This window comes from Bradyrhizobium sp. (genome assembly GCF_049586575.1).
In the GTDB taxonomy this organism is placed as follows: Bacteria; Pseudomonadota; Alphaproteobacteria; order Rhizobiales; family Xanthobacteraceae; genus Bradyrhizobium.
The window spans coordinates 1-54,806 of the sequence record NZ_JBAVCF010000417.1 but is presented as its reverse complement, the minus strand read 5'-3'; the positions used below and the strand labels follow the sequence as shown (position 1 = coordinate 54,806).

Annotated in this window: 46 protein-coding genes and 2 pseudogenes; 29 read left to right on the top strand and 19 right to left on the bottom strand. The window is 60.8% G+C overall.

The features are described 5' to 3' along the window. Both WB528_RS16680 and WB528_RS16675 read left to right on the top strand, forming a co-directional pair. On the top strand, nt 1-1,768 hold a 1,768-nt coding region (locus WB528_RS16680), incomplete at its 5' end, for an efflux RND transporter permease subunit (RefSeq protein ID WP_423889513.1). After that, complete coding sequence (locus WB528_RS16675; RefSeq protein ID WP_423889512.1) at nt 1,758-2,951, top strand: efflux RND transporter periplasmic adaptor subunit; 1,194 nt, start codon at nt 1,758-1,760, stop codon at nt 2,949-2,951. The genes WB528_RS16680 and WB528_RS16675, both read left to right, overlap by 11 nt. A gap of 15 nt (nt 2,952-2,966) precedes the next feature. On the opposite strand, the gene WB528_RS16670 is transcribed toward WB528_RS16675, so the two are convergent. After that, the gene (locus tag WB528_RS16670) at nt 2,967-4,481 is read right to left on the bottom strand and encodes an acetyl-CoA acetyltransferase (RefSeq protein WP_423889511.1); all 1,515 of its coding nucleotides are present in this window, start codon (nt 4,479-4,481) and stop codon (nt 2,967-2,969) included. Beyond that, nucleotides 4,482-5,615, bottom strand: a complete 1,134-nt coding sequence (locus WB528_RS16665) for a nitronate monooxygenase (RefSeq protein ID WP_423889510.1) — start codon at nt 5,613-5,615, stop codon at nt 4,482-4,484. It lies immediately after the preceding gene. A gap of 189 nt (nt 5,616-5,804) precedes the next feature. On the opposite strand from WB528_RS16665, the gene WB528_RS16660 reads away from it, so the two are divergent. After that, a complete protein-coding gene (locus WB528_RS16660) occupies nt 5,805-7,466 on the top strand; it encodes a flavin-containing monooxygenase (protein ID WP_423889509.1) in 1,662 nt (553 codons plus the stop codon). 33 nt (nt 7,467-7,499) lie between these two features. On the opposite strand, the gene WB528_RS16655 is transcribed toward WB528_RS16660, so the two are convergent. The 3 genes from WB528_RS16655 to WB528_RS16645 all read right to left on the bottom strand — a co-directional run bounded on the left by WB528_RS16655 (nt 7,500) and on the right by WB528_RS16645 (nt 11,066). Continuing rightward, on the bottom strand, nt 7,500-8,510 hold the full coding sequence (locus tag WB528_RS16655; RefSeq protein ID WP_423889508.1) for a Bug family tripartite tricarboxylate transporter substrate binding protein: 1,011 nt from the start codon (nt 8,508-8,510) through the stop codon (nt 7,500-7,502). Between the two features lie 8 nt (nt 8,511-8,518). After that, entirely contained in the window at nt 8,519-10,096 is a 1,578-nt protein-coding gene (locus WB528_RS16650) for a fatty acid--CoA ligase (protein ID WP_423889507.1), read from the bottom strand. 97 nt (nt 10,097-10,193) lie between these two features. Continuing rightward, nucleotides 10,194-11,066 (bottom strand): SDR family oxidoreductase, encoded by an 873-nt coding sequence (locus tag WB528_RS16645; protein ID WP_423889506.1) that lies wholly within the window; start codon nt 11,064-11,066, stop codon nt 10,194-10,196. Between the two features lie 170 nt (nt 11,067-11,236). On the opposite strand from WB528_RS16645, the gene WB528_RS16640 reads away from it, so the two are divergent. Further along, nucleotides 11,237-12,049 (top strand): crotonase/enoyl-CoA hydratase family protein, encoded by an 813-nt coding sequence (locus tag WB528_RS16640; RefSeq protein ID WP_423889505.1) that lies wholly within the window; start codon nt 11,237-11,239, stop codon nt 12,047-12,049. Between the two features lie 147 nt (nt 12,050-12,196). Further along, nucleotides 12,197-14,995 (top strand): phosphoenolpyruvate carboxylase, encoded by a 2,799-nt coding sequence (ppc, locus tag WB528_RS16635; RefSeq protein ID WP_423889504.1) that lies wholly within the window; start codon nt 12,197-12,199, stop codon nt 14,993-14,995. A gap of 46 nt (nt 14,996-15,041) precedes the next feature. On the opposite strand, the gene WB528_RS16630 is transcribed toward ppc, so the two are convergent. From WB528_RS16630 to WB528_RS16610, 5 genes are all read right to left on the bottom strand, one after another. Beyond that, the gene (locus WB528_RS16630) at nt 15,042-16,103 is read right to left on the bottom strand and encodes an SMP-30/gluconolactonase/LRE family protein (protein WP_423889503.1); all 1,062 of its coding nucleotides are present in this window, start codon (nt 16,101-16,103) and stop codon (nt 15,042-15,044) included. A gap of 166 nt (nt 16,104-16,269) precedes the next feature. Continuing rightward, nucleotides 16,270-17,412, bottom strand: coding sequence for an SMP-30/gluconolactonase/LRE family protein (locus WB528_RS16625; RefSeq protein ID WP_423889502.1), 1,143 nt, complete (start codon nt 17,410-17,412; stop codon nt 16,270-16,272). A gap of 144 nt (nt 17,413-17,556) precedes the next feature. After that, nucleotides 17,557-18,471 (bottom strand): SDR family oxidoreductase, encoded by a 915-nt coding sequence (locus WB528_RS16620; RefSeq protein ID WP_423889501.1) that lies wholly within the window; start codon nt 18,469-18,471, stop codon nt 17,557-17,559. 30 nt (nt 18,472-18,501) lie between these two features. Beyond that, nucleotides 18,502-19,641, bottom strand: coding sequence for a thiolase C-terminal domain-containing protein (locus WB528_RS16615; RefSeq protein WP_423889500.1), 1,140 nt, complete (start codon nt 19,639-19,641; stop codon nt 18,502-18,504). Between the two features lie 6 nt (nt 19,642-19,647). Further along, a complete protein-coding gene (locus WB528_RS16610; protein WP_423889499.1) occupies nt 19,648-20,058 on the bottom strand; it encodes a Zn-ribbon domain-containing OB-fold protein in 411 nt (136 codons plus the stop codon). Nucleotides 20,059-20,264: 206 nt separating this feature from the next. Here WB528_RS16610 and WB528_RS16605 point away from each other — a divergent pair, with 206 nt between their 5' ends. The 11 genes from WB528_RS16605 (at nt 20,265) to alkB (ending at nt 30,078) form a co-directional block, all read left to right on the top strand. Beyond that, nucleotides 20,265-21,509 (top strand): amino acid ABC transporter substrate-binding protein, encoded by a 1,245-nt coding sequence (locus WB528_RS16605; RefSeq protein WP_423889498.1) that lies wholly within the window; start codon nt 20,265-20,267, stop codon nt 21,507-21,509. Between the two features lie 44 nt (nt 21,510-21,553). After that, complete coding sequence (locus WB528_RS16600; RefSeq protein ID WP_423889497.1) at nt 21,554-22,480, top strand: branched-chain amino acid ABC transporter permease; 927 nt, start codon at nt 21,554-21,556, stop codon at nt 22,478-22,480. Further along, on the top strand, nt 22,473-23,393 hold the full coding sequence (locus WB528_RS16595) for a branched-chain amino acid ABC transporter permease (protein WP_423889496.1): 921 nt from the start codon (nt 22,473-22,475) through the stop codon (nt 23,391-23,393). Before WB528_RS16600 ends, WB528_RS16595 begins: the two co-directional genes overlap by 8 nt. Beyond that, a complete protein-coding gene (locus WB528_RS16590) occupies nt 23,383-24,114 on the top strand; it encodes an ABC transporter ATP-binding protein (RefSeq protein ID WP_423889495.1) in 732 nt (243 codons plus the stop codon). The genes WB528_RS16595 and WB528_RS16590 overlap by 11 nt, the downstream gene beginning before the upstream one ends. Then, a complete protein-coding gene (locus tag WB528_RS16585; RefSeq protein ID WP_423889494.1) occupies nt 24,104-24,817 on the top strand; it encodes an ABC transporter ATP-binding protein in 714 nt (237 codons plus the stop codon). Before WB528_RS16590 ends, WB528_RS16585 begins: the two co-directional genes overlap by 11 nt. After that, nucleotides 24,817-26,160 (top strand): acyclic terpene utilization AtuA family protein, encoded by a 1,344-nt coding sequence (locus WB528_RS16580; RefSeq protein ID WP_423889493.1) that lies wholly within the window; start codon nt 24,817-24,819, stop codon nt 26,158-26,160. Before WB528_RS16585 ends, WB528_RS16580 begins: the two co-directional genes overlap by 1 nt. Nucleotides 26,161-26,162: 2 nt before the next feature. After that, the gene (locus WB528_RS16575) at nt 26,163-26,483 is read left to right on the top strand and encodes an AtuA-related protein (protein WP_423889492.1); all 321 of its coding nucleotides are present in this window, start codon (nt 26,163-26,165) and stop codon (nt 26,481-26,483) included. A 25-nt stretch (nt 26,484-26,508) separates the two neighbouring features. Next, nucleotides 26,509-27,858 carry an amidase gene (locus WB528_RS16570; RefSeq protein ID WP_423889491.1) on the top strand — a complete coding sequence of 450 codons (1,350 nt, stop codon included), beginning with the start codon at nt 26,509-26,511 and terminating at the stop codon, nt 27,856-27,858. Continuing rightward, nucleotides 27,851-28,537: a DUF2848 domain-containing protein gene (locus tag WB528_RS16565; RefSeq protein WP_423889490.1), complete on the top strand. Its 687-nt coding sequence runs from the start codon at nt 27,851-27,853 to the stop codon at nt 28,535-28,537. The genes WB528_RS16570 and WB528_RS16565 overlap by 8 nt, the downstream gene beginning before the upstream one ends. Before the next feature lie 128 nt (nt 28,538-28,665). Continuing rightward, complete coding sequence (locus WB528_RS16560; protein ID WP_423889489.1) at nt 28,666-29,412, top strand: 2OG-Fe(II) oxygenase; 747 nt, start codon at nt 28,666-28,668, stop codon at nt 29,410-29,412. 12 nt (nt 29,413-29,424) lie between these two features. Then, entirely contained in the window at nt 29,425-30,078 is a 654-nt protein-coding gene (gene alkB / locus WB528_RS16555) for a DNA oxidative demethylase AlkB (RefSeq protein WP_423889488.1), read from the top strand. A gap of 8 nt (nt 30,079-30,086) precedes the next feature. Here the strand turns inward: alkB and WB528_RS16550 are convergent, their stop codons facing one another. From WB528_RS16550 to WB528_RS16525, 6 genes are read right to left on the bottom strand one after another with little or no spacing between them, the layout of a single operon-like run. After that, complete coding sequence (locus tag WB528_RS16550; protein ID WP_423889487.1) at nt 30,087-31,712, bottom strand: thiamine pyrophosphate-dependent enzyme; 1,626 nt, start codon at nt 31,710-31,712, stop codon at nt 30,087-30,089. Nucleotides 31,713-31,734: 22 nt separating this feature from the next. Continuing rightward, on the bottom strand, nt 31,735-32,607 hold the full coding sequence (locus WB528_RS16545) for a fumarylacetoacetate hydrolase family protein (RefSeq protein ID WP_423889486.1): 873 nt from the start codon (nt 32,605-32,607) through the stop codon (nt 31,735-31,737). A 27-nt stretch (nt 32,608-32,634) separates the two neighbouring features. After that, nucleotides 32,635-33,399 (bottom strand): molybdate ABC transporter substrate-binding protein, encoded by a 765-nt coding sequence (locus WB528_RS16540; protein WP_423889485.1) that lies wholly within the window; start codon nt 33,397-33,399, stop codon nt 32,635-32,637. Between the two features lie 14 nt (nt 33,400-33,413). Continuing rightward, nucleotides 33,414-34,397, bottom strand: a complete 984-nt coding sequence (gene hpaD / locus WB528_RS16535; RefSeq protein WP_423889484.1) for a 3,4-dihydroxyphenylacetate 2,3-dioxygenase — start codon at nt 34,395-34,397, stop codon at nt 33,414-33,416. 5 nt (nt 34,398-34,402) lie between these two features. Then, nucleotides 34,403-35,941: a 5-carboxymethyl-2-hydroxymuconate semialdehyde dehydrogenase gene (gene hpaE, locus WB528_RS16530; RefSeq protein WP_423889483.1), complete on the bottom strand. Its 1,539-nt coding sequence runs from the start codon at nt 35,939-35,941 to the stop codon at nt 34,403-34,405. Continuing rightward, entirely contained in the window at nt 35,934-36,332 is a 399-nt protein-coding gene (locus WB528_RS16525) for a 5-carboxymethyl-2-hydroxymuconate Delta-isomerase (RefSeq protein WP_423889482.1), read from the bottom strand. Before WB528_RS16525 ends, hpaE begins: the two co-directional genes overlap by 8 nt. 226 nt (nt 36,333-36,558) lie before the next feature. Between WB528_RS16525 and hpaR the strand changes: the two genes are divergently transcribed. Continuing rightward, on the top strand, nt 36,559-37,080 hold the full coding sequence (hpaR, locus tag WB528_RS16520) for a homoprotocatechuate degradation operon regulator HpaR (protein WP_423889481.1): 522 nt from the start codon (nt 36,559-36,561) through the stop codon (nt 37,078-37,080). Between the two features lie 322 nt (nt 37,081-37,402). On the opposite strand, the pseudogene WB528_RS16515 reads toward hpaR, so the two are convergent. Next, nucleotides 37,403-37,519 (bottom strand): annotated as a pseudogene (locus WB528_RS16515) (ABC transporter substrate-binding protein); the annotation flags it as partial. Nucleotides 37,520-37,630: 111 nt separating this feature from the next. On the opposite strand from WB528_RS16515, the gene WB528_RS16510 reads away from it, so the two are divergent. The 6 genes from WB528_RS16510 to WB528_RS16485 all read left to right on the top strand — a co-directional run bounded on the left by WB528_RS16510 (nt 37,631) and on the right by WB528_RS16485 (nt 44,491). Further along, nucleotides 37,631-38,740, top strand: a complete 1,110-nt coding sequence (locus WB528_RS16510) for a malate/lactate/ureidoglycolate dehydrogenase (RefSeq protein ID WP_423889480.1) — start codon at nt 37,631-37,633, stop codon at nt 38,738-38,740. 247 nt (nt 38,741-38,987) lie between these two features. Then, nucleotides 38,988-39,764, top strand: coding sequence for an HpcH/HpaI aldolase family protein (locus tag WB528_RS16505; protein ID WP_423889479.1), 777 nt, complete (start codon nt 38,988-38,990; stop codon nt 39,762-39,764). Nucleotides 39,765-39,843: 79 nt separating this feature from the next. Next, nucleotides 39,844-41,367, top strand: a complete 1,524-nt coding sequence (locus WB528_RS16500; protein WP_423889478.1) for a UxaA family hydrolase — start codon at nt 39,844-39,846, stop codon at nt 41,365-41,367. A gap of 338 nt (nt 41,368-41,705) precedes the next feature. Continuing rightward, entirely contained in the window at nt 41,706-42,167 is a 462-nt protein-coding gene (locus WB528_RS16495) for a cache domain-containing protein (protein ID WP_423889477.1), read from the top strand. Nucleotides 42,168-42,214: 47 nt separating this feature from the next. Next, nucleotides 42,215-43,915 carry a methyl-accepting chemotaxis protein gene (locus WB528_RS16490; RefSeq protein ID WP_423889476.1) on the top strand — a complete coding sequence of 567 codons (1,701 nt, stop codon included), beginning with the start codon at nt 42,215-42,217 and terminating at the stop codon, nt 43,913-43,915. A gap of 426 nt (nt 43,916-44,341) precedes the next feature. Continuing rightward, nucleotides 44,342-44,491, top strand: a complete 150-nt coding sequence (locus tag WB528_RS16485) for a hypothetical protein (RefSeq protein ID WP_423889475.1) — start codon at nt 44,342-44,344, stop codon at nt 44,489-44,491. A 98-nt stretch (nt 44,492-44,589) separates the two neighbouring features. Here WB528_RS16485 and WB528_RS16480 read toward each other — a convergent pair whose 3' ends face one another. Continuing rightward, nucleotides 44,590-46,329: a methyl-accepting chemotaxis protein gene (locus WB528_RS16480; RefSeq protein WP_423889474.1), complete on the bottom strand. Its 1,740-nt coding sequence runs from the start codon at nt 46,327-46,329 to the stop codon at nt 44,590-44,592. A 264-nt stretch (nt 46,330-46,593) separates the two neighbouring features. On the opposite strand from WB528_RS16480, the gene WB528_RS16475 reads away from it, so the two are divergent. The 4 genes and pseudogenes from WB528_RS16475 (at nt 46,594) to WB528_RS16460 (ending at nt 53,101) form a co-directional block, all read left to right on the top strand. Beyond that, nucleotides 46,594-47,976 (top strand): ethanolamine ammonia-lyase subunit EutB, encoded by a 1,383-nt coding sequence (locus tag WB528_RS16475; RefSeq protein ID WP_423889473.1) that lies wholly within the window; start codon nt 46,594-46,596, stop codon nt 47,974-47,976. 144 nt (nt 47,977-48,120) lie between these two features. Further along, nucleotides 48,121-49,701, top strand: a pseudogene (locus tag WB528_RS16470) (B12-binding domain-containing radical SAM protein); the annotation flags it as partial. A 9-nt stretch (nt 49,702-49,710) separates the two neighbouring features. Next, nucleotides 49,711-50,490, top strand: a complete 780-nt coding sequence (eutC, locus tag WB528_RS16465; protein ID WP_423889514.1) for an ethanolamine ammonia-lyase subunit EutC — start codon at nt 49,711-49,713, stop codon at nt 50,488-50,490. A 217-nt stretch (nt 50,491-50,707) separates the two neighbouring features. Continuing rightward, nucleotides 50,708-53,101: an efflux RND transporter permease subunit gene (locus tag WB528_RS16460; protein WP_423889472.1), complete on the top strand. Its 2,394-nt coding sequence runs from the start codon at nt 50,708-50,710 to the stop codon at nt 53,099-53,101. A 138-nt stretch (nt 53,102-53,239) separates the two neighbouring features. Here WB528_RS16460 and WB528_RS16455 read toward each other — a convergent pair whose 3' ends face one another. Beyond that, nucleotides 53,240-53,740 carry a hypothetical protein gene (locus WB528_RS16455; protein ID WP_423889471.1) on the bottom strand — a complete coding sequence of 167 codons (501 nt, stop codon included), beginning with the start codon at nt 53,738-53,740 and terminating at the stop codon, nt 53,240-53,242. 445 nt (nt 53,741-54,185) lie between these two features. On the opposite strand from WB528_RS16455, the gene WB528_RS16450 reads away from it, so the two are divergent. Together WB528_RS16450 and WB528_RS16445 are read left to right on the top strand one after the other, a co-directional pair. Beyond that, nucleotides 54,186-54,425 (top strand): hypothetical protein, encoded by a 240-nt coding sequence (locus WB528_RS16450; protein WP_423889470.1) that lies wholly within the window; start codon nt 54,186-54,188, stop codon nt 54,423-54,425. A gap of 184 nt (nt 54,426-54,609) precedes the next feature. Continuing rightward, a partial coding sequence (locus tag WB528_RS16445; RefSeq protein ID WP_423889469.1) for a squalene/phytoene synthase family protein occupies nt 54,610-54,806 on the top strand: 197 nt, incomplete at its 3' end.

Here is a 54,806-nt window from a genome sequence, read left to right as displayed (position 1 = left end):
GATCTGGTCGTTCATCCTGTCGCGAACGCTGGTGCCGACGATGGCGATGTACCTGCTGAAGCCGCATCAGCATGAGCACGGCGCGGCGTTGCCGCCGACGCGCAATCCGCTGGTCTGGTTCCAGCGCGGCTTCGAGGCCAGGTTCGAACGCTTCCGCAACGGCTATCGCGATCTGCTGACGCTCGCGCTGCGCCACCGTCCGACCTTCGTGATCGGCTTTCTGGGTTTTATTGCCGCCTCGTTCGTGATGGTCCCGTATCTCGGGCAGAACTTCTTCCCCTCGGTCGATGCCGGCCAGATTCTGATGCATGTGCGCCTTCAGGTCGGCACCCGTCTGGAGGAAAGCGCAAACCGGTTCACGGATATTGAAAAAGCCATCCGCAAGATCATCCCGCCGGATCAGATCGAGACGATGGCCGACAACATCGGCATGCCGATCTCCGGCATCAACATGACCTATAACAATACCGGCGTGATGGGCCCGCAGGACGGCGATGTTCAAATCAAGCTGGTGGAGAATCATCCGCCGACTGAAAGCTACGTGAAGGCGATGCGCGAGCAGCTACCGCGGCTCTTCCCTGGCGTAACTTTTGCTTTTCTTCCCGCTGATATTGTCAACCAGATCCTGAACTTCGGCGCGCCCGCGCCGATCGACTTGGAGATCCGGGGTAACAATCTGAATGCGAACTTCGCTTACGCCACCGACCTGCTCAAGCAGATTCGCCTGATTCCAGGCGTCGCCGACGCGCGCATTCAGCAATCGATGAAGAACCCGACCTTCAACATCGATGTGGACCGGACGCGGGCGCAATATGTCGGTCTGACCGAGCGCGACGTCGTCAACAGCCTCACGGTCAATCTGTCGGGCAGCGGACAGGTTGCGCCGACCTACTATCTCAACCCTGATAACGGCGTGAACTACTCGGTGGTAATGCAGACGCCGCAATACCAGCTCGATTCCATCAGCGCGCTGGAGACACTGCCGATCACCTCCAACGTACCGACGCAGGCGCCCATTCTTGGCGGCGTCGCCAGCATTACGCGGACGACGTCGAGCGCCATGGTTTCGCAATACGACATTCAGCCGATGGTGCAGATTTTCGCGACCCCGCAGGGACGCGACCTCGGCGGCATCGCGACGGATATCAGCAGGGTAATCGCGGATACCGCCAAGGACGTGCCGAAGGGCTCCACGGTGGCGCTTTCTGGTCAGGTGCAGACCATGAACAGTTCGTTCTCCGGTTTGCTGTTCGGCCTGCTCGGCGCGATCGTGCTGGTCTATTTCCTGATCGTAGTGAACTTCCAGTCCTGGTCCGATCCGTTCGTGATCATCACCGCGCTGCCGGCGGCGCTGGCGGGGATCGTCTGGATGCTGTTCACGACCCACACCACGATGTCGGTGCCGGCGCTGACCGGCGCGATCATGTGCATGGGCGTTGCCACCGCCAACAGCGTGCTCGTTATCAGTTTTGCCCGCGAACGTTACGACGAACTGGGCGACCCCGTGGCCGCCGCGATCGAGGCCGGTTTTGTTCGGATCCGCCCGGTGCTGATGACCGCGCTCGCCATGATCATCGGCATGCTGCCGATGTCCCTCGGCCTTGGCGACGGTGGCGAGGCCAATGCGCCGCTGGGCCGGGCCGTGATCGGCGGCCTGATGTTTTCAACCGTCGCGACATTGATGTTTGTTCCGGTGGTTTTTAGTATGCTGCACAAAAAACGGGACGCCAAAGCCGCTGTCCCATCGGAGACGAAGAATGCCCACTGAATCGCGCCCGACGGTCTCTCGCCGGAAACTGGGTATTTTCTGCGTACTTGCCGCTATCGCCGCGTTGACGCTGGTGGTCACGGGTATCCGTGCCCGCGAGGACACCACGGTCAAGTTGCGTGAATGGACCGACGACCAGGCAATCCCCTCCGTCGCGGTGACCTACGCCGATCCCGGAGCATTGACGGCAACGATCGACCTCCCGGGCCGGCTGGAGGCCTATTACCGTGCGCCGATCTTCGCGCGCGTCAACGGCTACCTGAAGAGCTGGAGCGCCGATATCGGCGCGCGGGTCAAGGCCGGCGAGGTGATCGCCGAAATCGATGCGCCGGACCTCGATCAGCAATTGCTCCAGGCTCGTGCCGATCTGGCCAACCAGCAGGCCAGTGCGAAGCTTTCCGAGGTAACGCTGGCCCGCCGCAAAACGCTGATCGCGTCAAATTTCGTTTCGATGCAGGAGATCGACGAGCGTACCGCCGACCTCTCCAACAAGAACGCCGCCGTCAACTCCAGCCAGGCAAATGTCGAACGGCTCGAAGCGCTGGCCGGTTACAAGAAGATTACCGTGCCGTTCGACGGCATCGTGACTGCGCGCAACACCGACGTCGGCGCGCTCATCAACGCCGGAGGCGGCAGCGGACCGCCAATGTTCATCGTCTCTGACATCAAGAAGCTGCGCGTCTATGTCAACGTGCCGCAGACCTACGTGCCTTCGGTGAAAATCGGCGCCAAGGCGACGATTACGGTGCCGGAATATCCGACCCGGACGTTCGAGGCGACGGTAGAGGCCTCCTCGCAAGCGGTCGATATCGCGTCGGGAACGACGCAGATGCAACTTGGCCTCGACAATTCCGCCGGCGAGTTGATGCCGGGGGGCTTTGCCAATGTCCGCCTGGTTCTTCAGCGCGATGGCGTGCCGTTGCACATTCCCTCCAGCGCGCTCGTCTTCGATCAAAAGGGCCTGCGGGTGGCGACAGTGACGCCGGAGAACCGGATACTGTTCAAGCCTGTGACGATCTCGCGCGATCTTGGGCGCGATATCGAGCTTGCGGGCGGTATCACGCTGGATGACCGCGTCATCAGCACGCCGCCCGACGGCATCATCGACGGCGACCCGGTTCGTGTCGTCAGCACGAAGGGCCGGCCGGCGACGGTATCGACCAAGCAGGGCGAGAAGGGGTAGAGCGCTTCCTCTGCCTCAAGCCGTCCGCCACTCCAAAATCCCGTCATCGGCGCGGAAAATCTCGCCGGACGAACCGACCGGGCTACGATCCATATCCAATAGATGCGCGAGCGTGGCGCGATCGTGAGCCGGCACCCGCGCGAGGGTGCGCGCGTTATTTGACGTCCGCAGCATCACCACGCCGTGTTCGATCGCGTTGTCGCGGGCGTAGATCGCGGTGAAGCTTTCGACTGTTGCCATGCCGGCGGCTTCGGTTACGAAGGCCGGCACCGCGCCGCGATGGCGATCGGCCTCGCTCTGGACGCTCGTCTCTTGCGCCAATGGCTCGGCTGACGCCTGCCGCGACAAGACCAGTCCGTGATGTTTGGTCACAAAGCCGCCCTGGCCGTAAAGCAGGCCGAGCCTCGCGCCGCCGCGCAGCTTCCTCACCATCGCGCAGGCCGCATGCGTCATGTAGGTGTTGAGCGGCGCGCCAAAGAAGGTCAGGCCGCCGGTAACGGTTGGATTGATGTCCGGGTCCAATCCCAACGTTCGGCGCGCCATCTTTGGCACGCAGGGAAAGCAGCTATAGAGTTCGATCGCGTCGAAGGCCTTGGCTTGGCCGCCGGCCAAATCCGTCACGGCGCCGAGCACGGCATTCTGCGCGTGACTTTCCACGAACTGGTCGCGTTCGAGATAGTCGCGTGGCTCTTCCGCCGATGCTCCTCCGAGCACGTGAATCAGTTTGTGTTCGGGAATGCCCGCAGACCGTGCCTTGGCGAGGCTCGTCATCAGCAGCGCACCGCCCATATTGACGGTCGGGTTGGCAACCATGAGCTTTGTGTAGGGCCACGCGATCAACCGGTTGTCCGGCGAAGGCGTCGTGATTTCTTCCGGCGTAAAGCGCCGCTTCAGCCAGGCATTCGGATTTTCCGAGGCCGCTTGCGAATAGGCGGACCAGAGCGCACCGGATTCGGCCATCGCCTCGCGCGGCGTCTGACCCCAATGGGCCGAGGCGGCTGCCTCGTAAAACGGATAGACGCTGACCGGTCGGAAGACGCCGAGCTTGACCGCGATCGGCTTCTGAAATGCCGCGCCGCGCTTGGGCTCCTCAATGTCTTTCGCGAAAGGCGTCCATGGCAGGGCAATGCCGGCCCGTTCGGCCCTCGTTGCCGTGCTCTGCGCTTCGGCGCCGCAAACGGCAGCCACGATGGATTCACCGCGCGCGATGCGTTGCGCGGCTTCATTCAGATAGCGGATCGGGCTTTCACCTCCGACCGGTCCATAATAAGCGTGCTTCGGCGTGATGCCGAGACGGGACGAGAGCAGCTTTTCCGGATCGCGGTAGCGCCAGCTTAGAAAGTTGACGATGTCGAGCGAGTCGATTTCGCCAAGCAGCGCAGCGCCGCTGTCAGCCTCGGCGCGCTTGAGAGCCTCGACCAGCAAGGTCATGGGCTCAAGGCCATCTGTAATCTCTTGGGGTCGATCGGTGATTTCGCCAACCCCGACAATGACGGGGATTCGGTCGGGGGAGAGGGAAAGTATCGTCATTTATTCTTCTACCAGCGCGTTCATGTGCTCCACCGCTTCGGCAAAATCTTGCTTGAATTCCTGCACCACCGCTGTTGCTGATTTTACGCTGTCGATCAGTCCCACCCCTTGCCCGACAAAATAGCTGACGAGGTCCCGCGCCTTTGCGTTGCCCGCCGCGGCGGCACGGTCGATGGATTGAAAGGCGTCGCGGCTGATGATGCTTTGAAGCGGCATCGGCAGGGCACCGGGAGAGGCGGCATCGCGGTCCCAGGCATCCGTCCACACTGAACGCAGTTGCCGCGCCGGCTTGCCGGTACGTCCCTTGGAGCGGACCGCGTCGCGCGAGGAGGCGGCGATCATCTTCTCGCGAAATATCTCGCTGGTCTCGGATTCCGTGGTGGCGAGCCAGACCGAACCGGTCCAGACCCCGGCCGCTCCCATCGCCATGCACGCGGCCATCTGCCGCCCGGTCATGATGCCGCCCGCCGCCAGCACCGGTACGTCGCGAATGGGCTCGATGGCCTTGATGACTTCCGGCACCAGCACCATGGTGGAGACTTCGCCGCAATGGCCTCCGGCTTCCGTGCCTTGCACCACCAGAATATCCACGCCGGCCGCGACCTGGCGCAACGCGTGTTCCTTGGCTCCGACCAGCGCCGCGACGGGAACGCCGTGTTTCCGGCCCATCTGGATCATGGCCTTTGGCGGGACACCAAGTGCGTTGGCAATCAACCGGACCGGGTGGCGGAACGAGACCTCGAGCAACTCCAGCGCGCGCCTCGCGTCGAAGGGCTGCGGGGTATTGACGGGGACGGATGTGGTTGTGAGCTCGATGCCATATTTCTTCAGGAGATCGCGGGTGAAGGCGCGATGTTCGGACGGAATCCGTCTCTCAAGGCTTTGCCAGGTGACATCGGTCTCGCCAGCGGTTGAGATGTTTTCCGGAATGAGTACGTCGAGGCCATACGGCTTGCCGTCGACGTGATCGTCGATCCACTTCAGCTCCTGCTCCAGCGTCTCGGGCGAATGGACGGTGGCTCCGAGGACTCCGAATCCTCCGGCCCGGCTCACGGCTGCAACAACATCGCGGCAATGGCTGAAGGCGAACAGCGGAAACTCAACGCCCAGCATTTCGCAGACCGGCGATTTCATCGTTGTTTCCGCTCCCAGAGTTACATTATTTCTTGGGGAGCAATCTATCACCACGTCGCGCGGACATGAAAGCTTTCCGCGGTATAGAATATGCCAGCGAAGATACTCTTTGGTTTTCACCCTTGCGCTTTGCAGCAACCGGTAGAATGCTGCGCCTAACAACGATTGAGGCTCGAAAGGAGCGTCTTGATGCCTGCTGCGCCACCAGTTCCGGAAAACAGCCGGGAACAGACCTTCGACGTCGTCGTGGTCGGCGCCGGCTTTGCCGGAATGTACATGCTGCACCGGCTCCGCACGCTCGGATTTTCGGCGCGTGTCTATGAACAGGGCGGTGATGTCGGCGGCACCTGGTACTGGAATCGTTATCCCGGCGCGCGGTGCGACGTCGAGAGCATGCAGTACTCCTATTCTTTCTCGGAGGAATTGCAGCAGGAATGGAACTGGAGCGAGCACTACGCGCCACAGCCCGAAATCCTGAAATATGCGCAGCATGTCGCCGACCGCTTCGGTTTGCGTCCCGACATCGTATTCAACACCCGTGTTGAACGTGCCGAATTCGACGAGAGCCGTGGCGTTTGGCAGGTCGCAACCTCGGACGGAAAGACCGCGCGGGCTCAATTCGTCGTGCTGGCGACCGGCTGTCTGTCCAACGCCAGGATGCCGGACATCAAGGGCTTACCGGTCTTCAAGGGCAAGGTGTATCACACCGGCCATTGGCCGCACGAAGGGGTCGATTTCACGGACTTGCGCGTCGGCGTGATCGGCACGGGCTCTTCGGCGATCCAGTCAGTTCCGATGATTGCAGAGCAAGCCCGTCATCTCTTTGTTTTCCAGCGCACGCCCAATTTTTCGATTCCGGCGCGTAATGCGGCGCTGACGGATGAGGAACGTGACGCCATTCGCAGGAACTATCCCGAGATCAGGCGCTTTGCCCGTGAAGAGGCGCGCAACGGCATTTATGCCGAAATGCCCGATCGCGGCGCGCTTGACGACGGCGAGAACGCGCGGCGCGTCAGGTATGAGCAGCGTTGGGCCAAGGGCGGCCTCACCTTCATGATGGCCTACAATAATCTCCTCCTCGATCAGGCTGCCAACGATACGGCGGCGAGTTTCGTCCGCGACAAAATCGCCGAAATCGTCAGCGACCCCGCGACCGCACGGCGTCTTCAACCGGATAATCATCCGATTGGCTCCAAGCGGATTTGCGTCGACACCGACTATTACGCAACCTTCAACCGCCCAAACGTGACGCTGGTCGACATCCGCTCCAGCGGTATCGAGGAAATCCTGCCGAACGCCGTGCGTGCGGGCGCCAAGACGTACGAGATAGACGCACTGGTGCTGGCGACGGGCTTCGATGCGATGACTGGCTCAGTCGCCAAAATCGATATTCGCGGCCGAGACGGCGGGACGTTGAACCGGAAATGGGCCGCGGGACCGAAAACCTATCTCGGCCTGATGAGCGAGGGCTTTCCGAATCTCTTCATTATCACCGGGCCTGGTAGCCCGTCGGTGCTTTCGAACATGATCGTCTCGATCGAGCAGCATGTGGACTGGATCGCCGATTGCCTCGCTTTCATGCGCGGCCGCGGCCTCGTTTCAATGGAAGCGGCCCGCGATGCTGAGGAGCAATGGGTCGCGCACGTCAATGAAGTGGCGCAGATGACGGTCTACCCGCAGGCCAATTCCTGGTACATGGGCGCCAACATCCCGGGCAAGCCGCGCATCTTCATGCCCTATATCGGCGGCGTCGGCGTCTATCGTCGCATCTGCGACGAGGTCGCAGCCGCGGGCTATCGGGGGTTTACGATGACGGCAGGGGAGCCTGAGCGGGTAGCCGCGACATCCTGACGGCCATTTGATGCGTAGCTAACGTCAGTTTACTTACTCGACCGTGATGCCCGTTTCCTCGATCACTCTCTTCCATTCACGGGCCTGTTCATCAAGCGCCGAGGCGAACGCCTCCGGCGTTCCAATCCTGGCGTCTACGCCGACGCTTTCGAGGCTGGCGCGAACCTCCGCCGACTGAACCGCCTCGTTGATGGTGCTGTTGAGCAGCATGATGATCGCTTCGGGCGTTCCCGCGGGCGCCAACAGGCCAAACAAGACCTCTTGCGGGAAACCGAGAATGCCTACTTCGCGCATCGTCGGGGTTTGCGGCAATTCCGGCCAGCGTTCTTCGCTGGTCACTGCAAGCGCTTTCAGTTTGCCGTCCTTGAACTGCGGCAAAAGGTTCGACTTGTTGTTGACGACCATTTCGATGTGCCCGCCCAGCGCATCCGTCACAGCGGGCGCGCCGCCCTTGTAGGGTACGAACAGGATGTCGGTTCCGGTCTTCAATTTGAAGTATTCACCGGCAAATTGCGTGTAGATGCCGGGCGAGGCGCCGTATTTCAGCTGTCCGGGATGGTCCTTCGCATACTGGATAAATTCCTTGAAATCATGGACGGGTACCCGTGGCGAGATGGCGATGGCGAGCGAATCGACGCAGACCACGCCGATCGGGGCAAAGGATTTGACGGGGTCGAAGCCGAGGTCGCTGTAGATCGCCCCGATCGCATTGACGTTGGTCCCGCCCAACAACAACGTGTAGCCATCAGGCGCCGCGGCTGCGACCACTTTGGCGCCGATCCGGCCGCCAGCGCCCGGATGATTTTCAACGACAACGCCTTTGCCGAATTTCGTCGCAAGCGCTTGCGCAATCATCCGCGCTGCCACGTCGGTAGGACCGCCCGCGGGAAAGGGGACGACGATCTTGATCGCTCGTTCCGGATATCCGGCGGCCTGGCTTGCATGCCAAGGCAGCGCCGTCAGGATCAGCGCAAGCAGAAGAAACCAGCGACGGCGCGGTCGCGATCCGTCATCTTGTATCCTGATTTTCCTAAGCGCCGTCATGCCAGGATTCAATTCACCTGCCGCTCTCTTCCAGCCCAATAGGGGTCGCGCAGATGGCGGCGCAGGATCTTGCCGGAGGCGTTGCGGGGCAGGGCGTCGATGAAATCCACCGTCTTGGGCGTCTTGAATGCTGCGATGTGCGTCCGCGTGAAGCCGATGATGTCGGATGCAGTCGTCTGCTTGCCGGGCTTTAATACCACGATGGCTTTGACCACTTCGCCCCATGTGTCGTCGGGCACGCCGATCACGGCGGCTTCCGCGACATCGGGGTGATCGCAAACCGCACTCTCGACCTCGGCCGGATAGATGTTTTCGCCGCCCGAGATGATCATGTCCTTGATGCGGTCCTGGACGTAGAGGTAGCCATCTTTGTCCATGTAACCGGCGTCTCCGGTGCGCAGCCAGCCGTCGGGCCCCACGGTTTTGGCGCTCGCCTCCGGCAGGTTCCAGTAGCCGACCATGTTGGAGCCGGACCTTGTCGCGATCTCGCCGACCTCGCCCGGCGGCAAATGCTTGCCGTCAATGTCGAGGATCGCAAGCTCGACGCCCGGCAACGCCTTGCCGGCAGAGCGCATGCGCTCCAATCCCTCGACGTGGTCTTCGGGCGGAAGCGCGACAATGCCGCCAGCGGTCTCGGTCATGCCGTAGACCTGCACGAAGCCGCAGCCAAATACGTCGATGCATTCCTTCAGCAACGCCGCGGGGATCGGGGAGGCGCCGTATAGGATGTATTTCAGGCGCGAGAAATCCACGCTGCGCGCCCGCGGCTGCCGAACGACAAACTGCATCGCGGCCGGCACCATGAACAGCTTGGTTACTTTGGCATGCTCGATGAAGTCGAGCACCTTGGTGGGATCGAACTCCCGCGCGATCACGCCTTTGGCGCCGTGGCAAAGGCCAAGCAGGCCCCAGCCGGAACCACCGATATGGAAAATCGGCATTGCGACCAGCGAGACGTCATCCTCGGTCCAGCGGTTCCAGTCGGCGTCGGCGCCGTCGCCATTCTCAAGCTGGTCGAGAAGGTTGGCGTGCGACAGCATGGCGCCTTTCGGTTTTCCGGTCGTGCCGGAGGTATAGAGCTGGATTGCAACATCCTGTCGCTCGATCTGGACCTTTGGGTCGTCAGGACTCTGTGCGTCCCGCCAGGCCTGATAACTTTGCCATTCCGCCGCGCCGCCCTCGGCCGCAATAACCACGCGCAGTTCAGGCAGTCGTGATTGAATACTGTGAACCTGGGCCACGCATTCGGGCCCTACGAAGAGAACGGGCGCTTTGCAATCCGCCATGATGTAAGCAATCTCGGGCGCCGCCAGCCGCCAATTGACCGGCGTCATCACCGCATTGGCCTTCATGGCGCCCAGTAACAATTCGAAATAGACGTCGCTGTTCTTGCCAAGATAGGCGATCCGCTCCCGCGGGCGAACGCCGAGAGCGATCAGCCCGTTTGCGACGCGGTTGGTCAGCACGTTGAACTCGGCGAAACTGGTCTCGCGTCCCTCGAATTCGAAGGCTGTTTCCTTGCCGCGTGAACGCGCCAGCCCGCGCACCATGTCGGCAAGGTGCGCCAGCCCTTGTGAGACGGCCATGTCCTCCTCCCGGAGTATTATTTTGGCGAGGAGTTTGGCGGCATCTGACGGCAAAGACAATAGCGACGCGCTTTGGCTTTCGACGGGAGACAGGCCTTTACTGCCGTGCGGAGCGATCTTTCTCGTTTTGCGCCTTGATCTGATCCCGAGCGTTTTCCCAGTCGGTGTCGGTCCAGTCGCGCAACTGATAGAAATTTCCGCCCATCGCGAGCGCCTGGCCGCCGTCCATCGCGATCGTTTCGCCGTTGATCCAGTCGCAGCCGCCGGAAATCAGGAATACCGCCAGGTTTTGCAACTCCTCCATCGTTCCAACCCGGCCCATCGGGTTCATGGCCTTGGTACGTGCGCCGGCTTCGTCACCTGGCTTGATCCGCTTGCTCATGCCTTCGGTTGGAATTTCGCCCGGCGCAATCGTGTTCAGCCGGATGCCGTAGCGGCCCCATTCAGCCGCCAGCGACATGGTCATGGCGTGGACGGCGGATTTGCTCATGGCCGATGGCACCACATAGGGGCTGCCGTTGCGGACCCAGGTGACGGTGATCGACACGACATTGCCGCGGAGCTTGTTCGCGATCCAGCGCCGTCCGACGGCATGGGTGACATAGAAGGTGCCGTGCATGACGATGTTGGCAACCGCGTCGAAGCCGCGCGAAGAAAGATCTTCGGTGCGCGAGATGAAGTTGCCCGCCGCGTTGTTGACGAGGTCGGTCAGCGGACCATCCTTGAAGATCGCCTCGACCATTTCGTCGACTGCCAACGCGTTGCGGATATCGACGCCGTGGCTGGTCACGCGGCCGCCGTAGAGGTCCATCAATTCGGTTGCCGTCTCGTCGCAGACGCTCTTGCGGCGTCCGCAGATATGGACCTCCGCGCCAAGCTCGAGAAAGCGGCTTGCCATCGATTTGCCGAGCCCGGTGCCGCCGCCGGTCACGAGAATTCGCCGGCCGACAAGGAGTTTTTCGCTGAACATGACGGTCCCCGTTCTTGCTTGTCAGGAGCAGACGAATAAAACCGGAGGAAGCTTTCGTGTAAAGCCGTTATCGTACGGAGTGGCAGTGTGGCGGTCCAGAGGTCCGTATCATGGCTGCAGGCGGGTTCATCATGCGGACTTCGGAATCGGGACACCAGGAGGAAACCATCATGGATGATCGCATACAGGTGACGATCTCGGGAGGGGTTGCCGATGTCCGCATGGTTCGCGCCGACAAGATGAACGCGCTGGATGCCGCAATGTTCGAGGCGCTGGTCGCAACCGCGAAAAGACTTGGCAGCGAGAAAGGCGTGCGCGCGGTAGTATTGTCCGGCGAGGGCCGTGCCTTCTGCGCCGGCCTTGATACGGGTCGTTTCGCCGCGATGAAGGACGATGGCGGCAACGGCATTGCGGGCGGCGAGGCGCGCAATCTCACTTTGCGTACCGCCGGCATCGCCAATTTTCCGCAAATGGCCGTATGGGGCTGGCGGCAGCTTCCGGTGCCGGTGATTGCCGCGGTTCACGGGGTGGCATTTGGCGGCGGCTTTCAGCTCGCGCTTGGCGCCGACATGCGATTTCTGAGTGCGGACGCCCGGATGTCGATCATGGAGATCAAATGGGGATTGGTGCCGGACATGGCGGGAACCCCGATTCTGGCGAGCCTCGTGCGCGACGATATCCTGCGAGAGCTGACTTACACGGGGCGGATTTTTTCGGCGCAGGAGGCGTTGAGTTATGGCCTCGCGACACGAATCTGCGACGACCCCCGTGCGGCGGCGCTTGCGGTGGCGCGTGAAATCGCCGCAAAAAGCCCAGACGCGATCCGTGCCGCCAAACGGCTTCTGAACGGCCTGTCAATTGATCCGGCGCCCGCGCTATTGGCAGAATCGGTCGAGCAGCAGAAGCTGATTGGCAGCGGCAATCAGCTCGAGGCGGTTCGCGCCAATATCGACAGACGTGCTGCGAATTTTGTCGATCCGTGATCCTGTCTGTGGCTCGATCCGCAGCCAGGCGCGGTCGCAACGGGACTTGGCGCGTCCGTAACGGGCAATCCGCCTGCTTCTTGGCCTTGCGCTGCGGCACGAAAATTGCGACTCAAGAATGCCGGCAGATTCTGGAGCATTTCAGCGATGTCTACCCAGATCATGCTTTCTGAACACGGGCTGGAATCCAGTCGCAGCGAGGAAAGCGTTGCGCTTGAAGAAGATATCAGGCTGCGGAACGACATCCGCCTGTTGGGGCGCATCCTCGGCGACACTGTCCGCGACCAGGAGGGCGCCGACGTCTTTGATCTGGTCGAGCGCATCCGGCAAACTTCGATCCGGTTTCACCGCGGCGACGATAAGGCGGCACGCCGAGAGCTTGAACTGACCCTCGACAGCATGTCGATCAGCCAGACAGTGCGCATCGTGCGCGCCTTCAGCTACTTCTCCCATCTCGCCAACATCGCCGAGGATCAGAACAATATTCGCCGGATGCGGGAGGGTTCCAGGGCCGGCGAAGCGCCACGCCCTGGAACGCTGGCGCTGACCTTGTCGCATGCCCGTACTGCCGGGCTCAGCGCAGCCGACTTGCGCAAGTTCTTTGCAACGGCGCTGGTCAGTCCGGTGCTGACCGCGCATCCAACGGAAGTCCGCCGCAAGAGCACCATCGACCGCGAGATGGAGATTGCGGCCGTGCTGGACCGGCGCGAGCGGGTGCAGTTCACGCCGGAGGAGTTGGCTGCAAGCGATGAGCAATTGCGGCGCGCGGTATTGACGTTGTGGCAAACCAACATTTTGCGCCGCACCCGCCTCACCGTGCTCGACGAGGTCGCCAACGGCCTGTCTTTCTACGACTATACCTTCCTGGATGAGGTTCCCCGGCTGCATTGCCGTCTCGAAGACCGTCTCAACGAAGGCGAGGGGGCTGCCCAAGGCGAACTGGCGTCCTTCCTGAAGATGGGAAGCTGGATCGGCGGCGATCGTGATGGCAATCCGTTCGTGACGGCGGAAATGATGCGCGGCACGCTAAAGATGCAATCCAGCCGCGTCGTTCGCTTTTACCTCGACGAATTGCATGTGCTCGGCTCCGAGCTTTCGCTGGCGGCGCATCTTGCGGACGTGTCAAAAGACCTGCGGACGCTGGCTGAGAGCTCGCCCGACAAGTCGCCGCATCGAAGTGGCGAGCCTTATCGCCTTGCAGTATCCGGAATCTTTGCAAGGCTCACCGCGACCGCGACGCGGCTGGAGGTGGAGACCACGCGGGCGGCGGTGGGCGAAGCTGAGCCCTATGCCGATGCCGCCGAATTCAAGGCCGATCTCGATACCCTCTATCGCTCGCTGATGGCGAATAATTCGCGGGTGATCGCGCGCGGACGGCTGCGTCACCTGCGGCGCGCTATCGACTGTTTCGGCTTTCATCTCGCCAGTCTCGACATCCGGCAGAACTCGGCGGTTCACGAACGCACCATCGCCGAGTTGATCAATGCGGCGATGCCCGGCATGTCTTATCTCGCGCTGAATGAGGAGGCGCGCATCGCACTTCTCGTCAGCGAAATGCGTAATGCCCGGCCGCTGACCTCGGCCTTCGTCAAATACAGCGAGGAGACGGTAGGCGAGCTCGCGGTGTTCCGGGCCGCCGCCGAGGCCCATGTCAGGTTCGGGGCGGATGCGATTCCCCAATGCATCATTTCGATGTGCAAGGGGATCTCCGATATGCTGGAGGTCGCGGTCTTGCTGAAGGAAGTCGGCCTCGTCGATCCGTCCGGCCGCAGCGCGATCAATATCGTGCCGCTGTTCGAGACGATCGAGGATTTGCAGGGCTCCGGCCATATCATGGATCGGATCCTGTCGATGCACGATTACCGCAAGCTGGTCGACAGCCGCGGCTCCGTGCAGGAGGTAATGCTCGGCTATTCCGACAGCAACAAGGACGGCGGCTTCGTCACCTCAGGCTGGGAGCTTTACAAGGCCGAGATCGGCCTCGTCGAAGTGTTCGAGCGGCACCATGTGCGGCTGCGCCTCTTCCACGGCCGCGGCGGCTCGGTCGGACGGGGCGGTGGCCCGAGCTATGACGCGATCATCGCGCAGCCCAGCGGCGCCGTGAATGGCCAGATCCGGATCACCGAGCAGGGTGAGATCATTTCCAGCAAGTATGCCAATGCGGATGTCGGTCTCGACAATCTGGAGGTGCTGGCGGCGGCGACGCTGGAGGCAAGCCTGCTGCAGCCGAGACGAAGAGCGCCACGCGCGGAATATCTGGAGGCGATGGAGCAACTATCAGCCCATGCCTTCAAGGCCTATCGCGGTCTGGTCTACGAGACCGACGGATTTGCCGATTATTTTTGGGCTTCCACCGTGATCACCGAGATCGCAACGCTGAACATCGGCAGCCGTCCGGCGTCGCGCAAGAAGACCCGCGAGATCGAAGACTTGCGCGCCATTCCCTGGGTCTTCAGCTGGGCGCAGTGCCGGCTGATGTTGCCGGGATGGTATGGGTTCGGCAGCGCGGTCGAGGCGTGGCTGAAGGAGAATCCCGGCGCGGGCATGGCCTTCCTTAAGGAACTCTACCGCGAATGGCCCTTCTTCCGTACCCTGCTGTCGAATATGGACATGGTGCTGGCCAAGAGCTCGATCGCGATCGCCTCACGCTATGCTGAACTCGTGCCCGACGCTGCGCTTCGCGAAAGCATCTTCGAACGCATCCGGCGTGAATGGCAGAGCTCGATCGATAGGCTGCTGGAGATTATGGGGCAGGAGCGTCTGCTGGAAAGCAACCCGTCGCTGGAGCGCTCGATCCGCAATCGTTTTCCCTATATCGACCCGCTGAACCACATTCAGATCGAGCTCCTGAAGGAGCACCGGGCGCAGAACATGGATGAGCAGGTGCTGCGCGGAATTCAGATTACGATCAACGGCATTTCGGCCGGCTTGCGCAACAGCGGCTAGCCCAGTCATCGCGCGCGCCTGATGGCGAAGTTGAGCAACGGGACCCTCAGCAATTGTGCGCGCCCTGAGTTTCGACATAGACGGCATAGAGCGATTGGCTCGCGGTCATAAACAGGCGGTTTCGCTTCTTGCCGCCGAAGCAGAGATTGGCGCAGCATTCCGGCAAGCGAATTTGACCGATCCGCTGGCCGTCGTCGGGAGCGAAGACCTGCACGCCATCATAGCCTTCGCCGACCCAGCCGGCGCCGACCCAGATATTGCCTTCGGTATCGACCCGCAGGCCGTCCGGGAAACCTGATCGGCCGCCCATCGCCATATCGATCAGCGGCCGCGGGTTTGAGAGCTTGTCGCCGTTGAGATCGTATTGCCAGACGACGTTCTTGGCCTGCGGGTAGTGGGTGATCCCACTGTCGCAGATATAGACGTTCCTGCAATCGGGACTGAAGGCAATGCCGTTCGGCTTGAAAGCATCGTCAGCGACTTTCCTGATCTCGCCCGTGTGCGCATCGACCCGGTAGACCGCTTCCTTCTGATAGGGCTGGACCGAGCCATCGGTGGTCCGTTGCCCCTCGTAGAGGACGATCGCGCCATAGCCGGGATCCGTAAACCAGATCGAGCCGTCATTGGGATGGACGACGACATCGTTCGGTCCATTCAACGGTTTGCCGTTCGCCTGATCGGCGAGTGTGGTGACCGACCCGTTATGCTCGAAGCGAACCACGCGCGTTCGCTCGCAGGTGATTTGCCGTCCCTGGAAATCGAACGTGTTGCCATTGGCTTCGTTGGTCGGTTTGCGGAAGTTCTCCGAGATGTATCCGCCGCCATCTTCGAGATAGCGAAGCTGCCGGTTGTTCGGAATATCGCTCCAGACCAGATATTGGCCTTGCGCATTCCAGGCCGGTCCCTCCGCCCACAGGCAGCCAGTATAGAGCCGTTGGATGGCCGTATTGCCGACCTTCGCCTTGAAGCGCTTGGGGTCGATGACGACGATGTCTGGATCGGGATAGCGCTGGGGCGGTGCGTTCGGGCCGAAGTTACGTGTCTCGCCGCTGCGACCGATACCTTCGACACCCTCATATTGATGAGGGGGCCGTAATTCGCTTGTCATCTTTCCTCCCGGCTGTCCTTCCGTCCCCTACACAGCATTCGGGACGCGGCTACGCGTCCCGAATGACTGGAGGCTAACGCGAAGTGCGCTTCCCAGCAAATATGGGCGCGTTGGCGCGCATATCACGCGAGAGGTGCGTGGCCGCGAATGGCGGTGCGAGAACCAACTACGGCTTCATGGCGCCTTTCGCGCTAGTGTACAGCGCGTAGAGCGATGTCGAGCCGCAGATGTAAAGCCGGTTTCGCTGCTGGCCTCCGAAGCACACATTGGCAACGGTTTCCGGCAGATGAATCTTGCCGATCAGGTGGCCTTCGGGATTGTAGCAGCGAACGCCATCCTCCTTGGGGTCACCCCAACCCATGGAGCACCAGACATTCCCATCGGTGTCGCAGCGCATGCCGTCGGTAAAGCCAGGAGCGAAGTCTTTGGCGAAGACCTTGCCATTCGACAACTTGCCCGCATCGATATCGACGTCGAATACACGGATCCACGCCGGATTTCCCTCTCCCTCCGTGAGGCCCGTGTCGATGACGTAGAGCTTCTTCTCGTCGGGCGAGAACGTAATACCATTGGGCATCACGAAATCGTCGGCGACGACCTTGATGTCGCCGGATTTTGGATCGACCCGGAAGACGTTGCGCTTGTCCTGTTCGAACGGCTCCTTGAGGCCTTCATAGTCGCCCTTGATCCCATAGCCAGGATCCGTGAACCAGATCGTCCCGTTGGAAGCGACCACGATGTCGTTCGGCGCGTTGAGCTTCTTGCCCTGGTACTTGTCGGCGATAACGGTGATCGAGCCATCAAGCTCGGTACGTGTGATGCGTCGGCCGCTGTGTTCGCAGGTGAGAAGGCGTCCCTCCCGATCGATGGTGTTCCCGTTCGAGTTCATCGACGGCTGTCGATAGACGCTCAAGTGGCCGTCGTCTTCGCTGTAGCGCATGATGCGGTTATTGGGAATGTCGCTGAACAGCACATAGCGCCCGGCCGGAAAGTATACCGGCCCCTCGGCCCAGCGGAAGCCGGTCGCTACGCGCTCAACCGCGCCAGTCCCGGCGCTGCCCTTGAAGCTCTTATCCAGAGCTTCGATGTGTGCGTCGGGGTAACGCGTGCCGGGCAGCGGTCCCAGCGGAAACGGTTGGGTGTCTCGGAGCCGAACCGCCGTTTCGCCCAACGGCCGCTCGGCCGCCGAGGCCGTCGCCACGGTTGCGGCTGTCGCTGCCAACGCCGCAGCTCCCTTCATCAGCTCGCGCCGATCGAAGCCGCGACGGCCGTCATCAGTAGGAATTTCTCGACGTAACATATTCGTCATGGTCGCCTCCCTTGAGTTTTTGTTGGGAGGAAAACATGTGCCGACATTTCGGCATAAACCGGGCGGGCAGCTCCTGAAACAGCCCCGGATTGGCGAAGCGACGAGTTGAATCTATCCAAGTCTCTGGAAGACCTCAGGTTCTCCTCAGATCGCGTCCCAACTAAAAATATCTGCCGAGCGGTCAAGTTTGTAAAATGACGGCTTCAGCGCCGGCATGCCGTGCTCGGCAAGGCTTTCCACCGTCCAGCCTTCGCCTCGGTGGACCGAGCGGAGCGGGCGCGACTGGCTCATCAAGAAAATCTCGTTCAGTCGCACGGCAAAGATTTGCCCTGTGACATCCTTGGCGGCATCGCTGAGCAGGTAGGCGACAACCGGCGCGATCCTTTCGGGACCCATCCGCTGGATGTTAGCCACGCGGGCTTTCTCCGCTTCGGTCTCAGTCGGAATGGTGCCGATCAAGCGGCTCCAGGCGAACGGCGACACGCAGTTCGAGCGCACGTTGAAGCGGTTCATGTCGAGCGCGATCGATTTGGAAAGGCCGACGATGCCGAGTTTCGCGGCGGAGTAATTCGCCTGGCCAAAGTTACCGACCAGGCCCGATGTCGAGGTGAAGTGGACGAACGATCCGCTCTCCTGCTCGCGGAACAGCCGCGCGGCGGCATGGGAGACATAGAATGAGCCCATCAGATGCACCTTGATGACGGACTCGAAGGCGTCGATGCTCATGCGGTGGAAGATGGCGTCGCGCAGGATTCCGGCATTGTTGACGACGCCGTCGAGCTTGCCGAAATGATCGACCGCCGCCTTGACGATGCGGCTCGCGGGAATGGCTTCCGCGACGCTCTCGAAATTGGCCACCGCCGTCCCGCCGCGCTTCTTGATCTCCTCGACCACTTCCTCGGCGGGCGAGGCGCTTGAGCCAGATCCATCGGCCGCGCCGCCGGGATCATTGACCACGACCTTGGCGCCTTCGGCTGCGCATAACAGCGCTATCTCGCGCCCGATGCCGCGGCCCGCGCCGGTCACGATGATGGATTTGCCGTCGAGTGATTTGGCCATGGAGGTCTCCCGCTTGCGCCGCCGGTTTCTTTATTTCTCGTTGGTGAAGATGATCGTGCCTGACGCCGCGAACATGCCGCCGACGCCGTGGCAGACCGAAATTTTGGCCCCTTGAACCTGGGCCGGCGCGATGCCGCGCATCTGCCGCACGCTCTCTTGCAGCGCGTACATGCCGTACATGCCGGAATGCATATAGCTGAGGCCGCCGCCGTTGGTGTTGAGCGGTAGCTTGCCGCCCGGTCTGGTGTGGCCGTCAGCGATGAATTTTCCGGTCTCCTCATGTGGCATGAAGCCGAGATCGCCTAGGCCATAGAGCGGCAGATGCGCAAAGGCGTCATAGATCATCAAGTGATCGACGTCCGCGTGGGTAATGCCGGCTTCCTTAAACGCCAGAGGACCTGCGACCCTGAAAGCGCGTGAACTATCGAAGGTCTGCATCTGGCTGACCATCGGGGTTTCCACGCTCTCACCGGTACCGAGGATATAGACCGGCTTATTCGGAAAATCCTTCGCGCGCTCCGCAGAGGTCAGGATCAGCGCGCCGCCGCCGTCGGTGACGAGGCAGCATTGCAGGATGCGAAACGGATAGGCGATCATCCGCGAATTCAGAACGTCTTCTACCGTGATCGGCGCCTTCATGGTCGCGCGCGGATTTTTCGCCGCCCACTCGCGCTGTGCCACGGCGACCATGGCGATTTGCTCGTGGGTGATGCCGTGGGTTTTCATGTAGCGCAGCACCGGGATCGGAAACATGCTGGCCGGCGTGGAAACGCCGTAAGGCAATTCGAACTGCCCGTTCAGGCTGTCCGGGCCGATCATGCGCGGGGTGCGGCCGATGTTGGATTTGCCGCTTTCGGCATGCGTGATCAGAACAGTCTTGCACAGGCCGGCCTCGATCGCGGCAGCCGCGTGGCGCACATGGAGCATGAACGAACAGCCGCCGACCGATGTGCCGTCGACCCAAGTCGGGGTGATGCCGAGATAATGCGCGATCTGCTGCGGGGTCTCGACCGCTGTCGCAAAACCGTCGATGTCGGACAGCTTCAACCCGGCATCCGCGATGGCGTTCAACGCCGCATCGGCGTGAAGCTGGATCTGCGACATGTTCGGGATTACGCCGAGCTCGGTGGTTTCTGCCGCGCCGATGACGGCTACCTCGTTCCTCCGCATGGGCCCTCAATCCCTCGCCGGGCGGAATAGGGGCAGAGTGGTTGCGTCGTCGAGTTTCTCGAAACTGACCTCCAGCTTCATGTCCAGTTCGAGCGCTTCAGGCGTCTGCGGACAGCCGACGATATTGGTCATCATGCGCGGACCTTCTTCCAGCTCCACTACGGCGATTGCGTAAGGCGGGGTAAAACCGGGCACCGGCCGGTGATGAATGACGTAGCTATAAAGCGTCGCCTTGCCGCTGGCCTTGAAAATGCTGACCTTGCGCGAGCCGCAGCCAGGGCAAAAGGGACGGGGCGGGAAATAGGCATGGGCGCAAGTGTCGCAGCGCTGCAGCCGAAGCTCGCCGGCCCGGGTGCCATCCCAGAAATGCTGCGTTTCGGGCGTCGGCTTCGGTCGCGCGCGTGCCGGCTCCGCCATGTCGTTCTCTCCTGAAAACGGGGCTCTTCTGCCCCTCGTTCGGATCGTTGATGCGACAATGGACCGCGTGTCGTCAACGGTCCAGACGGACGGCCCTTAAGTGTCCTATTTCCTTATATTTATTGCCTAGGCGGGGGACGCTTGTATCCCGGCAACCGCCCGGGCTATGGTCCGCCAACCTAAGAAAAAGCTGGGAGGAAGTAGTTATGTTGAGGGTGATTGGCGCGGCGCTTGTTGGGTTGACTTTTGCCACCCAGGCCTGTGCCGCCGATGCGCCGGCGGAAATCAAGATCGGCACCCTCTATGCCTCGTCCGGGCGATTTGCGTCGATTTCGATGCCGGTTTTCAGCTCGCTCAAGATGTGGGTCGATCTGAAAAACGCCGATGGTGGGGTCTACGTCAAGGCCTTCGACAAGAAGCTGCCCGTGAAGCTCGTCGCCTATGACGATCAGAGCAATACGGCTACCGCTTCCACGCTTTATAACCAGCTTGTCACCCAGGATAAGGTCGATCTGCTCGTCGCCGATTCCGGTTCGGTACTGACTGCTCCCGCGGTCACGATCGCGCGCGACCACAAGATGTTTCTGTTCGACCAGACCGGCACCGGCGCCAGCTTCTTCTCAAAGGACAATCCCTATATCGCGCTGATGGCCGACCCGGTCTCGACGATCTGGCCCAAGCCCGTGGCGGATTTCGTTATTCATGACGGACCGGCCCTCGGCATCAAGAAGATCGCGATCCTCTACTCGACCAACGAATTCACGGGCACCCAGGCCAACGCGTTCCGCAAGTTCATCAAGGATTCCGGCGTGCCGATCGAGATCGTGTACGACCAGGGAGTCCCCACCGAGACGACCAACTACACCGTCATCATCAACAACATCAGCAACGCGCAGCCGGATGCGGTGTTTCATTTCGGATACGCGCCGAACGATATCGCATTCCTGCGCAACGTCGCCGACGTCGGCGCCAAGTTCAAAATGCTGTTTGCGATCTACGCAGGCCTCGAGAAGGAGCTGCTCGAGAAGAACGTCGGCGACAAGGGACTCGAGCACGTATTTACTTACGTGCCGGCCTCGGATCTGGAATATCCCGTCAACTTCGGCATGAACCTCCCGACCTATAAGGCCGCCTGGGACAAGAAATATCCGGACGGCAAACTTGAATTCGGCCTCAACGCCGTGGCCGGATACACTACCGGGCTGGTCATCGAGAAAGCGCTTTCAGTGGCGACAAGCCTCGATCAGATGGAGTTGCGTCGCGCCGTGTTCAGCCTTTCTGGACAACTCAAGACGTTGTGCGGGCCCTTCGCCCTCGACGAAACCGGCGGCCAGACCGGCGAATTGACCCCGCTCGGACAGCTTGAGCTGGACGATCACGGGCACGTCAAATTCGTTTCGATCTATCCGCACGAAACCGCGACCGGTAAACCCGTCTATCCTCGCCCATGAGGGCTGCGCAGTTCGGAATAGCTTTCCGGGAGTGAGAAACGCCGATGCTGACTTATGCGCTGGTCGCCGGCGTTCTCTTTGGCTTGTATTTCAGCCTGGTCGGGATCGGCCTTAATCTGGTCTTTGGCGTCATGCGCATCGTCAATCTGGCGCATGGCGACTTCCTGATGCTCGGCGCGTTCGTGGCCGTCGGCGTCGTGACGGTCATTGGAATCGATCCCCTGTTCGCGGTGCCGCTGGCATTCGCGATTTTTTTGATTGTGGGCATGCTACTGTACTGGGTGTTGGTGCCGCGCCTGCAAGGCTCGGCAAACCCGGAGATGCTGTCGATCATCCTCTTCTTCGGCCTGTCCCAGGTCATCGAGGCCGTCACAACGATCTTTCTCGGGACCAGCGAGCGCTCGATTCAAAGCCGCGCGCTCGGCACGGTATTTTCCACCATCAAGGTCAAATGGTTTGGAGGTACGGCGGCTAGCGGTGGACCGGTCCAGATCCTTGGCCAGGGGTTTCCGGCGCCCTGGGTGATCGCTGCCGTTACCAGCCTGATCGTGATCGCACTGGTGTATGTCTATCTCTACCAGACGCGTCTCGGCACCCTGACGCGTGCGGTGATGTCGCGACGCGACGAGGCGCTGGCAACCGGGATCGACGTCGATCGCGTCTCGGCCGCGGCATTTGGCATTGGATTGGGATTGGCCGCGATTGCCGGCATCTTCGCGCCGTTCATGTTCGGCTCGGTGACGCCGGCGTTTGGCGCCGATGCGACCGTCACGTCGTTCGCTATCGTGGTGCTGGGTTCGCTTGGCAATCCGCTCGGGACCGCGCTCGGCGGCGTCGTCTACGGCATCTGCTACATGGTCGTGCAGACATATTTGAGTTCATGGTCGGACCTGTTGCCCTATGTGCTCCTGATTTTCATTTTGCTGTTGCGTCCGAGCGGTCTGCTCGGAAGGCGGGTGCGCGTTGCCTAATGCCCTCAAGCACACGCTTTTCATCGCCGTGCCGCTGCTGGTCGTTTTTGCAGTGCTGCCGGGCGTCTATCAAAACCACCTGTTGTTGTTCAATTTCGTGATCTTTCTGATTCTCGCCCAGGGCGTGAACATCATCTATGGTTTCACCGGCTATCTGCCGTTTGGCTATGTCGGCTTCTTTGGCGCGGGCGCCTACGGCTTTGCTGTGATGGTGATGCATTTCCAGACACCAGCGGTGCTTGCGGTCCTCGTCGGCGGCGTGGTCGGTGTTGCCCTTGGGCTGCTGCTCACGCCGTTGCTGCGTCTCTCCGGGGCCTATTTCGCCATCGCCAATCTCGCGGCGTCGCTTGCGGTGCTGCACTTCATCGCCAATCCTGCACTGGAGTCGATCACGCGCGGTCCCTACGGCGTCTCGCTCACGGGCACGTTCAATCCGACATATGCCTACGCGGCGGCGCTGGTCGTGCTGGCGCTGACGTTGGGTGCGGTGGTTTTTCTCAAAAATTCGCGCTTCGGCCTCGCATTGCAGGCGGTGCGGGAAGACGCCGTCAGCGCCTCAATGGCGGGCGTCAATGTCGTGCGGATGCGGATCATCGCCTGGCTCACCTCCGCGCTGGTCGCTGGCCTCGCCGGCGGCGTCTATGCCTGGTACGTCTCGGTGTTCTATCCGGACAATGTCTTCAGCGGCGACTTCAGTATTTTTGCCATCGTGTTTGCGTTGTTCGGCGGTGTTGCCTCGATCTCGGGCCCGATCGTCGGCGTCATCATCCTCTACGGCATCTACAACCTGATCGGATTCACCACGCCGCAATATTTCCAGTTGATTTACGGCCTCCTGATCATGGGCCTCGTGCTGTTTCTTCCCGCAGGCCTGGTATCGCTCGCAACACGCAGGGGCTGGAATGTTCCCTGACAGCGTGCCCCTTCTCAACGTTTCCAAACTCGTCAAACGCTTCGGCGGCTTCTACGCGCTGGACGGATTGAGCTTCCACGTGTCTTCCGGCGAGATTTTAGGGCTGGTGGGTCCCAACGGCTCCGGCAAGACCACGGCGATCAACGTAATCTCCGGCCTTTACGCCCCTGACGGTGGCGAGGTGGTGTTGGACGGCGCCTCGATCGGGGGGAGGGTCTCCCACAAGCTCGTCCATCTCGGCATCAACCGCACCTTCCAGATTCCAAAAACGTTTTTGTCGCTGACGGTGCGGCAGAATGTCGAGGTGGCACTGGCCTATGGCGGCGCCGCGACGACCCCGCCGGCGATCACCGATCTTTTGGACGAATACCGGTTGATTGAGGTCGCCGACCGTCCGGCGGCCGATCTCAACAATGCCCAGCAGAAGATGCTCGACCTCGCGCGGGCGCTCGCGACCCGTCCGCGGCTGCTGTTGCTTGACGAACTCGCCGCAGGGCTCAACCCTGCGGAACTCGACTGGATCGCCGAGCGCATCCAGGCGTTGGCCAAGGGCGGGATGGCGATCATCGTGGTCGAGCATCTCATGGGCTTCATCGAGCACATTACCGATCGCGTCATCGTCATGAACGCCGGCAAGGAGATTTTCGAAGGCAAGCTCGCGGTCGCGGTGAAAGTGCCGCAGGTGATCGAGGTGTTTTTGGGAGGCGAGCATGCCGCCTGAGGCCACAGCCTTGCTGACGGCTCAAGGCGTCGATGCCGGGTACGGCACGATGCAGGTGCTATGGGGCGTCGACCTCGATGTCCGCGCCGGCGAAACCGTGCTGCTGCTCGGGACCAACGGCGCCGGCAAGACCACCTTTCTCAAATCGCTGGTCGGACTGATCGAGGCGCGGCACGGCAGCATCAAACTCGGCGGCGAGGATGTGACGCGGATGCGCTCCAGCGCGCGGATGCGGCTGGGCATGACTTACATGTCGGAACTTGCCGTATTCCCCGACCTGTCGATTGAGGAAAACCTCAAGGTCGGCGCGCAGGCGCTCGGGCATCCCAATCCGCGGATCGAAGATCTTTACGAAACCTTTCCGGTACTGCGTGAGAAACGCCGCGCGCCGGCCTCCAGCCTCTCCGGCGGCCAGCGGAAAATGCTTGGTATCGCCAAGGCCTTGGCGGCCGAGCCTCGCCTTCTGGTGATGGACGAGCCGTCGGCCGGGTTGTCGCCGCTGTTCGTCAAGGAAGTCATCCGGATCCTGAGTGATCTCAGAGGAAGGGGATTGGCTTTGTTGATTGCCGAGCAGAATATCGGCTTCCTTGAGGTCGCCACCCGCGTGTTCGTACTGGAAGGCGGCCGTATCCGTTTTTCGGGAACGGTGGCCGAAATGACCGACAATGAGGCGTTGCGGCGAGCCTATTTCGGACTGAAGTAATGCGAACCATCCGCATTGGGTCAGGGGCGGGCTATTCGGGCGATCGCATCGAGCCCGCGGTGGAACTCGCCGAAAAGGGCGACATTCAGTATCTGGTATTTGAGTGTCTGGGCGAGCGCACCGTTGCGCTGGCCCAACAAGCGCGCCTGAAGAATCCGGAAGCTGGCTACGATCCGCTGCTTGAGGAGCGGATGCGCGCGGTGCTGCCGGTCTGCGCTGCCAAAGGTATCAAGATCGTCACCAATATGGGGGCAGCCAATCCGCTTGCTGCGGCGCGCAGGACTGCTGCCATGGCCCGATCGATGGGGCTGGCTTCGCTGAAGGTTGCGGCCATCGTCGGCGACGACGTCCTTGATGCCTGCAAAGCGCGCGATCTCCCGATCATGGAGTTCGACGGCACGATCGGCCAGCTCGGCAATCGCCTGATCTCCGCCAACGCCTATCTCGGCGCCGGGTCGATGACGGAAGCGCTTCGCGGCGGCGCCGACGTTGTGATCACCGGACGGGCTTCCGATCCCGCGCTATTCCTCGCGCCGCTCATCCACGCCTTTGGCTGGCCGGCGGATGACTGGAACCTGCTCGGCAAAGGCATCGTCGCCGGTCACTTGCTGGAATGCGCCGGCCAGGTCACCGGCGGCTACTTCGCCGATCCAACTTTCAAGGACGTGCCGGATCTGGCCCGGCTCGGCTTTCCCATTGGCGAGGTCGGCGAGGATGGCAGCCTCGTCATCACCAAGGTCGAGGGCTCCGGTGGCGCCGTCACCGCGCAGACCTGCAAGGAGCAACTGCTCTATGAGGTGCACGATCCCACGAGATATCTGCAGCCGGACGTGACCGCGGATTTTTCGCAAGTGACGGTCGAGGAAGCGGGCAAGGATCGCGTGCGAATTAGCGGCGGACGCGGCAGTGAACGTCCGCCAACGCTCAAGGTATCGGTCGGCTATGTCGACAGCTTTATCGGCGAGGGCCAGATTTCCTACGCCGGTCCGGGTGCGCTCGCGCGTGGCCGGCTCGCGCTCGACGTCGTTCGCGAGCGCTTGAAACTTACGGGTGTTGCGGCCAGAGAATTGCGGTTCGACCTGATCGGCGTCGATTCCCTGCACGGCGCGCAACTCTCGGCCCATGCGAACGAGCCCTATGAGGTGCGCGTACGCGTCACCGGGCGTACCGAAAACCTGCGCGAGGCAGTGCGGATCGGTAACGAAGTCGAAACGCTCTACACCAATGGGCCGGCCGGCGGGGGCGGGGCCTCCAAATCCGCGCGCGATGTCGTGGCGGTCGCTTCCGTGTTGCTGCCGCGCGAATTGGCGCAGCCGCAGGTGCAATTCGTCGGAGGCGCATAACGATGAAGCTGCGCGAGATCGCTCATTCCCGCACCGGCGACAAGGGCAATATCTCCAATATTTCTGTCATTGCTTATGACGAGAAGTATTACCCGTGGCTGCTTCATCAGGTGACCAGCGCGCGGGTCAAAGCGCATTTCGCGGGCGTTGTCGAAGGCGAGGTTGTTCGCTATGAGCTACCCAAACTGTTTGCACTCAACTTCGTGATGGACCGGGCGCTGGGGGGCGGGGTGACACGGTCGCTAGCGCTGGATGCGCATGGCAAATCGTTGAGCTCCGCCTTGCTCGATCTGGAGATCGACGCCGTTCCGAATAGACTTTAGCTGAATCAACGAGGCGACCAAGGCCATGCCCAACACTCCGACACTCACCGCGCTGGCGGCAGATCTCGAAAGCGGCCGCACCAATGCGCGGAAACTCGTCGACGAGTGCCTCGCAAAAATCGCCGACAAATCGGGCGAGGGGAACCGCGCCTTTGTTCATGTCGACGTTGAGGCCGCGATCGAGGCTGCCAAGGCCATGGATCGGCTCCGCGAGGTCAGGGCCGCGCCGTCGCCATTTGCCGGCATTCCAATCTCGATCAAGGACTTGTTCGACATCAAAGGGCAGGTCACGCGGGCCGGCTCCCGGGCGCTCGATGATTCACCGCCGGCCGAGAGCGACGCGTCAGTCGTATCGCGGCTGCGGCGCGCTGGCTTCATCCTGATCGGTCGCACCAACATGACTGAATTCGCCTATTCCGGCATCGGTATCAATCCGCACTATGGTACGCCGAAGAGCGTCTGGCAGCGAAATGCTGGTCATGTTCCCGGCGGGTCGTCGTCAGGCGCGGCGGTGTCGGTCGCCGATGGCATGGCGCATGGCGCGCTTGGTTCTGACACCGGTGGATCGTGCCGGATTCCTGCGGCCTATAACGGCATCGTCGGCTTCAAACCGACACAGCAGCGCATCCCGCGCGATGGCGCCGTGCCGTTGTCGTTCACGCTCGATAGTTTCGGACCACTCGCGCGCACCGTCGAGTGTTGCGCGGTGCTCGATGCCGTACTCGCCGACGAGCCGGTTCGGCCGCTGCAAGCGCGCACCATCAAGGGACTGCGGCTGGCGGTGCCGACGACGGTCGCGCTCGACGACCTCGACGCTCATGTGACGCGAAGCTTTGAGCGGGCACTTGAAACGTTATCGCGGGCAGGTGCATTGGTCGAGCGGATCGAAGTGCCGGAATTCCTCGATGTCGCCGTCATGAACGCCAAGGGTGGATTTGCCGCGGCGGAAAGCTATGCCTGGCATCGCTATCTGATCGAGAACCACGGCGACATCTATGACCCCCGCGTGTCTTTGCGGATCCTGCGCGGCCAAAGCATCACGGCCGCGGACTACATCGATATTCTGGAGGCGCGAAAATCGTTCATCGCGCGGGCAGCCGTGCGCTTTGCCCCCTATGATGCCGTGGTGATGCCGACCTCTGCGATCACGCCGCCGCGGATATCAGATCTCGCCGACGACCACGCGTTCACGAAAGCGAACCTCCTGTCGCTGCGCAATTGCACCCTGATCAACATGATGGACGGCTGTTCTATTTCCTTGCCTTGCCATCATCGTGGCGAAGCGCCGGTCGGTTTGATGCTGAGCGCAGCGGGAGGTTCGGACCGTCGCATCTTCGAACTGGCCGCCGGTATGGAGGCTGCGATCCATGTTTGACCTCACCTTCACCATCGATGCCAAGGACACGACCACGCCCTTAACACTCGCGATCGACCAAGCGGTAATTGCGGGTTGGACCGGTCGAGATCCGGTGGCTCGCGACAAACACATCGCCGAATTGGAGGCGATCGGTATCGCGAGACCTGCCTCGACGCCGATCTACTACCGCTGCTCGGCGCGGCGGTTGACCATGGAAGACCGGATCGAGGTCTGCGGCGGCAATTCCAGTGGGGAAGTCGAGTTTGTTCTGATCGGCTGGCAGGGACGCATTTTCGTTGGCCTCGGCTCCGATCATACCGATCGCAAGGTCGAGAGTTACAGCGTCACGGTGTCCAAGCAGATGTGCGACAAGCCGATCGCCTCCACGCTGTGGGAACTCGAAGATGTCATTGATCACTGGGACCGGCTGATCCTGCGTTCCCATGCCTGGATCGGCGGCAAGCGAGCGCTGTATCAGGAAGGCACGCTAGACGCGATGCTGCCGGTTTCCGAACTGCTCGCACGCGGTTTTGCCGGTGGGAAACTGCCTGACGGCTGTGTCATGTTTGGTGGCACTTTTGCGGCCAAAGGCGGGATCAGGCCGGCCAGCCGCTTCGAATTCGAGCTGGAAGACCCGGTGCTAAAACGCACGATCCTCCATGCCTATGACGTGGTCGAGCTGCCGGTGCTTGGGTAGAGACGCGCGTCTGAACGCCGCGGACGCCGCTTTACCTCTCCAATCGGGAGAGGGAGCGCACTTCCGATGATGAAACTCAGCCGGAAATCGGGTGGCCCGAGCGATCCCGATTTGCCACGATAGCCGGCATGAAGACATCTGCACAAAACATTGTTTCCCGATTTGAAACCGATATCGCCGCCCGCGTGGCTGCCATCGACTGGACGCAGGCCGCAAGCGATCTCGATGCGCAGGGTTGCGCCGTGCTCAAAGGTTTGCTCACGGCGGAAGAATGCCGGGCGCTGGCGGCGCGCTATCCCGAGGACAAGATATTTCGTAGCCGGATCGTGATGGGCCGTCATGGCTTCGGTCGCGGCGAATACAAATATTTTTCCTATCCGCTGCCGCAGCCGATCGCAGACTTGCGCCCCGCACTCTATTCGCGCCTTCAGCCCATCGCCAACCGCTGGAACGAGGCCATGGATATCGATATCCGGTATCCCGAAAGCCACGAAACGTTCTTGGCCCGATGCCATAAAGCGGGCCAGCTTCGGCCGACGCCGCTGATGCTGCAATATGGGGAAGGCGACTACAATTGCCTGCATCAGGATCTCTATGGCGAACATGTGTTTCCGTTGCAGGTCGCCATTCTGTTGTCGGAACCGCGCAGCGATTTCGAGGGCGGGGAGTTCGTGCTGACCGAGCAGCGGCCGCGGATGCAGTCGCGCGCGGATGTGGTGCCGTTAACCCAGGGCGACGGCGTCGCATTTGCCGTGCATGTCCGTCCGGTGCAGGGGACGCGCGGCTTTTACCGTGTCAATATGCGTCATGGCGTGAGCCGAATCCGATCGGGTCGCCGTCATACGGTCGGTGTGATCTTCCACGATGCCAAGTGAGGGCCTCTCGCGTTGACGGCGGATTTGTTTGCAAGGCTTACCGAGAGGCAGTCGTCCCAGGAGGTGATGGCCGAAGGCGCTGTGCTGTTGCGCGGATTCGTCGGTAAGGCCGAGGCCGAGCTGATTGCCGCCCTTCGCGACATCGTAGGCGCGGCGCCGTTTCGGCACATGGTGACGCCCGGCGGTCATCAGATGTCGGTCGCAATGACCAACTGCGGCAATGCCGGTTGGGTCACCGATCGCACCGGTTATCGCTATCACGCTGTCGATCCCGAAAGCGGCAAGCCTTGGCCCACGATGCCGCTGCTGCTCCGTGATCTTGCGGAGCGCGCCGCTGGCCGTGCCGGCTTTGGCGGATTTGCGCCGGACGTCTGTTTGATCAACCGCTACCTGCCCGGTGCGAAGATGTCGCTGCATCAGGACAAGGACGAGCTCGATTTCGCAGCGCCAATCGTCTCGGTGTCGCTGGGCTTGCCTGCGATTTTCCTGTTCGGCGGATTAAAACGCAGCGACAAGCCGCGGCGATTTCGCCTGGAGCATGGCGATATCGCGGTGTGGGGCGGGCCGTCGCGGCTGTTCTTTCATGGCGTCGCGCCGCTGGCCGATGGCGAGCATCCGATCATGGGATCGCAACGCCTCAATCTGACGTTCCGCAAGATTCGGTGACGTAATTCTTATGGTTTCGCCGGATGGATGAAGGCCCAGGGGCTGACTTCGGAGTCCCTCGGCACTTCGATGTCGATCAGATAGGGACCGCCATCGGCCAGCGCCATCTCCAGCGCCGGCCGGAATTGATCGGGCGAGGTGACACGAGCTGCGCCGACGCCAAAGGACTCCGCGAGTTTCACGAAGTCCGGATTGACGAGATCGGACGCGACGATGCGGCCATCGAAGCGCTCGCGCTGGTCGCGCCGCACATTGCCGTAGGCGTTGTTGTTGAACACAAGCACGACAACGCCGATCTTGAATTGCACGGCAGTCGCGAGTTCCTGCACCCCGAACATGAAACCGCCATCGCCCGTGATCGCAACCACCGGCCGGTCGGGGTGGGCGACCCTGGCCCCAAGCGCGGTCGGAAAACCTGCGCCGAGCGTGCCCTGATATCCGGAACTGATGAATGTCCGTGGTTCGTAGACGGGGAAGCCATACCAGGAAGCAAAACCGACTTGCGACAGCTCGTCCGTGACGATCGCATTCGACGGTAACACCTCGCGCAAGATGTTCAGATAGGCCATCTGCGGCTGGATCTTCTGGATCTCTTTCAGCGTCGCCGCCGATGCCTCACGGATTGCTGCGCGGCGACCGCTGGTCTTGGCGTAGCCAGCTTTTCGCACCGCGGCCAACAGCTCTGCTGTGCCGGCCGTTGCGTCAGCCACGATCGCTGCGTCTGGCGAATACCGCCGCATTTCCGTGGGATCGATATCGATGCGGACGGACTTCAGTCCGTCGGGGCGAAACGGCCACCGCGTCATGGTCGGCAATTCGAGCCGGGTCCCGATCCCGATCATGAGATCGGTTTTTGGCCATAACTTGTAGGCCGCGGCCATGGTCAGTCCGAGTTCGTGGGCATTGGAAACGATGCCGCGCCCGCTGCGGAACGCCACCACCGGGGCATCGATCAGCTCGGCCAGTTCCAGAATTTCAGGGCCGGCCGCGATCGCACCGGAGCCAACGAAGATCATCGGCGCTTTGCTCGCCGCGATCAGGCTCGCCGCGGATTTGATCCGGTCCAAATCAGGCGGGGGCGCGCGGAATGGAGCGAACACCTCGGGAGCGCCGACCTCGGCCTTTTGCGTGAACACGTCCCACGGCATCTCCAGTGAAACCGGGCCGCGGCGCCCCGACAGCATCTCCTGGAATGCGCGCGCGACCAGCGCGGGCGCATGGGCTGGATATTCGATGCGGTCGGCCCATTTCACGAAGGTGCGCAGCGTCGCAAGCTGGTCCGGCATTTCATGCAAATGGCCGCGGCCCTTGCCGAGATAGGCGGTGGGCACTTGGCCCGTCAGGCAGAGCACGGGTTCGTTCGACCCAAAGGCCGTCAACAACGCCGCGCTTGCGTTGAGTACGCCGGGGCCCGGAACCACGCTAAAGACGCCCGGCTTGCCGCTTGAACGCGCATAGCCGAAGGCCATGTAGCCGCAGGCCTGCTCGTGCCGCGCGCCGATCACCTTCAGCTGGGCTTGCTGGAAGGCATCAAACAGTCCGTAAATTTGTGCGCCGGGAAGGCCAAACACGGTGTCGACGCTGTGCGCAATCAGGCCGTCGACAATGGCTTCTCCACCGGAGCTCAGGGGCATTGAACTATCCAATCCGTAGCGATCACGCAGTTTCGTCGATCACGCTGTTGCGCAACACGCCGATATCTTCGGCTTCAACTTCGATGACGTCGCCGGGCTTCAGGTAACGCGGCGGATCGAACCGCGCGCCGGCGCCGGTTGGCGTGCCCGTGACGATGATATCGCCCGGCACGAGCGTGGTGAACGTCGAAATATAATGGATCAGATAGCGAAAGCCGAAGATCAGCCGTGAGGTGCGATCATCCTGCCGCGTCTCGCCATTGACCCGGGTCGTCAGCCTCACATCGGCAATCTGCGATTCGTTGATATAGGGAACAAGCCACGGGCCAAGGCTTCCGGTAGAATCGAAATTCTTGCCCTGGGTGACGTTGAATTTGGCGTGACGGACCCAATCGCGGATGGTGCCCTCGTTGCAGAGGGTGATTGCAGCGATGTGATCGAGCGCGTCGATCTCCGCGATATGCCGGCCGGCCTTGCCGATCACGAGCACCAGTTCGCCCTCATAGTCGAGTTGAGCGGATGTCTTCGGCCGCACAAGTGGTGTGTTGTGACCGACAAACGAACGTGGGGTCCGCAGGAACATGCTCGGATATTTCGGTGCGTCCGAGCCGTCTTTATACTCGGCGTTGCGATCGGGGTAGTTGACGCCGATACAAATGATCTTTTCCGGCGCCGGTATCGGCGGCAGCCATGTGATGTCATCGATCGCATAATCAGCCGGAAGACGCGCGGCGTCCTCCGCGAGTCTTGTCAGCGCGCCGCCCGCGACGACCTCGCGCAAGGTCGGGAAGTCCGTAACCCAACGCGCGGAGAGATCGACGATCCCGCGATCGGTCACGGCGCCGTATTTTGTGGAGCCGTTGACGGCAAAGGTGGCGATGCGGGAAGGAATCATGAATGTCTCAAGCCGATGTGCGGACCTTTAGCCTTGGCCGGGGGTCATGCCCTTGGCCTTGACGATGACGGCGGCCGCCGGCGACATGATGAAGTCGATGAAAGCCTTGGCGGCATCTTTTTGCTTGGTATCGACCGCAAGAGCAGCCGGGAATACCAGCTCCTGCTGGTATTTGGCGGGGAAGGGGCCGACGATGTCGATGCCCGGGGCGGTCAGGACGTTATTCACGAACACCACCAGTTCCGCATCGCCATTGACGACGGCCGGGACAATTCCGGTCGGTTGGTCCTGGGCAATGGTCTTGGCCCGCATCTGGTCTTCGATGCCAAGCCGCTCGAAAAGCCTCAAAATATACGAGCCAGCCGCGCTTGCCGGCAGAAACGTGATCGATTTTGCGTCGAGCAGCGTCTTCTTGAAGGCCGCTGGCGTGCTGATATCCGGCTTTGGCGCTCCCGAGCGGACCGCGACGCCATAGCCGACGCGGGCAAATTCGACCGGCGGCGTAAAATGGCTCTTTGCGTCAGCGTCATAGAAAACGTCGATCGGCACGACGCCGACGTCGAAGGGTTCGCCGCTAGACGCTGCCTTGATCAGATTGGGCGTGGTGTCGAAGTGGATGACGAGCTTGTGGCCGGAGGCTTGCTCGAACTTCGGGCCCAGGTCGGTCAACAAGCTTCGCAGCGAGCCGCCCGCCAGCACTCTCAACTCGGCGGCATGCGCGCCGCTCATCGGTGACAGGGCTGTCGTCAGTCCGAGCATTGAGGCGGCTGCGACAATCAACGACATCTTCATAAGGTCTCCGTATTCTAATCAGCCACTGTCACGTCGGCGACGAACTGCGGTTCGCGCACAGCCTGGTCCGGAAACGGCGATCCCTGTTCGAACCACGAGCGCGGGGCCGGTGCGCCCCACAGCGTCTGCCTGCGCGGATCGTTCAATGACCAGCGCATCGGGGTATGGTCGTGATCGCCGGTGAAGTAGTCGCTGGTGTAGAGTTCAAGGCGGTGACCATCGGGGTCGCGGACGTAAAGGAAGAACGCGTTCGAGATACCATGCCGGCCGGGCCCGCGCTCGATATTCTTGAGGTATCCGCTCGATGCCATCACATCGCACAGATGCAGAATGTTCATGGCGGTGGGCACCCAGTAGGCGAAATGGTGCAGGCGAGGGCCCTTGCCGTTGGTGATCGCGAAATCGTGTACATTGCCCTTGCGATGCAGCCATGCGGCCGCGATCCGCCGCTCCGGCCCGTCTTCCTCGGCGTACTCGGTCAATCGAAAGCCGAGCCGCGCGTCGAAATCGACCGTATCCTGCACCTCGGCGGCAAAGACGTTGAAGTGATCGAGCCGCTGCGGGTGGCAGCCTTTGTAGAGATCGTAGCGGCGCAGCAGATGCGGACGCTTGTCCATGACGGCATAGAGTTCGATGCGGAAACCGAAGGGATCTGAGAATTGCAGGGTGCGGCCCTGGAACGGTTGTTCGACAAAAGCGTAAGCGACGCCGTTCTGCGAAAAGAACGCTGCCGCCTTGTCGAGGTCTTCTTCCGTGCCGACCTTGAAGCCCAGACGATGGCAGGCGGCGTGCGGTGCTTTGCGCAGCACCAGCGAGTGATGCTGGTGTTCCTCGCTGCCGCGCAGATAGATCGCCGTGTTGCCGCGGTCCTCGACATGCAAGCCGACGGCGTTTTCGTAGAATTGGCAGCTTGCATTCAGATCCACCACGTCAAGGATTGCGTGGCTGCTTCTGACGATGTTGAAGGGGGGATCGAAGACATGTTGCGGAACGGGCATCGCGGCTAAATCCCCAGTTTCTGGATCTTGTGCGTGCCGCGCGCCAGCGAGACATGCTTTGTTTCCATGTAGAAATCGAAGGAATAGTCGCCGCCATCGCGGCCGATGCCGGACGCCTTCATGCCCCCAAACGGTGTCGGCAAATGACGGACGTTTTCCGAATTCAGCCAGATCATGCCGGCTTCCAGCGCATCCGCGACGCGCAACGCCCGGCCCATATCTGATGTCCAGACGTAGCCGGTGAGTCCGTATTTCACGTCGTTGGCGATGTCGACGGCATCGGCCTCATCGCGGAACGGGATGACGGTCAGGAATGGTCCGAACACCTCTTCCTGCGCCACACGCATGCCGCGGCTCGCGCCGGTGACGAGCGTCGGTTGCACATAATGTCCGCCGCCGGGACCGTCATGCGGCGCTCCGCCGACGGCGATGACCGCGCCATCTTTCTGCGCCACGTCGAAATAGCGGCAGACCTTTGCCAGGTGCCGCTCGTGGATCAGCGGCCCAATTTCTGTTGCGGGATCGAGCGGATGACCGACCTTGAGCGCCTTTACGCGGGCGGCGAGCTTCTCGATGAATTTGTCTGCAATGCTCTGCTGGACAAGGAGCCGGCTGGAGGATGTGCAACGCTCGCCATTCAGCGAGTAGATCATGAAGACGACCGCATCCAGCGCGCGATCGAGATTGGCGTCGTCGAACACGATCACCGGATTCTTGCCGCCGAGCTCGAAATGCACCCGCTTCAAGGTCGGCGCGCCCTGCGCCATGATCGCCGAACCGGTCGCGCTTTCGCCGACAAATCCAATCGCCTTGATCGCCGGATGTTCGGTCAGCGCCTTGCCGGCCTCCTCGCCCAGGCCGTGAACCGTATTGAGGACGCCGTCCGGCAGGCCCGCCTGCTTGACGAGCTTGGCCAGCAGGTCAGCGGTGACCGGCGACCATTCGGCGGGCTTGTGCACGACCGTGCAACCGGCGGCGAGCGCCGGCGCAATCTTCCAGGTCGAGAGCATGAACGGCGTATTCCATGGCGTGATGACGCCGACGGGGCCGATCGGCACGCGCGTCGAAACATTCCAGTGTTCTTCGCTGGGCATATTGAGCCCGTCGCGGGCGTCCGCGCATTTGTCGGCGAAGAAGCGGAAGTTCTCCGCCGCCCTGATCGCCGCTTTCGCCATGAAGCGATAAGCCTGACCGGTATCGATGCATTCGAGCACGGCGATGTCGTCGGCATGATCTTCGATGGCGTCGGCCACGCGACGCAACAGCTTCCGCCGCATCGCGGCGCCAATATCGCGCCAGGCCTTGAAAGCGAGGCTGGCGGCAGTTGCGGCGCGGTCAATGTCTTCAGCGTTGCCGCGCGCCACGTTTGCAAGCACGGCGCTGTCGATCGGCGATCGGGTCTCGAAGCTGGCGCCGGAAATCGACGGCACGCTCTTGCCGCCGATCATGTGCGAGATGCCGTCGGCTTTGAGTTTCGCAAGCAGCGGCGCTGAACGCTCGAGGTTGGCTTGAAACTGGTCGGATTTCGGCGTCGGTTTATCCATGTGCGGCCTCGGCTTTCAAAGCCTCGTGAATGTTGTTGCGCTTCCAGCTGGTTTCCTTGTCATTGATCTGCATGTCGAATGACAATGCGAACTTGCTTTGGGCAAAAACCGGATCGAGGCAGGCCGACAGCGCGCGGAAAACATGCTCGCCTGCTTTTTTGCGGGTTTGAAGATCACGGCCTTCGCCGAGCCGCAGCACCATGTCGAGGAAGCCAAATTCCGGATTGCCGTCGCCGATCGCGGAATGCTCGCATCGCACTGCACGGACACGGATGCCGCCGAGGGGAAAGGTGCCGGTCTCGACCGCTGCCTTGCGGACGACTTCCACTACCTTTGCCATATCGACGCGTGTATCGAGATTGGCGGAGTATTCGATCGAAAAATGCGGCATGGCGAGGCTACTCCACTTGACGCTTTCGATGAGGCGAATAGCGGCTCACGGGGCGGGAGACGCCATCATCGACATGGATTGTGTCGCCCTTGGTGAGGAACGTAAAAATCTGGATGCCGGAATATGATTAACATGTTAAATTGTGCCGGGCAAATCAAATTGGAGTTTGTGCGGTGCAACCTCCCGATTGCGTGGGATCGATATTGTTCGGGCCAAGGACACGACGATGACGCAAAAAAAACCGGCCGGGAGTGAAGGCGCGCACCCGGTCGAGCGCCGCATTCCGATGCGGGACTTTTCCAAATCGCTGCCGATGTCGCTCTTGCGCGCGCGGGAAGCGGTGATGAAGCAATTCCGCCCGTCGCTGCGCCGTCACGGGTTGACCGAACAACAGTGGCGGATTCTGCGGGCGCTGGCGGCGGTCGATACGATCGAAGTGACCGAATTGGCACGTGTCGCCTTTCTGCTCGGTCCAAGCCTGTCGCGGATCTTGCGCGATCTCGAGGCGCGCCAGCTCATCGAGCGCCGAACGGCGAAGGCCGATCTGCGGCGTAGCGTCGTCTCGATTTCCCAAAAAGGGGTGAAGCTGATCGAACTTGTCGCGCCGACCTCTGAAGCCATCTATGCCGCGATTACGCAGCACTGCGGCGCGCAAAAGCTCGCCGAACTTCAGGACATGCTGGTCCTATTGGAAGATAGCCTGGCGGCGCTCGCGGTAAAGAATGGCGCGTCCTCGGAAGACGAATAGCAAACGCAAATCCCTATCTGCCGAGCATTTAGGCATCGTTCATTACCGCATTGCAGGGATGAGATACGGAGCTTGAGCCGCCGCCCCAAATCGCGGCAATATCAATTTACTAGGATACAAGAGTTCGTAAGTACACGGATCGCGCCGCAGGTTTTGCGGGCATAACGCGAAAAACCAATAAGAACCGGCGAAAAAGCACGGTTCCAGGGAGGATTGAATGAGACTGACAAGACGCGAATTTGCGGCCGGTTTGGCTGCGGGCATCGCTGCGCCCTATGTCATCACCGCCGCCAACGCGCGGGCTTCCACGATCAAAATCGGCATAGTCCTGACTCTGATTGGCATAACCCTGGTCGAGCACGGCCGGTGTGCCCAATTTTTCCAGAGCCGCTGACAAAGCCTTGCCGCCCGCTGTTCCAAACGCGTCGGTCGAATGAACATCCTGGGGCAATGAAGCCATCCGCGCCGCCTATCTCGGCGGTCATGCCAAGGTGAATGCGTAGCGCGTCACGACAAGACAAACGCCAAACCAGGAAGAGCGACAGTTGAAATGGTCACGATACAGGTTCCACATCTCATCGATTTTGTTGCGGATGTTTTTAATCACGCTGAATCGGCCTCAGAGGAAGCGCGGCGAATCGCGACCTATCTGACGACCGCGAACCTCACCGGGCATGACAGCCATGGCGTGATCCGCGTGCCCGTCTACATCAGGTGGAAGAAGATGGGTTCGGTCATCCCGAACCAGACTGCGGAGCTTGTGGTCGATACGCCGTCATTGGCGGTGGTGGATGGCAAATTCGGCTACGGACAGACCGTGGCGCCGGAGGCGGTGCGGATCGGGATCGAAAAATGCAAGAAGGCGGGGCTTGCCGCGGTCGCTTTGCGTAACGCCGGACATATCGGCCGAGTCGGCGACTGGGCCGAGATGGCGGCCGCCGAAGGCCTGGTCTCCGTGCATTTCGTCAATGCGGCCGGCTCGCTTCTGGTCGCGCCTTATGGCGGCGTCGAGAAGCGGTTGTCGACCGCGCCTTATTGCGTTGGCGTTCCGCGTGAGGGTCAGGATCCGATCGTGCTCGATTTTGCCACCTCGATCGTCGCCGAAGGCAAATGCCTGGTCGCAAGCCGCGGCGGCAAGAAACTGCCCAAGGGCGCGCTGATCGATGCCGACGGCACGTTGAGCGAGGACCCGCACGTGCTCTACGGTCCTTACACGTCAGATGGTCCGCGCGATCACACCAAGGGTACCGGCGCGATCCGCGCTTTCGGCGAGCACAAGGGTTCGGGGTTGGCGTTCATCTGCGAACTGCTCGGCGGCGCGCTGACCGGGACAGGGGCGACCGCGCCCAACCGGCGCTTCGCCAACGGCATGCTCGCCTTCTATATCGACCCCAAGGTGGTCGATCCCGCGCATTTCTTCGATGGCGAGATTTCCCGTTACGTCGACTTCATCCGCGAGACCAAGCCGGTGGCCGGCGGCGGGCCGGTCATGATCCCCGGCGATGCCGAGCGCAAGACGCGCGCCGAGCGCACCAAAAACGGCATTCCGCTGCCGGACGATACCTGGGCCGCGATCGTCAACACCGCCCGCGAGGTCGGGGTCGGCGAGGCAAGCATCCAGAGGGCAGCCCAGAGCTCCTATTCCGAAGTTCGCAAATGATTGCGGCGACCTCTGATGCGAACTCCGGAATCAAAGCAGCTCTGCAATATGTTTGTGCGGCTTTGAATTTGAAGTCCCTATTACGAACCTACCGCCATCCTGACAGGAACTTCAAATTCGCCGCACCAGTAATGCGCGATCTTCGCGAGCCAAGGCCGTCATTCGGGGCTACAAGCGGGCATGAGGTTTGCTGAAAGGCCTCGCGGCCAAGCGGCATTTGACGAAACGATTTGCAAAGGAAGGAATGATGGCAAACAAGATCAAGGAAATATGGGCATCGGGTAAGGTGGTCGTGAACGCCTGGCTTGCGATCCCGTCCGGCTTCTCGGCCGAGGTGATCGCGCAATGCGGCTTCGACAGCGTCACCGTCGACATGCAGCACGGCGTGCAGGATTATCTTTCGATGGTGCAATGTTTCCAGGCCATGCACGCCCATCCGGTGACGCCGATGGTCCGGGTGCCTTGGAACGAGCCGGGCATCATCGGCAAGGTGCTCGATGGCGGCGCCTACGGTGTCATTTGCCCGATGATCAACACGCCGCAAGAGGCCAAGAACCTGGTGGCCTACAGCAAATATCCGCCTGTTGGCACGCGCTCGAACGGCCCGATCCGCGCTGGCCTGTATGGCACGGCCGGCAGCTATCAGAAGACTGCCAATGATGAGATCGTGCTGTTGCCGATGATGGAGACCAGGACGGCGATCGGCAACATGGACGCGATCCTCGACGTCGAAGGCATCAATGGTGTCTATATCGGGCCGTCCGATCTCGGCTTCTCCTACGGGCTGGTGCCGAAGCTCGATCGCGACGAGCCGGAGATCCTCAAGATCTACGAGAAAATCGTCAAGGAATGCGATAAGCGCGGGCTTCATCCCGGCATTCACTGCTCCGGCGCCGATGGCGCGCTGCGCGCGATCAACATGGGATTCAAGTTGGTGACGCTGTTCAACGAAGTGGGATTGATGGCCACTTATGCGCGGATGCAGATCGCGCAGACCCGCAAGGAGTCGGGCGGCAAGGCCTGAAGGCGAATAGCGGGTAGCGAATGGGCAAGTCCATTCGCTGCTCGCCACTCACTATTCGCTCATCTTATAGGAGACGCCGATGTCCCCAGCTCCCGTCATTCGCCTGCATCCCGACGATGGCGTGCTGATCGCGCGATCAAGCTTGCCGGCGGGCCTGGTGGTTGCCGACGGCGTCACCACGGTCGAACGCATTCCGGCCGGCCACAAGGTGGCTATACGCGCGATCGGCGTCGGCGAGCCGATCCGCCGCTACGGCCAGATCATCGGGTTTGCGACGCAGCCGATTTCGCCGGGTCAGCACGTTCACACCCAGAATTGCGGCATGGGCGATTTCGCTAAAGACTATGCGTTCGGCGTCGATGTGAAGCCGGTGCCCAACTTCGATTTGCCTGCGACGTTCGCGGGCATTCGCCGTCCTGACGGGCGGGTCGCCACCCGCAACTATATCGGCATCCTCACATCAGTGAATTGCAGCGCGCATGTGGCCGGCATGGTGGCGGATGTCTTCAAGAAAAATCCATTCACCGGCGACAATCCGCTCGCCGATTTTCCTAACGTCGACGGCGTGGTGGCGCTCACGCACAAGACCGGCTGCGGCATGACGCAAAACGAGCCGCTGACTTTGTTGCGCCGGACGCTTGGCGGCTACGCGCGGCACGTCAATTTTTCCGCCGTCGTCGTGTTGGGCTTGGGCTGCGAAGTCAATCAGATCGGGGGGTTGATGCAGGAGCAGAAACTCGCCGGACGCCTGCGCGAACTCGAAATTCAGGAAATTGGCGGCACCCGCAAGACGGTTGAGGCCGGCGTTGCCTTTGTGCGCGAGGCGTTGACCGATGCCAACAAGGTCAAGCGCGAGCCGGTGCCGGCGAGCGAGTTGACGGTAGCGTTGCAATGTGGTGGTTCGGACGGCTATTCCGGCATCTCGGCGAACCCCGCGCTCGGCGCTGCGAGCGATCTTCTCGTTCGGCACGGCGGGACGGTCATTCTTTCGGAGACGCCGGAAACCTATGGCGCCGAACATCTGCTGACCCGGCGCGCGGTCAGCCGCGAGGTCGGCGAGAAACTGGTGGCGCTGATGCGCTGGTGGAAGGAATACACCGCGCGCGAAGGCGCCGAAATGGATGCCAATCCCAGTCCGGGCAACAAGGCCGGCGGGCTGACCACCATCCTGGAGAAGTCGTTGGGAGCGATGGCGAAGGCTGGCAGCACTGATCTCGTCGACGTCGTCAATTATGCAGAAGCGGTGACCAAGAAGGGTTTCGTCTTTATGGACACGCCCGGCTACGACCCGGTCGCAGCCACCGGTCAGGTGGCGGGAGGCGCCAATCTCGTTTGCTTCACCACCGGCCGCGGCAGCGTATTCGGCTGCAAGCCCGCGCCCTCGATCAAGATCGCGACCAACACGTCCATGTACAAGCGCATGGAAGACGACATGGATGTCAACTGCGGCACCATCCTCGACGGCGAGGAGACGGTGCAGCAATGCGGCCAGCGGATTTTCGACCTGATGTTGAGGACCGCCTCGGGCCAGCCGACCAAGAGCGAGAGCTTTGATTTTGGAGGCGCCGAATTCGCGCCCTGGGTGCTTGGCGCGACGATGTAGCGACGTCCCGTCCTCCCGGCCAGATTTACCGAATAGGATGCGGAAGTGGAGTCGGCTTGCAGGCTTCGGTCTTTTCCGAAAAGACCGGTGAGTTGATGACCGGTTCGGCCGCACAGTGCGGACTACGCGGCCGAACCCGCCCGACTTCCCTGCCAAACCTTGCGCTAACGTCCTGGCTTCGCTTCGCCCTTCCTGCTGCTTGCGTGACCAAGTTTATATCGTATTACGATACCAAGGTTTTCACTCCCTTTGGAAAAGCTTAACGAGCCGTTCACTCTTTTGTGACACTCCTTGTTGGTGACCGTAGAGTCATACCATCAATGGAGCGGAAATTGAACATGCGCCGAGGAAAGCCACTGATTGTCGCCCTTTTCACCACGTTGACCTTTACCGGAGCCTTTGCGGCCGGTAGCGGCGAAACCAAGGATGACGCCGTCGCTATGGTCAAGAAAGCCGTCGCGTTCATCAAAGAACAGGGTCCCGATAAGGCTTACCCCGTGATCGACGATAAGGCCAGCCAGTTCCACGATCGCGATTTGTATGTCGTGGTCTATCAGCTCGACGGCAAAGTGCTGGCGCACGGATCGAACCAGAAATTTATCGGCAAGGACATGAGCGATGCACAGGACGTCGACGGCAAGCTCTACGTCAAGGAGCGCGTCGAACTCGCTGGCAAGCAAGCATCGTTCTGGCAAGACTACAAGTTCGTCAATCCGGTGACCAAAAAGGTCGAGCCCAAGGAAATGTACTGCGAAAAGCTGGACAATACCGCGGTGTGTGCAGGCATCTACAAGTCCTGACGCTCGATAGTCATTCTGTTCGCGATCGTTGTATTTGAAGGGTTCACATGTTCGGCTGGATCAGAAACGTCGGACTGTCCTGGAAAGTTCAGTTCGCGCCCGCCCTGTTGGTGCTTGTTTTGATCGGCGTTGGCGTCTATGCCTTGATGGCGCTGCGATCCAATCAGGCGGCCGTCGACGCGCTTTTCTCGGGGCCCGTGCGTCAATCGGAACTTGCGAACGATCTCACTGCCGCGGCCTGGATTTCGTATGCCAAGCTGTATCGTCTGGCGGCAACTGCGTCGAGTGAACAGGACGAAAAGAAGATTGCGGCTTTCGCCAAGGAGGCGTCGACCTCCGCCGCAAAGATCTCCGACGCCCTGAAGGCCGTCGAAGCCGTTCAAGGCGAATCCAAGCCGGCGAAACTGGAACAGCTCAACGCCGCCGTTTCGGGCTATCTCAAGCAGGCGAAGAACGCGATCGAAATGGCCGACGGCGACGCCGGATCGGCGCTCTTGTTCATCAAGGGCGCCGAGCGAAATTTCATCGAAATAGCGAAGCTGACCGACGATCTGATCACACGCAGCTCCGATAGTAAGGATCGCGAGATTGCCCGTGCCGGGATGAAGCTTGATCGGCAGCAGTTGATGCTGACATTGGTCCTGCTGATCGTGGCATTTTCAGGCATCGTCGCTTCGTTTTTGATCGGCAGGAGCATTTCTCGCCCGGTGGTCGCGATGTCAAAGGCGTTGCACGAACTGGCGGTCGGGAATTTTGACGTTGACCTGCCGGGGCTGACTCGCGGGGATGAAGTTGGACAGATGGCTCGTGCGATCCAGGATTTCAAGGCACAGGCTATTGCCAAGGCTGAGCGGGAGACCTCGGAACGTGAAGAAAAGAATCGCGAACTGGCGCTGACCCGACGCTCCGAGCTTCACAATCTGGCGGAGATTTTCGAGACCGCTGTCGGCAATATCATTGAGAAGGTGGGCACTGCGTCGGGCGAGCTGGAGAACTCGGCCGTCATCCTGACCAAGAGCAGCTCGGCGACACAAGAACTCAGCACGGTTGTGGCGGGCGCCTCCGAGGAAACCTCCAGCAACGTGCAGTCGGTTGCGGCGGCAACGGAAGAAATGTCCAGTTCCGTCGGTGAAATTGGACGCCAGGTCACGGAATCCAACAGGATCGCGAAAGAAGCGGTCAACCAGGCCGAAAAAGCCGACGCGCGTATTGCTGAACTGTCTCTCGCGGCAGGCCGTATCGGTGATGTTACTCAATTGATTACCACGATTGCCGAGCAAACCAACCTGCTGGCCCTCAACGCAACCATCGAAGCGGCCCGGGCCGGCGAAGCTGGCCGGGGCTTTGCGGTGGTAGCCCAAGAGGTCAAGGCGCTCGCCGCTCAGACCGCCAAGGCCACCAGCGAGATCAGTACGCAGATCGCCGGAATGCAGACGGCAACTCAAGATTCGGTGCTGGCGATCAAGGAGATCAGCGGCACGATTGGGCGAGTATCCGAAATCGCCGCCGCGATTGCGGCCGCCATCGAGGAGCAGGGCGCAGCGACCCATGAAATCGCCCGCAGCGTGCAGCAGGCGGCCGTTGGCTCCTCGCAGGTAGCCAGCAGTATCGCGGACGTCGACCGCCGCGCGGGCGATACTGGCTCCGCGTCTGCCCAGGTGCTTTCGTCGGCTCAATTGCTTTCTGAGGAAAACAAGCGCCTGAAGGCTGAAGTAGTGAAATTCCTCGCTACCGTCCGGGCCGCCTAAAGCGCGACGAGGTTTGGATGAATCGTCATCGCGCCTTAATTTTTTGATTGCGCGTGATTTCTTTCGGAAAACCGCTAGCACCTTTCCGGATCATGCTTTAGCTCCCTTCAACCGCCCGCCTTGCATGCGGATTGACGCCGCTTCCGATGCAATGGCCTTGTTGTCACTCACCAATGCGGGCCATGTCGTCGCCACTCGAAGATTGTCGGCTTCATCATACCCGCGGCGCAAGCGCGAAAGCTTCGATTTTGGCAACGCTGAATTTGCGCCTTCGATCAGCTGAGATAGTCATTCTTTAACCTAGTCTTCACAATTGCTCTTCCCAGGCCGCGTTCAACCAGCGTTCGTAAGCTCCCTTTCATCCTGACCCGGTAAGTTTGTTCTTGCGAAAAGCAGAAGCAATGCAACAAATTTCAGGGGGCTAAAATGCAAACAATGTCAATCGCGCGCAACGCGTTCACTGCGAAAGAAACCAACCTCTTCAATCAGATCGCGATGTTCAGCGTCAGCGGGCTTGCGATGTCGATGGCATTTGTCATCGTGGGCGGCGTTCAGTTCATCTATCCCTGGTTCTGAGACGTTCGCGTCGCGTTCGTCAAACCAATCCATGCGCTGGACGGATGCGTCCAGCGCATGGTCAGGTCGCGATAGCGCGTCTTTCGCCTTGCGGAACCCTAGTTATTCGTGCCGGTTCGCGGAGAGTTCTCGCTTGCGGCGCGCAGATCACCGAAGAATTTTTCGACTTCGCGCGATAGCAGTTCTGCCGTCGAGGCGAGTTCGCGCGACGTCGTGAGGACCGACGAGGCGCCCTTGTTGGTGTTCTCGATGGCTTCGCTCAGCGATCCGATATTGGCGACGAGGGTCGAGTTGCCGTCAGCGGCGAGCTGCGCGTTTTGCGAAATCTCGCGTGTGGCCGCATCCTGCTGTCCGACCGCGCCCGCGATGTTGCTGGTAACCTCGTTGATCTCGCGGACGGCGGTGCCGATTTCGCGCACGGCTTCGACCGCGTTTCGCGTCGAGGCCTGAATCAAGCTGACGTTCTGGCCGATTTCGGAAGTCGCCTTGGCGGTCTGGCCGGCGAGTGCCTTGACTTCATGGGCCACCACGGCAAAACCGCGGCCGGCTTCGCCCGCGCGCGCGGCTTCGATCGTGGCGTTCAGAGCCAGAAGGTTGGTTTGTTGGGCTATTGCCTGAATGAGGTTAAGCACGCCGTCAATGCGTTGAGTTGCTGCGGCGAGGCTTTCGATTTCGGCGACCGATTTTTCGGTGCGCTGCCCGGCCTGCTCGACGACTTCCGCCGATTGACGAACCTGCCGGCCGATCTCCTCGATCGAGGTAGAGAGCTCTTCTGCGGCGCTTGCTACCGCGAAAACGTTGCTGGAGGCCTGTTCGGTCGCCCGCGCCGCGGCGTTCGCCCGCCCGCTGGCGTCGGCTGCCACGCCGGAAATCGACTGCGCGGTATCGCGCATGGCGGAAGCATTATCGTTTACCGCGCCCAGCACGCTTCCGATCGCGCCACGGAACGCTTCTACTGAAATCTCAATTTGCCGGGTGCGCTCTTCGCGCGCCTTGGAATCCAGGAGCGCCTGCGAATTGAGGTCACGGTTGCGATCCATCGATTCCTGGAAGATCTGGATCGCGCGGGCAAGCGCGCCGATTTCGTCTTGCCGGTGAATATGCGGAACCTCGACGCCCTCCGCACCTTCCGCGACTTGCTTGATGGCGCTCGTGATCACCGAAAGCGGACGCGCCACCAGGCGTGCAATGATGAAGACGCCGACGCCTACCAACACCAGCGCCAGTACGCCGAGGCAAGTCAGGAGAAAGGAGAGTTGATGGTTGAGCGTGGACTCCTGGACTATTTTCCTGCCGCGCTCCGCGTAGACTTTGGAAAGCGCCGCCAGATCTTTGTTGAGGGCAATGCGCACGTCGCGGTTGGCTGAGTTGTCGCCCCATTCCCGGCCGGCGTCGTGACTGATTTCGATCGCGCGGCGAACAAGTTCCTTGCGGAATTCGACGAATTGATCAATTCGCTTCTTGAAGGCGGCAAATTGTTCGGCGTCGTCAGCCTGGACAATGGATTCCCAGTTGTGGACGACGCCCACCAGCTGGTCGCTGAATTTATGCAAGCCGTCGCCGTACTTTTTAATCAACGGCAGCTCGGGCGACATGTAGATGCCGCGGGATTCCATCACCACCGCATAGACCAGCGAGTTGACACGCTCGACATTGAGCGCAGCCTGGTTCGCGGTTTCGATGGACTCGATGAGTTCGGCGTTACGGCGTGTGTTGTAGTCGGACAACACCGTGATGGCTGCGATCAGAACCGCAAACAGGGCAAAAATCGAATACAGCTTAAAGGCAAGGGAAAAGCTTGAGCCCTTCTTGAAGCCCGACTGCACAACAGAGTTCATGGTATCTGGTATCCCTGGCGACGACCGTCACCAGAAACTATGTGAAATCTTCATGTAGAAAATGTAAATTTCGACCAAGTCTTAGGCATTTGGGTAGTGTTTCAACCACTATTCTGGCGTTTGGTATACCAGTAAACTGAGTTTATAGCGGCGAGTTGTACCAATATGTTATCAGGCTGGGGGGTGCCGATGTGTCGCATGATGCACTGCGAGATGTTAGGCTCAACGCCGGATTTTGACGGACGTTGACCGACCGGAGCAGAGATGGCCTATCGGCACGTCATCGGTAATACCGTCTATGTTTTTGACGATCTTCGCGATCTCCTTGCCAAGGCAAGTCCCCGGCGCTCAGGTGATTGCCTTGCCGGTATTGCCGCGGAAAGCGCCGAGCAGATGGTTGCCGCGCGGATCGCGCTGGCCGAGGTGCCGCTCAAGCAATTCCTCAACGAGACGGTTATTCCCTACGAGACCGACGAGGTCACTCGCCTGATCGTCGATGGCCACGATTCCGGAGCCTTTGCCATCGTATCTTCGCTTACGGTCGGATCGTTCCGCGACTGGCTACTCTCCGCAAAGGCCAGTTCGGCCGTTCTCAAGACGATCTCGCGAGGGATCACCCCGGAGATGGCGGCGGCGGTGTCAAAATTGATGCGTAACCAGGATCTGATCCTGGCGGCAAAAAAATGCGAAGTCGTGACCGCGTTTCGCAATACGATCGGCTTGAACGGACGCATGAGCGTGCGGTTGCAGCCGAACCATCCCTTCGATGATTCGAAGGGCATTACCGCATCGATACTGGATGGCGTCCTGCTCGGCGCCGGCGACGCCTGCATCGGCATCAACCCGGCGAGTGACGACCCCGCCGTGGTCGGAAGGCTCTTGCATCTGCTCGACGAGATCATTGGCCGGCTGCAAATTCCGACCCAGGCCTGCGTATTGTCGCATGTCACGACGACGCTTCGATTGATCGCCGAGCGCGTGCCCGTCGATCTGGTGTTCCAGTCGATCGCCGGCACGCAAGCCGCCAACCGGAGTTTCGGCGTCGACCTTGCCTTGTTGCGGGAAGCCGATCACGCCGGCCGATCGCTCCAGCGCGGCACCGTCGGCAAGAACGTCATGTATTTCGAAACCGGGCAGGGCTCGGCGCTCTCCGCCAATGCTCATCATGGGGTCGATCAGCAGACCTGCGAGGCGCGCGCTTATGCCGTCGCCCGTGCTTTCGACCCATTACTGGTCAACAGCGTGGTCGGGTTCATCGGCCCTGAATACCTCTACGACGGCAAGCAGATCATTCGCGCCGGGCTGGAGGATCATTTTTGCGGCAAACTGCTCGGCCTGCCGCTCGGGGTCGACGTTTGCTACACCAACCATGCCGAGGCCGACCAGGACGACATGGACAACCTGCTGACACTGCTTGCGGCAGCCGGTGTTAATTTCATCATGGGCGTGCCGGGCGCCGATGACGTGATGTTGAATTATCAATCGACGTCATTTCACGATGCGCTTTACGTTCGAGACTTGTTCAACCTGAAGCGTGCGCCGGAGTTCGATGACTGGCTGTTCCGCGCGGGCCTGGCGGATGCAAACTTCCATCTTGCTGGTAACAGGGATTTGTTGCCGGATTTTGCGCGTCAGATGATTGCCTGACAGCCACTTGAGACCTATTTGCCTCCCGCGTTTGCAACTCTCCGGTCATTGGTGAGTTAGATCGTGGCCATAATCCAGAAAAATTTGTGGCACAGCCTGCGGGCTCCGTGATTAACTTGTGAAGTGGAAGGCGCCGAGGTCGCGATGAGAGCTGAAAGCGTAGGGATTGTACGCCGCATTTTGTGCGTCTTTCCGCGTTATACGCCGTCGTTCGGCACGTTTGAGCATTCCTATCCGTTGACCGATGGCGTTCAGGCCTTCATGCCCCCGCAAGGGCTGTTGCTGATCGCGGCTTACCTGCCCGAAAACTGGCCGGTCCGCTTCATCGACGAAAACATGCGCCCCGCGACGAAGGAGGATTTCGAGTGGGCGGAAGCCGTTTTTGTCAGCGGCATGCATATTCAGCGGCATCAGATGAACGACATTTGCCGCCGTGCCCACGTGTTCGATCTGCCGGTTGCGATTGGGGGGCCGTCCGTCAGCGCGTGCCCCGATTACTATCCGTCGTTCGACTACCTGCATGTCGGTGAACTCGGCGATGCGACCGACGAATTGATTGCGCGTCTCGCCCGCGAACCGTCGCGCCCGCTGCAACAAGTCGTGTTCAAGACGGTCGAGCGTCTCGACATGACAAGCTTCCCGCTTCCCGCCTATGAGCTGGCCGAGCTCAAGCGTTATTTGCTCGGCAGCATTCAATATTCGAGCGGATGTCCCTACCAGTGCGAATTTTGCGACATACCGGGGCTTTATGGCCGTAATCCGCGCCTGAAGACGCCGCAACAGATCACCGCCGAGCTCGACAAGCTGCTCGAATGCGGCATCCGCGGCTCGGTCTATTTCGTCGACGATAATTTCATCGGCAACCGCAAGGCGGCACTCGACCTGCTGCCACATCTGGTCGAGTGGCAGAAGAAGACGGGTTTCGTCCTGCGCTTTTCCTGCGAGGCCACGTTGAACATCGCCAAGCGTCCGGAAATCCTGGCGGGGATGCGCGAGGCCTATTTCTGCACGATTTTCTGCGGCATCGAAACGCCGGATCCGGTGGCGCTGAAGGCGATGCACAAGGATCACAACATGATGGTCCCCATCATGGAAGGCATCCGGACCATCAATAGCTACGGCATGGAAGTGGTCTCGGGGATCATTCTCGGGCTGGATACCGACAAGCCGGAAACCGAACAGCATTTGATGCAGTTCATCGAGACATCCCAAATTCCGCTCTTGACCATCAATCTGCTTCAGGCGCTGCCGAAGACACCGCTCTGGGATCGCCTGCTCAAGGAAAACCGGTTGATCGAAGACGAGGGGCGGGAGTCCAATGTCGATTTTCGCCGGCCGTATGACGAGGTCGTCGATTCCTGGCGCAGATGCATGGGCTCTGCCTATGAACCTGCAAAGCTGTTGCAGCGCTATGATTATCAGATCCGTCAAACTTACACGAACCGAATCAAGCCGCCCTCGGACAAGCGATTGACGTGGCCAAACGTCAGGCTCGGCCTGGTCATGCTGCGAAACATCTTCTGGAAGGTCGGCATCCTCGGCGACTACAAGCTCGAGTTCTGGAAATTTGCCGTGCGGCGTCTGGCCCGCGGAGAGATCGAGCATCTCATCGAGTCGATGATGGTCGGACACCACCTCATCATGTTCGCACGCGCAGCATCCCGTGGCCGGCAAAAAGCGTCGAACTACTCCATGCGGTTGCGTGAGGTCTCCGTGCCTGCCGAGTCAACTCTCATGAAGACCGAGGTTTCGCCGGCGACATCGCTTGAGCGCCTGCGGGAGCTGACGCCCGCGCGCGTGGCGCTGGGTGTCACGGGCGCGAGTCTGCCGACCAAGGCACTGCTTGAATTCACCCTCGATCATGCGCGGGCGCGTGACGCTGTTCACGCAGCCTTCGACACCGAACGTCTGTTGCAAGGTCTCGCCGATCTTGGTCTCGTAGCGATACGCGTTTCGAGCCGCGCGCCTAACCGCAAGGACTACCTTGCCCGCCCGGATCTCGGGCGCAAGCTCGACGAAGATTCACGGGCCAGGCTCGCGGATCGTGGTGGCGAGATAAGTCCTCTCGCGATCGTCATCGGCGACGGGCTTTCCCCGATGGCTGTCAACGCGCATGCGATCGCTCTCCTGCGAAGGCTGCTTCCGTTACTGGCGGCAGACAGCGTCGGTATCGGCCTCGCCGCCGTTGCGACAGGCGCACGCGTGGCATTGGGCGACGAGATCGGTGATGTCCTCGGTGCGCGGATGACCGTCATGCTGATCGGCGAGCGGCCGGGTCTTTCAGCCGCAGACAGTCTCGGGGTCTATCTGACCTTCGCGCCGGTCGTCGGAACGACCGATGAGAAGCGCAACTGCGTTTCCAATATTCATGGCGGCGGGCTCGGCTACGACGATGCCGCGGCAAGGATCGGCTGGTTGATTCGCGAAGGTCTGACGCGGAAATCGACCGGCGTGGGGCTCAAGGACGAAAGCGGCGTCCGGATGGGCCAAGCTATCGCCGCCAATTCAAGCTAACGTCAAAATTCCGTGGGATTGTGGCACCGTCGCAGTGCGCCATTTGGTCCGCAGCTTGCGAGAAGCAGGTTGGACCTGCTACACCTCATCCGCAAAATATCGCGTGTTTTCAAGGGCTATTGCCGCGCGGCGCCCATCAGCGGAAGTTTTCCAGGTACGATTTGTTTTTTGTCACTTTCTGCAGCTATTTGAGCCGTTATGAGAATTGGACAGGGCAATGCTCGAAAAGAACAGCGACAATGAAGTCCATGTCGAGAAAGTCGAGCAGCGGCCGACGGCGAGTATCGCCTTCGGGCTCGAGCGGATCGGGCTCATTGCGGTCCAGGCGCCGATCCTGTCCTGCCTTATTCTGGTTGCGCTCGTCATCGGTGCGATTTTCGGAATTCAACGCATCAAGATCGACGATTCCCTAAGTCAGCTTTTCCGTTCCAATTCCCGCGAATACCGGCAATATGAATCGGAAATCAAGCGCTTCCCGGCGACGGAATTCGACGTGCTCGTCGTGGTCGAAGGCAAGAAGCTGCTTTCGCGCGATAATCTCGAAAAGCTCCGCGACTTCGTCACCGATCTGCAATTGGTGGAGGGCACCCGCGGGCTGATTTCGCTGTTCTCGGCGCGGCAGGCTCCGGCGCCGGGCAAATTCCCTGCTGCGCTATTCCCGTCCGAATTGCCGCAAGGCGCCGACTACGACAAGTTCATCGAGACGGTGAAATCGAACGAACTCATTCGCGGCAAGCTGCTGTCGGAAGACGGAACGCTTGCACTGATCGTGCTGTCGCTCGAGCCGGACGTTGTCGCCTCCAACAAGCTCAGCAAGACCGTTGGCGATATCCGCAAGCTGATGAAGGAAGACCTTGGCGGCACCGGGCTGAACGTGGAATTGTCCGGCGTACCGGTGATGCAGCTCGAGATCCGCAATGCGGTCGAGCGCGATGGCCTCACCTACAACATCCTCGGCATCCTGGCTGGCTGTATCATTGCCATCATCTTCTTCCGCAAGATATCGTTCATGGTCATTGCGGCGTTTCCGCCGATCATCGCCATTCTGCTCGCGCTCGGCGGCCTCGGTTGGGCGAACTTCAATCTCAACATGTTCCTGAACGTGATGACGCCGCTGATCATGGTGATCAGCTTCTCCGACTCGATGCAGCTCACCTTCGCCGCGCGCGACCGCCTGATCGCGGGACAGGATAAGTACACGGCGTTTCGGAACGCCGTACTGGTCGTGGGGCCGGCTTGCGTCCTGACGCATGGTACGGCCGGGATTTCCTTCATCGCCCTGCAATTCTCGGACTCCGACCTGATCCGCAAGTTCGGCGAGGCCGGGCTGGCCGCGACCATTATCGCGCTTATCGCGGTGCTGTCGCTGGTGCCGGTGTTCGGCGTCCTGCTTGTGCGCAACGAACATACCTTCGCGGTCAAGTTTCGCAGTGCCGATGTCGGTGTGCAGATGTTGCGAAATTTCTGCTACTGGATCGCGGTACGCATGGTCAGCCGTCCCGGCCTGTACAGCCTCATTGCAGTGCTGTTCGTCGGCAGTCTTGGCGTGGTCTACGCCAATCTGCAGCCCCGTTACCGGCTCGCCGATCAGGTGCCTGACAGGCAGCAGGCGGTTGCCGCAAGCAGCCGGCTCGACGCCAAGCTGACCGGCGCCAATGCGATCGATGTGCTGATCGAATTCCCGAAGGGGGCATCGCTCTATTCGCCCGATACCTTGCAGACCATTGCGGAAGTGCATTCGCAGGTAGAGAAGCAGGCCGGTGTCGGCAACGTCTGGTCGCTGGAGACGTTGCGACGGTGGCTCGCGGAGAAGGCGGGTAGCTCCGACGTCGCGACGCTCAAGGAATATGTCAGCGTCATTCCCAAATATCTGGTGCAGCGCTTTATCGACGCCAACCAGGACGCGGTGGTGGTGTCGGGCAGGGTGCCCGACCTCGATTCAAGCCAGATCCTTCCCGTGGTCGAGAAGCTCGATCAATCGCTCGACGCCGTGCGCAAGGCACATCCAGGCTACGAGATCGCGGTCACCGGCCTTTCGGCGATTGCCGCGCGCAATTCCGCCAACATGATCGAAAAACTCAACCGCGGCCTGACCATCGAGTTCGCGCTCGTTGCGGTTTTCATCGGGCTCGCCTTCCGCTCGGTGGTCGTGATGTTCTCCTGCATTCTGCCTGGAATTTTCCCGGTGGTGATGTCCGGCACGGTGCTTTGGCTGCTCGGGGAGGGGTTGCAATTCGCCAGCGTTGTCGCGCTCACGGTGTCGTTCGGGCTGGGGCTCAGCGCCACGATTCACTTCCTCAACCGCTTGAGGCTCGAGTCCAAGCCCGGCGTGACGCCGGATATTGCGGTCGAGCGGGCGACGGTGCTGATGGGCCCCGCATTGATCCTGACAACCGTAGTGCTCGCCTGCGGCCTGGTGGTGACGGTGTTCTCCGCGCTGCCGTCTCTGCGCCTGTTCGGTTGGCTCAGTGCATTTTCGATGGTCTCGGCGCTGGTGGCGGACCTCTTCATCCTGCGCCCGACGTCAATGTTTTTGATTACCCTGTCGCAGCGGATCCGCGGAATGATGCATCCCGCGGGACCAGCGCCGCAATCAGGCAAGAACGGGTAATAGCGTGTTCTGGCGAAGCGGGAACCGGTTCGCATAGCAATCAAGTTTACGCAGATTGGGTAGACTTATCCGCGGTAGAAAACGCGTCAAAACAAAAAAGTAGAGCCCGGTTCTGATTCCATCAGAACCGGATAGGCCCTAGCCCTTCACCATCGTGATCGATACGCCCCTGATGTCGCCCTTGGAGCTGATCTGAACGGTTTGCTTGTTGCCGCTCGTCCGCAACGTCAGGCTTGCCGTAAAGGCGGAGGATTCGACCGTGACGTCGATCTTGCCGCTGCCGGCGGTTCCTAGCAGGCTGCCAGAAATATTGCGGTTCGTCTCCGACCAGTTGCCGGTAATATGATCGCCGTGGCTGGTGACGTCGCTGGCAAGATCGAACTTATAGCTGTCGCTGGCACAGCGGAGGGTTTGCTTCAACAGGAGCCCGGTGTTGTCGATCTGGTAGACCGCCCGGCAGCGCAGCCGCTCGGTCGAGCCGTCCGAGAGCGAAACCGTTCCGGTGCCGGACCAGGCTCCGTCGAAGCCTGCAAACGGGCGTGACTGCGCGTGCCCGGCTGATGTCGACAACATCAGCGCGGCAACAACGGCGCCCGCCTTTGCCGCTTGACCGATCAAGCTTGAGCCCAAGTATTTCATGCTGAAATCCCCTTCGAATGTGACGTTTCCGCGCACAGCATATCTTCCGCGCATGTGGGTTGGTGCTCCAGCAGAGGGTTTGGTTCAAACGGACATTCGAACTTGCCGTCCGCGGCGGAACTTGATTCATGCCTGAAACAAAATAGCGGCAATCGCATTTTTTGCTCAGGAATCTCCCGCGGGTTCGGATATTATGACGTTCTCGCCGTGCGACAATCGTTCGCGCCAATATCCAGAAAAATGTTCTGTGATACCAGTCGGTTACGTGCTCCTCGGAATCTGCCCTCGAGGGCCGCAATTTAGGGAGACGGTCGCCGCAAATTTGGCCGCATTTGCCAGCGTTTCTGCTTATTGCAAGCAGCGGCCTTTGCAATCTGAATACCCCGCCCCGCTGATGCCTGTGCTATTCGGGTTGGAATCCCCGCCGTAAGAACAAAGGAACACAATGCGTAAATCTTTCTTGGTTGCTGCTCTGCTGTCGCTGTCGGTTTCCGGCGGGGCCATGGCCCAGCAACAACAACACAGCGGAACGCCGGAAGAGCAGAAAGCCTGCGCTCACGACGTTCAGAAATTCTGCCGTATGGTGATGAATGACAGCGACATCACCGTTCTGAACTGCTTGCAGCAAAATCGCGCCAAGCTCACCAAATCCTGCGATCACGTTCTAACCGATCACGGCCAGTAAGGCCTCAAAAGCCGCCCAGCGAACGCCTGCCGCCCCCGTCTTCGGGGCGCGGTCAGGGTTCGCCGGCATGTGCGGATGGCATTGGTTTTGGTAGCGTATTCGCCTATATGGGGCCTAAGTTCCGCGCGCGTGCCGGAATATTTCGGGCATCCAGAACTCCAAAACAGCGTAGCCAGCCTTCAAGATGACCAATGCTAGCGAATGGCGATCCGGCAAGGGCCACCGCGACGAGAATTTTCCGGTCGCGTCGTGGATCATCCATCCGCGTCATCGGGCGCTGATCCTCGCGTTTTATAATTTTGTCAGAACCGCCGACGATATCGCCGATCATGAGACACTGAGCGGAGACGAAAAGCTCGCGCTTATCGACCTCTTGGAGGC

Excerpts from the sequence above, each read along its gene's own strand:
- WB528_RS16615 (WP_423889500.1), bottom strand. The coding sequence starts at position 19,641 with ATGCGGAGGAACGAGGTAGCCGTCATCGGCGCGGCAGAAACCACCGAG.
- WB528_RS16650 (WP_423889507.1), bottom strand. The coding sequence starts at position 10,096 with ATGGCCGTCTCACAAGGGCTGGCGCACCTTGCCGACATGGTGCGCGGG.
- WB528_RS16500 (WP_423889478.1), top strand. The coding sequence starts at position 39,844 with ATGTCCCCAGCTCCCGTCATTCGCCTGCATCCCGACGATGGCGTGCTG.
- WB528_RS16645 (WP_423889506.1), bottom strand. The coding sequence starts at position 11,066 with ATGTTCAGCGAAAAACTCCTTGTCGGCCGGCGAATTCTCGTGACCGGC.
- WB528_RS16485 (WP_423889475.1), top strand. The coding sequence starts at position 44,342 with ATGCAAACAATGTCAATCGCGCGCAACGCGTTCACTGCGAAAGAAACC.
- WB528_RS16575 (WP_423889492.1), top strand. The coding sequence starts at position 26,163 with ATGAAGCTGCGCGAGATCGCTCATTCCCGCACCGGCGACAAGGGCAAT.
- WB528_RS16600 (WP_423889497.1), top strand. The coding sequence starts at position 21,554 with ATGCTGACTTATGCGCTGGTCGCCGGCGTTCTCTTTGGCTTGTATTTC.
- WB528_RS16610 (WP_423889499.1), bottom strand. The coding sequence starts at position 20,058 with ATGGCGGAGCCGGCACGCGCGCGACCGAAGCCGACGCCCGAAACGCAG.
- WB528_RS16570 (WP_423889491.1), top strand. The coding sequence starts at position 26,509 with ATGCCCAACACTCCGACACTCACCGCGCTGGCGGCAGATCTCGAAAGC.
- WB528_RS16625 (WP_423889502.1), bottom strand. The coding sequence starts at position 17,412 with ATGACGAATATGTTACGTCGAGAAATTCCTACTGATGACGGCCGTCGC.
- hpaD (WP_423889484.1), bottom strand. The coding sequence starts at position 34,397 with ATGCCCGTTCCGCAACATGTCTTCGATCCCCCCTTCAACATCGTCAGA.
- hpaE (WP_423889483.1), bottom strand. The coding sequence starts at position 35,941 with ATGGATAAACCGACGCCGAAATCCGACCAGTTTCAAGCCAACCTCGAG.
- WB528_RS16670 (WP_423889511.1), bottom strand. The coding sequence starts at position 4,481 with ATGACGATACTTTCCCTCTCCCCCGACCGAATCCCCGTCATTGTCGGG.
- WB528_RS16510 (WP_423889480.1), top strand. The coding sequence starts at position 37,631 with ATGGTCACGATACAGGTTCCACATCTCATCGATTTTGTTGCGGATGTT.
- WB528_RS16480 (WP_423889474.1), bottom strand. The coding sequence starts at position 46,329 with ATGAACTCTGTTGTGCAGTCGGGCTTCAAGAAGGGCTCAAGCTTTTCC.
- eutC (WP_423889514.1), top strand. The coding sequence starts at position 49,711 with ATGAAGACCGAGGTTTCGCCGGCGACATCGCTTGAGCGCCTGCGGGAG.
- WB528_RS16460 (WP_423889472.1), top strand. The coding sequence starts at position 50,708 with ATGCTCGAAAAGAACAGCGACAATGAAGTCCATGTCGAGAAAGTCGAG.
- WB528_RS16490 (WP_423889476.1), top strand. The coding sequence starts at position 42,215 with ATGTTCGGCTGGATCAGAAACGTCGGACTGTCCTGGAAAGTTCAGTTC.
- WB528_RS16660 (WP_423889509.1), top strand. The coding sequence starts at position 5,805 with ATGCCTGCTGCGCCACCAGTTCCGGAAAACAGCCGGGAACAGACCTTC.
- WB528_RS16455 (WP_423889471.1), bottom strand. The coding sequence starts at position 53,740 with ATGAAATACTTGGGCTCAAGCTTGATCGGTCAAGCGGCAAAGGCGGGC.
- WB528_RS16655 (WP_423889508.1), bottom strand. The coding sequence starts at position 8,510 with ATGACGGCGCTTAGGAAAATCAGGATACAAGATGACGGATCGCGACCG.
- WB528_RS16475 (WP_423889473.1), top strand. The coding sequence starts at position 46,594 with ATGGCCTATCGGCACGTCATCGGTAATACCGTCTATGTTTTTGACGAT.
- WB528_RS16590 (WP_423889495.1), top strand. The coding sequence starts at position 23,383 with ATGTTCCCTGACAGCGTGCCCCTTCTCAACGTTTCCAAACTCGTCAAA.
- ppc (WP_423889504.1), top strand. The coding sequence starts at position 12,197 with ATGTCTACCCAGATCATGCTTTCTGAACACGGGCTGGAATCCAGTCGC.
- WB528_RS16540 (WP_423889485.1), bottom strand. The coding sequence starts at position 33,399 with ATGAAGATGTCGTTGATTGTCGCAGCCGCCTCAATGCTCGGACTGACG.
- WB528_RS16545 (WP_423889486.1), bottom strand. The coding sequence starts at position 32,607 with ATGATTCCTTCCCGCATCGCCACCTTTGCCGTCAACGGCTCCACAAAA.
- WB528_RS16525 (WP_423889482.1), bottom strand. The coding sequence starts at position 36,332 with ATGCCGCATTTTTCGATCGAATACTCCGCCAATCTCGATACACGCGTC.
- WB528_RS16640 (WP_423889505.1), top strand. The coding sequence starts at position 11,237 with ATGGATGATCGCATACAGGTGACGATCTCGGGAGGGGTTGCCGATGTC.
- WB528_RS16495 (WP_423889477.1), top strand. The coding sequence starts at position 41,706 with ATGCGCCGAGGAAAGCCACTGATTGTCGCCCTTTTCACCACGTTGACC.
- WB528_RS16665 (WP_423889510.1), bottom strand. The coding sequence starts at position 5,615 with ATGAAATCGCCGGTCTGCGAAATGCTGGGCGTTGAGTTTCCGCTGTTC.
- WB528_RS16560 (WP_423889489.1), top strand. The coding sequence starts at position 28,666 with ATGAAGACATCTGCACAAAACATTGTTTCCCGATTTGAAACCGATATC.
- WB528_RS16605 (WP_423889498.1), top strand. The coding sequence starts at position 20,265 with ATGTTGAGGGTGATTGGCGCGGCGCTTGTTGGGTTGACTTTTGCCACC.
- WB528_RS16585 (WP_423889494.1), top strand. The coding sequence starts at position 24,104 with ATGCCGCCTGAGGCCACAGCCTTGCTGACGGCTCAAGGCGTCGATGCC.
- WB528_RS16565 (WP_423889490.1), top strand. The coding sequence starts at position 27,851 with ATGTTTGACCTCACCTTCACCATCGATGCCAAGGACACGACCACGCCC.
- WB528_RS16550 (WP_423889487.1), bottom strand. The coding sequence starts at position 31,712 with ATGCCCCTGAGCTCCGGTGGAGAAGCCATTGTCGACGGCCTGATTGCG.
- WB528_RS16630 (WP_423889503.1), bottom strand. The coding sequence starts at position 16,103 with ATGACAAGCGAATTACGGCCCCCTCATCAATATGAGGGTGTCGAAGGT.
- WB528_RS16675 (WP_423889512.1), top strand. The coding sequence starts at position 1,758 with ATGCCCACTGAATCGCGCCCGACGGTCTCTCGCCGGAAACTGGGTATT.
- WB528_RS16450 (WP_423889470.1), top strand. The coding sequence starts at position 54,186 with ATGCGTAAATCTTTCTTGGTTGCTGCTCTGCTGTCGCTGTCGGTTTCC.
- WB528_RS16620 (WP_423889501.1), bottom strand. The coding sequence starts at position 18,471 with ATGGCCAAATCACTCGACGGCAAATCCATCATCGTGACCGGCGCGGGC.
- hpaR (WP_423889481.1), top strand. The coding sequence starts at position 36,559 with ATGACGCAAAAAAAACCGGCCGGGAGTGAAGGCGCGCACCCGGTCGAG.
- WB528_RS16580 (WP_423889493.1), top strand. The coding sequence starts at position 24,817 with ATGCGAACCATCCGCATTGGGTCAGGGGCGGGCTATTCGGGCGATCGC.
- WB528_RS16505 (WP_423889479.1), top strand. The coding sequence starts at position 38,988 with ATGGCAAACAAGATCAAGGAAATATGGGCATCGGGTAAGGTGGTCGTG.